Source organism: Bordetella hinzii LMG 13501 (assembly GCF_001548475.1).
Classification (GTDB): Bacteria; Pseudomonadota; Gammaproteobacteria; order Burkholderiales; family Burkholderiaceae_B; genus Bordetella; species Bordetella hinzii.
In genome coordinates this window covers 1-56,315 of sequence record NZ_LRUJ01000002.1, presented here as the reverse complement: position 1 = coordinate 56,315, position 56,315 = coordinate 1, and the positions used below count along the sequence as shown (strand labels likewise).

The 56,315-nt window shown below is 67.0% G+C and carries 53 protein-coding genes (1 of these 53 running past the window's edge); 35 read left to right on the top strand and 18 right to left on the bottom strand.

What is annotated here, in order from left to right:
• From dxs to AXA74_RS01650, 4 genes are all read right to left on the bottom strand, one after another.
• Positions 1-361, bottom strand: the start of a protein-coding gene (dxs, locus tag AXA74_RS01665) for a 1-deoxy-D-xylulose-5-phosphate synthase (protein ID WP_029579694.1). The gene continues 1,511 nt to the left of window position 1, outside the view; 361 of the gene's 1,872 nt are visible here — the first part of the coding sequence; it begins with the start codon at positions 359-361; its stop codon lies off the left edge, out of view.
• 43 nt (positions 362-404) lie between these two features.
• The gene (locus AXA74_RS01660) at positions 405-1,316 is read right to left on the bottom strand and encodes a polyprenyl synthetase family protein (RefSeq protein ID WP_029579695.1); all 912 of its coding nucleotides are present in this window, start codon (positions 1,314-1,316) and stop codon (positions 405-407) included.
• Between the two features lie 8 nt (positions 1,317-1,324).
• The gene (locus tag AXA74_RS01655) at positions 1,325-1,561 is read right to left on the bottom strand and encodes an exodeoxyribonuclease VII small subunit (RefSeq protein ID WP_048026637.1); all 237 of its coding nucleotides are present in this window, start codon (positions 1,559-1,561) and stop codon (positions 1,325-1,327) included.
• Positions 1,562-1,635: 74 nt separating this feature from the next.
• Positions 1,636-2,424, bottom strand: a complete 789-nt coding sequence (locus AXA74_RS01650) for an IclR family transcriptional regulator (RefSeq protein WP_029579697.1) — start codon at positions 2,422-2,424, stop codon at positions 1,636-1,638.
• Positions 2,425-2,538: 114 nt separating this feature from the next.
• Here AXA74_RS01650 and AXA74_RS01645 point away from each other — a divergent pair, with 114 nt between their 5' ends.
• From AXA74_RS01645 to AXA74_RS01630, 4 genes are all read left to right on the top strand, one after another.
• A complete protein-coding gene (locus tag AXA74_RS01645) occupies positions 2,539-3,510 on the top strand; it encodes a Bug family tripartite tricarboxylate transporter substrate binding protein (RefSeq protein ID WP_032973535.1) in 972 nt (323 codons plus the stop codon).
• Between the two features lie 161 nt (positions 3,511-3,671).
• Positions 3,672-4,676 (top strand): acyltransferase, encoded by a 1,005-nt coding sequence (locus AXA74_RS01640; protein ID WP_032977619.1) that lies wholly within the window; start codon positions 3,672-3,674, stop codon positions 4,674-4,676.
• 139 nt (positions 4,677-4,815) lie between these two features.
• Entirely contained in the window at positions 4,816-5,967 is a 1,152-nt protein-coding gene (locus AXA74_RS01635; RefSeq protein ID WP_029579700.1) for an aromatic ring-hydroxylating oxygenase subunit alpha, read from the top strand.
• Between the two features lie 150 nt (positions 5,968-6,117).
• Complete coding sequence (locus tag AXA74_RS01630) at positions 6,118-6,684, top strand: phosphonate degradation HD-domain oxygenase (protein WP_029579701.1); 567 nt, start codon at positions 6,118-6,120, stop codon at positions 6,682-6,684.
• A 49-nt stretch (positions 6,685-6,733) separates the two neighbouring features.
• Here AXA74_RS01630 and AXA74_RS01625 read toward each other — a convergent pair whose 3' ends face one another.
• Together AXA74_RS01625 and AXA74_RS01620 are read right to left on the bottom strand one after the other, a co-directional pair.
• Entirely contained in the window at positions 6,734-7,582 is an 849-nt protein-coding gene (locus AXA74_RS01625) for a sulfurtransferase (protein ID WP_032957432.1), read from the bottom strand.
• 31 nt (positions 7,583-7,613) lie between these two features.
• Positions 7,614-8,468 carry a DMT family transporter gene (locus tag AXA74_RS01620; RefSeq protein ID WP_029579703.1) on the bottom strand — a complete coding sequence of 285 codons (855 nt, stop codon included), beginning with the start codon at positions 8,466-8,468 and terminating at the stop codon, positions 7,614-7,616.
• 172 nt (positions 8,469-8,640) lie between these two features.
• Between AXA74_RS01620 and htpX the strand changes: the two genes are divergently transcribed.
• A complete protein-coding gene (gene htpX, locus AXA74_RS01615) occupies positions 8,641-9,522 on the top strand; it encodes a protease HtpX (protein ID WP_029579704.1) in 882 nt (293 codons plus the stop codon).
• 90 nt (positions 9,523-9,612) lie between these two features.
• Here htpX and AXA74_RS01610 read toward each other — a convergent pair whose 3' ends face one another.
• Both AXA74_RS01610 and AXA74_RS01605 read right to left on the bottom strand, forming a co-directional pair.
• The gene (locus AXA74_RS01610) at positions 9,613-10,602 is read right to left on the bottom strand and encodes a quinone oxidoreductase family protein (RefSeq protein ID WP_029579705.1); all 990 of its coding nucleotides are present in this window, start codon (positions 10,600-10,602) and stop codon (positions 9,613-9,615) included.
• 52 nt (positions 10,603-10,654) lie between these two features.
• The gene (locus AXA74_RS01605; RefSeq protein ID WP_032957434.1) at positions 10,655-11,605 is read right to left on the bottom strand and encodes a DMT family transporter; all 951 of its coding nucleotides are present in this window, start codon (positions 11,603-11,605) and stop codon (positions 10,655-10,657) included.
• 112 nt (positions 11,606-11,717) lie between these two features.
• Here AXA74_RS01605 and AXA74_RS01600 point away from each other — a divergent pair, with 112 nt between their 5' ends.
• The 5 genes from AXA74_RS01600 (at position 11,718) to AXA74_RS01580 (ending at position 17,438) form a co-directional block, all read left to right on the top strand.
• Complete coding sequence (locus AXA74_RS01600) at positions 11,718-12,575, top strand: DMT family transporter (RefSeq protein ID WP_029579707.1); 858 nt, start codon at positions 11,718-11,720, stop codon at positions 12,573-12,575.
• Between the two features lie 52 nt (positions 12,576-12,627).
• Complete coding sequence (locus AXA74_RS01595) at positions 12,628-13,125, top strand: MarR family winged helix-turn-helix transcriptional regulator (protein WP_029579708.1); 498 nt, start codon at positions 12,628-12,630, stop codon at positions 13,123-13,125.
• Between the two features lie 120 nt (positions 13,126-13,245).
• Complete coding sequence (locus AXA74_RS01590; protein ID WP_032977615.1) at positions 13,246-14,661, top strand: efflux transporter outer membrane subunit; 1,416 nt, start codon at positions 13,246-13,248, stop codon at positions 14,659-14,661.
• A gap of 9 nt (positions 14,662-14,670) precedes the next feature.
• The gene (locus AXA74_RS01585; protein WP_032977612.1) at positions 14,671-15,855 is read left to right on the top strand and encodes an HlyD family secretion protein; all 1,185 of its coding nucleotides are present in this window, start codon (positions 14,671-14,673) and stop codon (positions 15,853-15,855) included.
• Positions 15,852-17,438, top strand: coding sequence for a DHA2 family efflux MFS transporter permease subunit (locus tag AXA74_RS01580; RefSeq protein ID WP_032957436.1), 1,587 nt, complete (start codon positions 15,852-15,854; stop codon positions 17,436-17,438). Before AXA74_RS01585 ends, AXA74_RS01580 begins: the two co-directional genes overlap by 4 nt.
• 43 nt (positions 17,439-17,481) lie before the next feature.
• Here AXA74_RS01580 and AXA74_RS01575 read toward each other — a convergent pair whose 3' ends face one another.
• Both AXA74_RS01575 and pdxR read right to left on the bottom strand, forming a co-directional pair.
• Positions 17,482-18,552 carry a tartrate dehydrogenase gene (locus tag AXA74_RS01575; RefSeq protein WP_032977609.1) on the bottom strand — a complete coding sequence of 357 codons (1,071 nt, stop codon included), beginning with the start codon at positions 18,550-18,552 and terminating at the stop codon, positions 17,482-17,484.
• Between the two features lie 79 nt (positions 18,553-18,631).
• Positions 18,632-20,176, bottom strand: coding sequence for a MocR-like pyridoxine biosynthesis transcription factor PdxR (gene pdxR / locus AXA74_RS01570; protein WP_029579713.1), 1,545 nt, complete (start codon positions 20,174-20,176; stop codon positions 18,632-18,634).
• Positions 20,177-20,562: 386 nt separating this feature from the next.
• On the opposite strand from pdxR, the gene AXA74_RS01565 reads away from it, so the two are divergent.
• The 10 genes from AXA74_RS01565 to AXA74_RS01520 all read left to right on the top strand — a co-directional run bounded on the left by AXA74_RS01565 (position 20,563) and on the right by AXA74_RS01520 (position 32,081).
• The gene (locus tag AXA74_RS01565) at positions 20,563-22,140 is read left to right on the top strand and encodes an ABC transporter substrate-binding protein (protein ID WP_029579714.1); all 1,578 of its coding nucleotides are present in this window, start codon (positions 20,563-20,565) and stop codon (positions 22,138-22,140) included.
• 95 nt (positions 22,141-22,235) lie between these two features.
• Positions 22,236-23,252, top strand: a complete 1,017-nt coding sequence (locus AXA74_RS01560; RefSeq protein ID WP_029579715.1) for an ABC transporter permease — start codon at positions 22,236-22,238, stop codon at positions 23,250-23,252.
• Positions 23,249-24,088 carry an ABC transporter permease gene (locus tag AXA74_RS01555; protein ID WP_029579716.1) on the top strand — a complete coding sequence of 280 codons (840 nt, stop codon included), beginning with the start codon at positions 23,249-23,251 and terminating at the stop codon, positions 24,086-24,088. The genes AXA74_RS01560 and AXA74_RS01555 overlap by 4 nt, the downstream gene beginning before the upstream one ends.
• Before the next feature lie 10 nt (positions 24,089-24,098).
• Positions 24,099-25,739: an ABC transporter ATP-binding protein gene (locus AXA74_RS01550; RefSeq protein WP_060833132.1), complete on the top strand. Its 1,641-nt coding sequence runs from the start codon at positions 24,099-24,101 to the stop codon at positions 25,737-25,739.
• 9 nt (positions 25,740-25,748) lie between these two features.
• Entirely contained in the window at positions 25,749-27,041 is a 1,293-nt protein-coding gene (gabT, locus tag AXA74_RS01545) for a 4-aminobutyrate--2-oxoglutarate transaminase (RefSeq protein WP_032977606.1), read from the top strand.
• A gap of 18 nt (positions 27,042-27,059) precedes the next feature.
• On the top strand, positions 27,060-27,350 hold the full coding sequence (locus tag AXA74_RS01540) for a cupin domain-containing protein (protein WP_029579719.1): 291 nt from the start codon (positions 27,060-27,062) through the stop codon (positions 27,348-27,350).
• 20 nt (positions 27,351-27,370) lie between these two features.
• Positions 27,371-28,435: a histone deacetylase family protein gene (locus AXA74_RS01535; protein ID WP_029579720.1), complete on the top strand. Its 1,065-nt coding sequence runs from the start codon at positions 27,371-27,373 to the stop codon at positions 28,433-28,435.
• 15 nt (positions 28,436-28,450) lie between these two features.
• A complete protein-coding gene (locus AXA74_RS01530) occupies positions 28,451-29,713 on the top strand; it encodes a Zn-dependent hydrolase (RefSeq protein ID WP_032957438.1) in 1,263 nt (420 codons plus the stop codon).
• On the top strand, positions 29,710-30,600 hold the full coding sequence (locus AXA74_RS01525; RefSeq protein ID WP_029579722.1) for a DMT family transporter: 891 nt from the start codon (positions 29,710-29,712) through the stop codon (positions 30,598-30,600). Before AXA74_RS01530 ends, AXA74_RS01525 begins: the two co-directional genes overlap by 4 nt.
• Entirely contained in the window at positions 30,597-32,081 is a 1,485-nt protein-coding gene (locus AXA74_RS01520; protein WP_029579723.1) for an aldehyde dehydrogenase, read from the top strand. The genes AXA74_RS01525 and AXA74_RS01520 overlap by 4 nt, the downstream gene beginning before the upstream one ends.
• Positions 32,082-32,123: 42 nt before the next feature.
• On the opposite strand, the gene AXA74_RS01515 is transcribed toward AXA74_RS01520, so the two are convergent.
• Positions 32,124-33,056, bottom strand: coding sequence for a 2-hydroxyacid dehydrogenase (locus AXA74_RS01515; RefSeq protein WP_032977664.1), 933 nt, complete (start codon positions 33,054-33,056; stop codon positions 32,124-32,126).
• A gap of 111 nt (positions 33,057-33,167) precedes the next feature.
• On the opposite strand from AXA74_RS01515, the gene AXA74_RS01510 reads away from it, so the two are divergent.
• Positions 33,168-34,541, top strand: coding sequence for an aspartate aminotransferase family protein (locus tag AXA74_RS01510; RefSeq protein ID WP_029579725.1), 1,374 nt, complete (start codon positions 33,168-33,170; stop codon positions 34,539-34,541).
• Here the strand turns inward: AXA74_RS01510 and AXA74_RS24060 are convergent.
• Both AXA74_RS24060 and AXA74_RS01505 read right to left on the bottom strand, forming a co-directional pair.
• Positions 34,532-34,720: a hypothetical protein gene (locus tag AXA74_RS24060; protein ID WP_032959905.1), complete on the bottom strand. Its 189-nt coding sequence runs from the start codon at positions 34,718-34,720 to the stop codon at positions 34,532-34,534. The two genes, AXA74_RS01510 and AXA74_RS24060, sit on opposite strands and share 10 nt — an antisense overlap.
• Before the next feature lie 118 nt (positions 34,721-34,838).
• The gene (locus AXA74_RS01505) at positions 34,839-36,353 is read right to left on the bottom strand and encodes a helicase HerA-like domain-containing protein (RefSeq protein WP_032957442.1); all 1,515 of its coding nucleotides are present in this window, start codon (positions 36,351-36,353) and stop codon (positions 34,839-34,841) included.
• A 152-nt stretch (positions 36,354-36,505) separates the two neighbouring features.
• On the opposite strand from AXA74_RS01505, the gene AXA74_RS01500 reads away from it, so the two are divergent.
• The 7 genes from AXA74_RS01500 (at position 36,506) to AXA74_RS01470 (ending at position 41,683) form a co-directional block, all read left to right on the top strand.
• The gene (locus AXA74_RS01500) at positions 36,506-37,237 is read left to right on the top strand and encodes a YebC/PmpR family DNA-binding transcriptional regulator (protein ID WP_029579728.1); all 732 of its coding nucleotides are present in this window, start codon (positions 36,506-36,508) and stop codon (positions 37,235-37,237) included.
• A 108-nt stretch (positions 37,238-37,345) separates the two neighbouring features.
• Positions 37,346-38,647 (top strand): phosphoribosylamine--glycine ligase, encoded by a 1,302-nt coding sequence (gene purD / locus AXA74_RS01495; protein ID WP_029579729.1) that lies wholly within the window; start codon positions 37,346-37,348, stop codon positions 38,645-38,647.
• A gap of 7 nt (positions 38,648-38,654) precedes the next feature.
• Entirely contained in the window at positions 38,655-39,563 is a 909-nt protein-coding gene (gene hemF / locus AXA74_RS01490; protein WP_029579730.1) for an oxygen-dependent coproporphyrinogen oxidase, read from the top strand.
• Complete coding sequence (gene nadD, locus AXA74_RS01485) at positions 39,560-40,153, top strand: nicotinate-nucleotide adenylyltransferase (RefSeq protein ID WP_029579731.1); 594 nt, start codon at positions 39,560-39,562, stop codon at positions 40,151-40,153. Before hemF ends, nadD begins: the two co-directional genes overlap by 4 nt.
• A 43-nt stretch (positions 40,154-40,196) precedes the next feature.
• Complete coding sequence (gene rsfS / locus AXA74_RS01480; protein WP_032977603.1) at positions 40,197-40,604, top strand: ribosome silencing factor; 408 nt, start codon at positions 40,197-40,199, stop codon at positions 40,602-40,604.
• Positions 40,601-41,071, top strand: coding sequence for a 23S rRNA (pseudouridine(1915)-N(3))-methyltransferase RlmH (gene rlmH / locus AXA74_RS01475; protein WP_029579733.1), 471 nt, complete (start codon positions 40,601-40,603; stop codon positions 41,069-41,071). The genes rsfS and rlmH overlap by 4 nt, the downstream gene beginning before the upstream one ends.
• Before the next feature lie 6 nt (positions 41,072-41,077).
• Positions 41,078-41,683: a Maf family protein gene (locus AXA74_RS01470; RefSeq protein ID WP_029579734.1), complete on the top strand. Its 606-nt coding sequence runs from the start codon at positions 41,078-41,080 to the stop codon at positions 41,681-41,683.
• A 46-nt stretch (positions 41,684-41,729) separates the two neighbouring features.
• On the opposite strand, the gene AXA74_RS01465 is transcribed toward AXA74_RS01470, so the two are convergent.
• Positions 41,730-43,070, bottom strand: coding sequence for a dicarboxylate/amino acid:cation symporter (locus AXA74_RS01465; protein WP_029579735.1), 1,341 nt, complete (start codon positions 43,068-43,070; stop codon positions 41,730-41,732).
• 365 nt (positions 43,071-43,435) lie between these two features.
• Between AXA74_RS01465 and AXA74_RS01460 the strand changes: the two genes are divergently transcribed.
• Together AXA74_RS01460 and AXA74_RS01455 are read left to right on the top strand one after the other, a co-directional pair.
• Positions 43,436-45,247, top strand: coding sequence for a sensor histidine kinase (locus tag AXA74_RS01460; RefSeq protein ID WP_226835231.1), 1,812 nt, complete (start codon positions 43,436-43,438; stop codon positions 45,245-45,247).
• Positions 45,244-46,632, top strand: a complete 1,389-nt coding sequence (locus tag AXA74_RS01455; protein ID WP_032957447.1) for a sigma-54-dependent transcriptional regulator — start codon at positions 45,244-45,246, stop codon at positions 46,630-46,632. Before AXA74_RS01460 ends, AXA74_RS01455 begins: the two co-directional genes overlap by 4 nt.
• Here AXA74_RS01455 and AXA74_RS01450 read toward each other — a convergent pair.
• The 3 genes from AXA74_RS01450 to AXA74_RS01440 all read right to left on the bottom strand — a co-directional run bounded on the left by AXA74_RS01450 (position 46,618) and on the right by AXA74_RS01440 (position 49,507).
• Positions 46,618-47,580, bottom strand: a complete 963-nt coding sequence (locus tag AXA74_RS01450; protein WP_029579738.1) for a threo-3-hydroxy-L-aspartate ammonia-lyase — start codon at positions 47,578-47,580, stop codon at positions 46,618-46,620. The genes AXA74_RS01455 and AXA74_RS01450 overlap by 15 nt on opposite strands.
• 69 nt (positions 47,581-47,649) lie before the next feature.
• On the bottom strand, positions 47,650-48,285 hold the full coding sequence (locus AXA74_RS01445; protein WP_032977599.1) for a helix-turn-helix transcriptional regulator: 636 nt from the start codon (positions 48,283-48,285) through the stop codon (positions 47,650-47,652).
• A 31-nt stretch (positions 48,286-48,316) separates the two neighbouring features.
• Positions 48,317-49,507: a YbfB/YjiJ family MFS transporter gene (locus AXA74_RS01440; RefSeq protein ID WP_029579740.1), complete on the bottom strand. Its 1,191-nt coding sequence runs from the start codon at positions 49,505-49,507 to the stop codon at positions 48,317-48,319.
• A gap of 122 nt (positions 49,508-49,629) precedes the next feature.
• Between AXA74_RS01440 and AXA74_RS01435 the strand changes: the two genes are divergently transcribed.
• Positions 49,630-50,208 (top strand): TetR/AcrR family transcriptional regulator, encoded by a 579-nt coding sequence (locus AXA74_RS01435; RefSeq protein WP_032977596.1) that lies wholly within the window; start codon positions 49,630-49,632, stop codon positions 50,206-50,208.
• Here the strand turns inward: AXA74_RS01435 and AXA74_RS01430 are convergent.
• Positions 50,205-50,855 (bottom strand): HD domain-containing protein, encoded by a 651-nt coding sequence (locus AXA74_RS01430; protein ID WP_029579742.1) that lies wholly within the window; start codon positions 50,853-50,855, stop codon positions 50,205-50,207. The two genes, AXA74_RS01435 and AXA74_RS01430, sit on opposite strands and share 4 nt — an antisense overlap.
• Positions 50,856-50,922: 67 nt before the next feature.
• On the opposite strand from AXA74_RS01430, the gene AXA74_RS01425 reads away from it, so the two are divergent.
• From AXA74_RS01425 to AXA74_RS01410, 4 genes are all read left to right on the top strand, one after another.
• On the top strand, positions 50,923-52,464 hold the full coding sequence (locus AXA74_RS01425) for a methyltransferase regulatory domain-containing protein (protein ID WP_032977593.1): 1,542 nt from the start codon (positions 50,923-50,925) through the stop codon (positions 52,462-52,464).
• Between the two features lie 294 nt (positions 52,465-52,758).
• Entirely contained in the window at positions 52,759-54,072 is a 1,314-nt protein-coding gene (locus AXA74_RS01420) for an MFS transporter (RefSeq protein ID WP_029579744.1), read from the top strand.
• Positions 54,073-54,090: 18 nt separating this feature from the next.
• A complete protein-coding gene (locus AXA74_RS01415) occupies positions 54,091-55,110 on the top strand; it encodes a histone deacetylase family protein (RefSeq protein WP_029579745.1) in 1,020 nt (339 codons plus the stop codon).
• Positions 55,111-55,170: 60 nt separating this feature from the next.
• The gene (locus tag AXA74_RS01410; protein WP_029579746.1) at positions 55,171-56,136 is read left to right on the top strand and encodes a LysR family transcriptional regulator; all 966 of its coding nucleotides are present in this window, start codon (positions 55,171-55,173) and stop codon (positions 56,134-56,136) included.
• Positions 56,137-56,315 lie beyond the last annotated feature (179 nt).

Genomic DNA, 56,315 nt, shown 5'->3' with positions numbered 1-56,315 from the left:
TCGAGGAATGGGCCGTGCCGAAGGCGTCGTACTCGGATTCGCTGCGCTTGGGAAAGCCCGAGATGCCGCCCTGCTGGCGCAGCTGCGCCATGCCCTCGCGGCGGCCGGTCAGGATTTTGTGCGGATAGGATTGATGGCCCACGTCCCAGACGATGCGGTCATGAGGCGTGTCGAAGACATAGTGCAAGGCCAGCGTGAGCTCGACCGTGCCCAGGTTGGACGACAGGTGACCGCCCGTCTTGGAGACCGATTCCAGCACGAAAGCCCGCAGCTCATCGGCGATGGGCTTGAGATCGCGCCAATCCAGTTTGCGCAGGTCGGCCGGCGAATGAATGCGGTCCAGGTGTTCTGTCGTCGTCATTTGAAGCTTGAGTGGTTATCCGCGCCATCCGGCGCCGCGGTGTTCAACGATCGCGTAGCACAATGAAATCAGCGAGCTGGGCCAGCCGCGCGCCCGAGTCGCCCAGGGGCCCCAAGGCCAAGTGGGCGGCCCGGCGCAGCTCTTCGGCCAGTTCGCGCGCCTGGTCCAGGCCCAGGAGCGACACATAGGTGGGTTTGTTCTCGACGGCGTCCTTGCCCGGCGTCTTGCCCAGGCGGGCGCTGTCGGCCGTCACATCCAGGATGTCGTCCACGACCTGGAAGGCCAGGCCCATGGCCTGGGCATAGCTGTCCAGCGCCTGGCGCGCCGACGAGCTGGCGCCGGCCACGATGCCGCCCAGCGTCACGCTGGCGGCCAGCATGGCGCCGGTCTTCATGCTGTGCATGGTCTGCAATTCGTCGCGGCTGAGCGTCTTGCCCACGCTGTGCAGGTCAATGGCCTGGCCGCCCGCCATGCCCAGGCTGCCGGCCGCTCGGGCCAGCACCTGGGTGGCCTGGACCACGAGCGCGGGCGCGATGGGCATGCCGGCCAGCAGTTCGAAAGCCAGGGGCTGCAAGGCGTCGCCGGCCAGCATGGCCGTGGCTTCGTCGAATTGCACATGCGTGGTCGGACGGCCGCGGCGCAGCGTGTCATCGTCCATGCAGGGCAGGTCGTCGTGCACCAGCGAGTAGGCGTGGATCAGTTCGACCGCGGCCGCCGCGCGGTCCATGGAGGCCTCGATGGCCAGCACGCTGCCATTGACCGGGCAGGCCTGCCCGGCCGCATAGACCAGGGCCGCGCGCACACGCTTGCCGCCGCCCAGGACGGCATAGCGCATGGCCTCATGCAGGCGCGCGGGCGCAGCGTCGGCCGCGGGCATCAGTTCTTCGAGTACCTGCTCGATATGGTCGGCGCGTTCGCGCAGCCAATCGGCACAGGCGAGATGGGGTTGCTTCATCCGAGGCTCTATTCGTCGTCCAGGGCGCCCGGCTGCAAGGGGCGCAGCAATTCACCTTCGAGCACCTTGACCTGCTGCTCGGCCTGCGACAGCCGTTCCTGGCAGATACGGGTGAGCTCCACGCCGCGCCGGTAGGCCGCCAGCGACTGCTCCAGCGGCAGCGAGCCGTTTTCCATGGCCTGCACCAGGGCCTCCAGCTCGGCCAGGGCGGTTTCGAAATCTTGGGGCAGAGGTGATGAGGCCAAGCGGGTCTCCGGGACGGCGCGGGAAGGATTGATCGGGCAATCCTGAATTGTACGAGATAGCGTAATGCCTCGCGTCAGCCGCCGCTAAGCCGTCCTGCGATCCGTTTGAGGGCCGGGGCCACGCGCTCGCGCAGCACGGCCTCGGGCAGCAAGGCGGCCGGGCCGCCGCAGCTCAGCACGAACAGGCCCTCCCCGGTCAAGGCGCTGAATGCGATGGCCGCGGCATTGATGCCGGACTGCCATTGCCCGATGGCAAAGCAACAGCCGGTGGCCTCGCGGTCGCGCACCGCTTCGTCCACCACCCGCGCCGCGATGCCCGCGCCAGCAGCCAGCGTCTGGCGTGCCGGCGCCTCCAGCGCCGCCAGATAGGCCCGGCCCATGGCCGTGTCCAGGCTGGCCCGATAACCGACGGGCAAGCGCAGGTAGAGCGCCGAGGAACCATGGATGGCTTCGACATAGACCATGGCGTCGCCATCGAACGTGCCCAGCGCCACGGCCGCGCCGGTCTCCGCGGCCAGCGCGGTCATGTCGGCCTTGGCCAGATCGCGGATGGCCAGCCCGGCCAGCAGCCCGAAGCCCAGCGCCAGCGCGGCATGGCCGGGCGAGTATTTGCCGGTATCCGCGTGATACCGCAGATAACCGAGCTCGGTCAGCGTGAAAGTGATGCGGCTGATCGTCGGCTTGGGCAACCCGGTCAGGCGGGCCAGCTCCTGGTTGCCCAGGGTTTGCGGCCCCAGCCGGAAACAGCGCAGCACATCCAGGCCGCGCGCCAGCGCGGTGATGAAGTCGGGCGAGTCGGCCCCGGCCCCGCCGGCTTGCCGTTTGCGCCGCGCCGGGCCTGAGGTGTCGGAAATTGGTTGCATTTCGGGCCGTGGGTTTTTATATTTGAATTTCGAATTACAAAATTAAATTCCGTATATCGGAATTTATAACATTCCGGCTTCAAGCGAAAGCCCTCTGGTATCAAGGGAAAAATCATGTTCCGTCGCACCTTCAATTTCTGCCTGGCCGCCCTGCTGGCCGGCGCCGCCTGCGCCCCAGCCCTGGCCGACACCTATCCCAGCCGTCCCATCAAGGTCATTTCGCCCTTCCCGGCCGGCGGCGCCACCGACGTCCTGACCCGCATCCTGGCCGAGCGCATGGGCAAGGACCTGAACCAAAGCCTGATCGTCGAAAACAAGGCCGGCGCGGGCACCACCATCGGCGCGGCCTATGTCTCGCGCGAACAGCCCGACGGCTACACTATCCTGATGGCGACCAACTCCACCCTGGTCACCAACCGCTTCCTATACAAATCCCTGCCCTACGATCCCGATGGCTTCGCCCCCATCGGCATGGTCGGCATCGGGCCCCTGGTGCTGTTGTCCAGCCCGAAACAGCCCTTCAAGAACACCGGCGAACTGGTGGCCTATGCCAAGCAGCATCCCGGCAAGCTGACTTTCGCCAGCTTCGGCCCGGGCACGTCCTCGCACCTGGCCGGCGAACTATTCAAGGAGCAGGCGGGCGTGGACATCCTGCACGTGCCGTTCAAGGGAGCGACCCAGGCCCTGCCCGCGCTCATCAGCGGCGACGTGGACATCTTCTTCGACATGGTGGCCACCGGCATGCCGCAGGCCAAGGCGGGCAAGATCCATGTCTTCGGCATCACCAGCAAGACTCGCCTGCCTTCCGAGGCGCAATTGCCCACCCTGGCCGAAGAGGGCTACCCCAAGTTCGACATGAGCGCCTGGTTCAGCTTCGTGGCGCCCAAGGGCACGCCGCCCGAGGTGCTGGCGCGCCTGCAGCAAGCCCTGCAGAACACGCTCAAGGACGAAACCGTGCGCGCCAAGATGCTGGACATGGGCATCGACCCGCGCTCGGGCCGCGCCGACGAACTGCTGGCCCAGATCGCCAGCGAGCAGCCCATCATCCAGCAACTGGTCAAGCAGGCCAATGTGGCCCTGCAATAAGGCCCTGTTTTTGCAACAAACTCTTCCGGGCGCACGGGCCGCCTCCGGCAGGCGGCTCACCCCGGCACACACCCCTTAACCGGTCGATACAGGGACGGACGGACGCGCTGATAAGGTGATGACAATGGCGTCGTCGGGCGCCTCACCCCTACCGGAGCGCCATGTCCCCTGCCCGTTTCGAACGGTTGGACGCGGCGCGCTGGCTGGCCGCTTTCGCCGTGGTCATGCTGCACAGCGCCGCGCAAACCGTATCCGATCCCGCCATCTATGCCAGCCAGGGCTGGCTGGTCGCCAACCTGTATGACTCGGCCGTGCGCTGGTGCGTGCCCGTTTTCGTGATGATCAGCGGCGCCCTGCTGCTGGATCCGCGGCGCAGCCTGCCCCCGCGCGAGTTCTACCAGCGGCGCCTGGCGCGCATCCAGGCGCCGCTCGTTTTCTGGACCCTGTTCTACCTGCTGTGGACCACGACGCTGGCGCGCTGGGACGCGGGCTATTTCGATTTTTCCTTCTGGCCGCGCAAAGTGGCCGAGGGCCGGCCCTACTATCACCTCTGGTATCTGTACATGATCGTGGGCCTGTATCTGTTCGCGCCCGTGGTGCGGCTGCTCTACGCGCGCAGCAGCGTGGCCGGCCGCAAGCTCTGGGTCGTGGGCATCCTGGGCGTGGCCATCCTGGATACGCTCTATCGCCAGGCCTTGGACGCGGCGCCGGGGTTTTTCCTGACCTGGTTCCTGCCCTACCTGGGGTACTTCATCGCCGGGCGCATGATTTTCGAGGGCGAGTGGCGGATTCCGCGGCCCGGGCTGCTGCTGCTGGCCGGCATCGCCCTCACGGCGGGCGGTGTGGCCTGGCTGTCGAACGCCCAGGCCCTGAACCTGTATTTCTACGATTACTTCAGCCTGACCGTGCCGCTGATGTCGCTGGCGGCCTTCCAGTGGTTCGTGGATACGCCGGCCTTGCCCCGGCTGCCGGCGCTGGCCCCGCTGACCTTCGGGGTCTACCTGGTCCATCCGGTGCTCCTGGACCTGGCGCAACGCGCCGGCCTGGCGGCCCGCGATACCGGGGCGGCCTGGCGCCTGCCGCTGGTGGCGATACTGGTGTTCTGCCTGTCGGCCGCCATGGTCTGGGCCTTGCGGCAACATCGACTTACGCGCCGGCTGGTTTGATCCCCCCTGGCTTGGGGATGGGGTACAATTCTCCGTTTGGGATCGGCCAGTCCGATTTTTCTTCGCGCCAGCACGGACTGAGGGCTAAACAAGGAATGCCTTCCCCCGTCCTGGCTTTTTCATCCGAGCGGAGGGAATCATGACCGACATTGGTCGGATGGCACATGTCGTGCCAGCTCGCACCCAGCTTCCGGTAAGCGCCTATTTCGACGAAGCCCGCTTTGCGCGCGAGCAAGAACTCATTTTCAAGCAATCCTCCTTGTATGTCGGCCACGAAAAGCTCGTGCCCGAGATCGGGGATTGGCGTACCCTGGTTCAGGAGAACGGAGGGCGCGTTCTGGTTCGCAACCAGAACGGCGTAGAACTCATCTCAAATGTCTGCCGCCACCGCCAGGCCTTGATGCTGGGCGGCGAAACCGGCAACGTCAGCGGCAACGTCAACACCAGCGGCTCCCTGCAAGGCACCGGCGGCAACATCGTCTGCCCGCTGCACCGCTGGACCTACAACAATCGCGGCGAATTGCTGGGCGCCCCCCAGTTCGATGCCACGCCCTGCATGAATCTGCAGCGCTTTCGCCTGCGCGATTGCCATGGCCTGCTGTTCGAAGGCCCGCGCGACCCTGCCGCCGACATGGCGCCGCTATTCGCGCGACCCGAGTTCGACTTCGGCGACTATGTGCTCGACCACGTCGAGGTGCATCAGTGCAACTACAACTGGAAGACCTTCATCGAGGTCTATCTGGAGGACTACCACGTCGGGCCGTTCCATCCCGGCCTGGGGCGCTTTGTCACCTGCGATGACCTGAGCTGGGAGTTCAACGACTGGTACAGCCTGCAAAAGGTGGGTGTGCACCAGGCGCTGGCCCAGCCGGGCTCGGACGTCTATCGCCAGTGGCACGACCGCCTGCTGGCTTTCCGCGCCGGCCAGGCGCCCGACTTCGGCGCCGTGTGGGTCACCTACTTCCCGACCCATATGATCGAGCTCTACCCGCACGTCGTGGTCCTGTCCACGCTCTACCCCAAGAGCCCACAGGAAACCGTCAACGTGGTCGAGTTCTACTATCCCGAGGAGATCGTCGCCTTCGAGCGCGAATTCGTCGAAGCGCAGCGCGCGGCCTATATGGAGACGGCGGTCGAGGATGACGAAATCGCCGAACGCATGGACGCCGGCCGCCGAGCCCTGATGGAGCGCGGCGTCAACGAAGCCGGCCCCTACCAGTCCCCCATGGAAGACGGCATGCAGCACTTCCATGAATGGTACCGCCGCATCATGGACGAGCAAGGCGGCTGATCCCTGCCCGCCCCACCAGCCCGGCTTCGGCCGGGCTTTTTTCTGCCCGCCCGGCCGGCGAGACGGTTTTTATATCTGTCATCAAACGGTCAAGAGCCTTTGGTCTACTGATCCTCCCTTCTGGCGCGCGGATCAACCGGGGAGACTGCCATGCCCTTGAGCCTCTACGATATCGAACAAGTATTCCTTGAGCGCGGCCATCGTATCTATGACGGCGAACCCGTCAGCCATCTCAAGCACGCCCTGCAGACCGCCACGCTGGCCGAGCAGGCCGGCGCCTCGGCCCATCTGGTGACAGCCTGCCTGCTGCACGACCTCGGCCATCTCATCGCCGACCATCCCGAGACGCCCACGCTGCGCGGCGTGGACGACAAGCACCAGTACTTCGTGCTGCCCTTTCTGCGCGGGCTGTTCGGCGCCCGCGTGCTCGACCCCATCCGCCTGCACGTGGAAGCCAAGCGTTATCTCTGCTATGTCGAGCCCGATTACGCCCTGATGCTGTCCGAGGATTCGCGGCGCAGCCTCAATCTGCAGGGCGGCAGCTTCGATGCCGGGCAGGCCATGGATTTCGCCGCCCTGCCGGGAGCGCCCGACGCCATACGCCTGCGCCGCTGGGATGACCTGGCCAAGTCCCCCAACATGACGACCGGCTCGCTGGCCCATTTTCTCGAACTGGCCTCGAGCGTGTCCGAGCGCCCCCGGCTGATCGCCGCCTGACGCGCCCCAAAGAAAACGGCCCCTCGGGGCCGTCGTCATGGCGCGGGCCTCAGCCCCTGGCGACCGGCCGCGCCGGGTCGGCGCACCACTCGCTCCAGGAGCCCGGATACAGGCGCGAACCGCCCAGGCCGGCAATCTCCATGGCCAGCAGATTGTGGCAGGCGGTGATGCCCGAACCACATTGATGCACGATGGCTTGCGGTGCGCGGCCGTCCAGCAAGGCGCTGAATTCGGCGCGCAGCTGCGCGGCATCCTTGAAGCGCCCCTCGGGGGTCAGGTTTTCGACGTTGGGGCGGTTCAGCGCGCCAGGGATGTGCCCGGCGACCGGGTCCATGGGCTCGACCTCGCCGCGATAGCGGTTGGCCGCGCGCGCGTCGATCACGGTAAAGGCCTGCGTGGGGATGTTTTGCAGCACGGCCTGGGCGTCCACGGCGCCGCCCAGCGGCTCGGCCGCCTGCACGCCGGGCAGGGGCGCCAACGACACCGCGGCGCCGCTTTCGGTGGGCTGGCCGGCGGCCGTCCAGGCCTGCCAGCCGCCATCGAGCACGGCCACGCGCTCATGGCCTATCCAGCGCAGCATCCACCACAGGTGGGCGGCGTACATGCCGCCGCTGGCGTCATAGGCCACCACCAGCGTGGCGGGCTTGATGCCATGCGCGGCCATCAGGCCGGCGACAAGATTGCGATCCGGCAAGGGGTGGCGGCCATTCTTGCCCGTGCGCGCGGCGGACAGCTCGGTTTCGTGGTTCAGGTAGCGCGCGCCGGGAATATGCGCCTGCTCGTAGGCGCGCGGGCCGACGGCATGATCCATCAGGTCGTGGCGCACATCGAAAACCCGCAAGTCGGACTCGCCCAGCCGGGCGGCCAGGTCGGCAACGGAAATCAAGGTCATGGTCATTGAGGCTTCCTCTACAACAGGCCGCAGAACGTCAGCCCTGCGCCGGATCCCGCATGGTACGCCAAACCGACAGCAGGCCGGCGGCGATGATCAGGCCCATGCCGGCCCAGGCCAGGCTGTCGAGCATGTCGCCCCAGACGCCGACGCCGATGAAGGCGGCGAAGATAATGGTGGTGTACTGGAGCGCCGCCGTCAGCAGGGCTGAACCGTGGCCGAAGGCGCGCGTCATGGCGAGCTGGCCGAACAGGCCGGCGGTGCCCACGCCCACCAGGGCAAAGTATCCCATCAGATCGGCGCTGCCCCAACCCTGCAGGGCCAGACCGGCCACACTGCTCAGGCAGACCGCCAGCGAGAAAAACAGCACCGTGCGCCACTCCGGCTCGCCCACCCGCCCCAGCTGGCGGATCTGCATCATGGCGATGGCCGACAGGGCGCCGGCCAGCAGCCCCAGCAGCGCGGCCAGCCATTGATCGTCGTTGATGCTGGGCCGCAACACGGCGATGACGCCCAGGAAACCCAGCGCCACGGCCACGATGCGCACCAGGTCGCGCTGCGCCCCGCCCCAGCCCAGCATCCAGCAGGCGATGAACAGCGGCGCGGTGTAGTTCAGGCTGGTGGCCGTGGCCAGCGGCAAATGGGAGATGGCATAAAAGCCCAGCCACATGGAGGTCACGCCCGACAGATTGCGCCAGACGTGCAGGCGCCAGGAATTGGGCACGATGGACTGGCGCGCCGCGCGGGCCCAGATCAGCAACAGGATGATGGACGGCAGCCCGCGGAACAGGACGACCTGGGCCAGGGAGGCGCCGTGCTCAGCCGACAGCTTCACGAACGAACCCATGATGGCGAACATGACAGATGCCAACAACATCCAGAGAGCCTGCATGGGAGCCTGAATAAGGAAAAAACAAGAGGGAATATAGGGGAAAGCGATACTATACTCCCCATCCCGCGCCCCTACCTGGCGGCCGGGCGCCCCTTGGGGAACCGACCAGCACGGGGCTGGTCAAACCGGGGCCTAAAAATCGTTTTCCCGCTCGCAGAGGAAACCCAATCGAATGAAACGCGTCATCCTGTTCCTGATCACCAACCTGGCCGTGATGCTGGTGCTGTCCGCCACTTTGCGCATCCTGGGCCTGGATCGCTACATCACGGCTCAGGGCCTGAATGTCAATGCCCTGCTGGTGTTCTCGGTCGTCGTGGGCTTCACGGGGTCCATCATCTCGCTGCTGATCAGCAAGCCCATGGCCAAGTTCAGCACCGGGGCCCAGGTCATCGACCCGAACGCCCCGCGCAACCAGCGCGAAGCCTGGCTGCTGGACACGGTCTACCAGCTGGCCGACCGTGCCGGCATCGGCCGGCCCGAAGTCGCCATCTATGAGGGCGCGCCCAATGCCTTCGCCACGGGCGCCTTCAAGAACGACGCCCTGGTGGCCGTCTCCACGGGCCTGCTCGAGAGCATGAGCGAAGAAGAAGTCGCCGCCGTGCTGGGTCACGAGGTCGCCCACGTCGCCAATGGCGACATGGTCACCCTCACCCTGATCCAGGGGGTCGTCAACACCTTCGTGGTCTTCCTGGCGCGCGTGGTCGGTTATTTCGTCGACCGCACCATCTTCCGCACCGAGCGCGGCATCGGGCCGGGCTTCTACATCACCGTGATCGTCTGTGAGATCGTGTTCGGCGTGCTGGCTTCCATCATCGTGGCTTGGTTCTCGCGCCAGCGCGAATACCGCGCCGATGCCGGTTCCGCCCAGCTGCTCGGCGCGCGCGAGCCCATGATCCATGCCCTGGCCCGCCTGGGCGGCGTGCAGCCCGGCGAACTGCCCAAGTCCTTCCAGGCCTCGGGTATCGCGGGCGCCGGCGCGATCTCGGCGCTGTTCTCCTCGCACCCGCCCATCCCCGCCCGCATCGCGGCCCTGCAGCAGATGCGCGTGTCCTGAAGCACAAAAACCCGGCCGCAGGCCGGGTTTTTGTTTGGGCGGCATGGGCGGCTTGCGCCGGCCCATGGGCCCGGGCTGTCGGCCAGGCGCTCAGTCCAGCGTGAGGATGGTGGCGCCGGTGGTCTTGCGGCCGGCCAGGGCGGCCTGGGCCTCGCCAGCCCGCTCCAGGCTGTAGCGCTGGTCGATACGGACCTTGATCTTCTTCTTTTGCACCAGGCCGAAGAGTTCGTCAGCGGCGGCCTTGAGCTTTTCGGGGGTGTTGACATGCACCGCGAGCGAAGGCCGGGTGACGTACAGGCAGCCCTTCTGGTTGAGGATGCCGAGGTTCACGCCCGTGACGGGACCGGAAGCATTGCCGAAGCTCACCATCAGGCCGCGCGGTTCGATGCAGTCCAGCGAGGTCTCCCAGGTGTCCTTGCCCACGCCGTCATAGACCACGGGCACTTTTTTGCCGCCCGTCAGTTCGAGCAGCCGTTCGGCCACGTTCTCGCGCGAGTAGTCGATGGTTTCCCAGGCGCCGTTGGCGCGCGCCAGCTCGGCCTTCTCCGGGCTGGAGACCGTGCCGATCAGCTTGACGCCCAGGGCCTTGGCCCACTGGCAGGCGATCAGGCCCACACCGCCGGCCGCGGCGTGGAACAGGATGGTCTCGCCGCCCTGCAGGCGGTAGGTCTGGCGGAACAGGTACTGGACCGTCAGGCCCTTGAGCATCAGGGCGGCCGCGTCTTCGAAGCTCACGCCCTTGGGCAGCTTGACGACCTGGGCGGCCGGCACGTTGCGCGCCTGCGCATAGGCGCCCAGCGGGCTTTGGCCATAGGCCACCCGATCTCCCACCTTAAGGTGCCTGACCTCGGCCCCGACGGCCTCGACCACCCCGGCGCCCTCGAAACCCAGGCCATGCGGCAGGGGATGGGGATACAGGCCGGTGCGGTAATAGATGTCGATGAAGTTCAGCCCGGCCGCGTGCTGGCGGATGGTGACTTCATTGGCGGCGGGCGGCGCGACCTCCACCTCCACGACCTTCAGGACCTCGGGGCCGCCGTGCTGTTCAATACGGACCGCCTTGACGAGCTTGCTGGCCATGCTGGCCTCCTTTCTGAATTTGACGATAAGGCAAAACAACCTGCCGGCCGCGCTAGCCCGCCTTCACGGGGCGCCTGCCGGTCAGGACAAAAACCCCTGCCAGCACCAGCGCCGTGCCGGCCAGCTGCCAGACCGTGATCGGCTCGGACAGCAGCCAAGCCGCCAGGAACAGCACCGAGACCGGCCCCAGCATGCCCAGCAGGGAGGCCGTGGGCGCCCCCACCAGCGCGACCGCCCACATCATCATGAAGACAGGCAGCACCGTGTTGAGAGTGGCGTGGATCAGGGAATAACCATAGACGCCGGCCGGCTGCAGCAACACCGACGGCGGGTGCACCACGAAAAACTGGATCACGCAGGCCACGCAGGACACCAGCATGGCATAGGCCACCAGCCGCGTCGCGCCCACCCGCTTGACCAGTTCCCCGGAGCAAATCAGGTAAACAGAATAGCTCAGGGCCGAAGCGAAGACGAACAAAGACCCTTTGACGACATCGGAACCGCCGCCGGTCTCCGACAGGTCGTGGGCAAAGACCAGCACCACGCCCGCGTAGGAGAGGATCATGGCCCACAGCTGGCGCCGCGTGATCGGACGCTTCAGCCACCAGGCCGACAGCAGCACCACCAGCGACGGCGACAAGAACAGGATCAGCCGCTCCAGGCTGGCGCTCACGTAGCGCAGCCCCAGGAAATCGAGAAAACTCGACAAGTAATAACCGATGAGCCCGAGCACGCAGATCTGGATTCTTTCCTTGGCCGTCAGCGTCACGATCTGGCCGCGCGCCGCGCGCCGGGACTCCCACCAGGCGACAGCGGCGAAAAACGGCATGGCGAACAGCATGCGGAAAGCGATCAGCGTCACCGCGTCGATGCCATATCGATAGGTGAACTTGACCACCACCGCCTTGGCGGAGAACAGGATGGCGCCCAGCCCGGCCAAAAAATAGCCCGCCAGGATTTGCGTCTGGCGGGAGGCGGCAAAATGCTCGGAAATGCGATTCATGCGATGATTTTAGTTTGCCCGTGCGCCAAACGCGCGCCTACCCCGCGATTTTTGACGCCCGCCATCGATCCGGGCCGCGAGCCCGGCTCAATCGACCCATCGCCGATACACCATGACCCGCCAGCGAGCCCTCGTTTATATCCATTTTGCCGCCGTGCTTTTCGGCCTGACCGGCGTCTTCGGCGAGCTCATCCAGGCCAGCGCGGCCGTCATCACGCTGGGCCGCGCCCTGTTCGCGGTGGCCTCCCTGGCCTTCTTTGCCCGTATCCAGCGCCGCCCGCTGCTGGGCATGCTCACCCCCGCCCAGTTGTTCGTCCTGGTGGTCGCCGGCGCCCTCCTGGCCCTGCACTGGGTGACGTTTTTCATTTCGGTCAAGGTGGGCGGCATCGCCATCGCCACCCTGGGCTTTGCCAGTTTCCCGGCCTTCATCACGCTGTTTGAAGGCCTGCTGTTCCGTGAAAAAGTGCGTACCGCCGAATGGCTGGTGCTGGCGCTGGTCACCGCCGGCCTGGTGCTGGTCACCCCGTCCTTCGACTTCGCCGACCAGGGCACGGTGGGCCTGGCCTGGGGATTGCTGTCGGGGCTGTCCTTCGCCCTGCTGGCCCTGACCAACCGCCGCGCCGCCTCGGGCATGGACCCCATGCAGGTGGCCTGCTGGCAAAACGCCATCGTCTCCCTCATCGTGCTGCCCTTCGCGGTCGACCAGTTGCCGGCCCTGGCCGCCGTGGACTGGCTGTGGGTGGCCCTGCTGGGCGTATTCTGCACCGGCCTGTCGCACTACCTTTTCGTCTCCTCGCTGACCCGGCTCAACGCCCGCAGCGCCGGCCTGGTGATCGCGCTGGAACCGGTCTATGCCATCGGCTTTGCCTGGGTGCTGTTTGCCCAGGAGCCCAGCTTGCGCATGCTGGCCGGCGCCGCGCTCATCGTGGCGGCCATCGTCTGGTCGGGCCTGCGCAAGACCGCGCACTGACCCCGGATATACCGCCTTGACAATAATTGACTAGGCAGTAAAATCCTGCCTCATGAGTTCGTCCAAGCCTGACCCCGCCGCCCCCAGCAACGTCCATTACCGCGCCGACAAGATCGCGATGAGCGAGGATAATTGCGGGTTCCTGATCAAGCTGGTGCACCAGTCGCTCAACCGCATGCTGGACCAGGAGATGGCCCCGCTGGACCTGACGGCCATGCAATGGCGTCCGCTGGCGCTCCTGGAGCGCGGCCGCGCCGATACCTCGGCCGAGCTGGCGCGCATCATTGGCGTGGACACCGGCGCCATGACCCGCACCCTCGACAGACTGGAGAGCAAAGGGCTGCTGCGCCGCGCGCGCAGCAGCGAGGACCGCCGCGTGGTCAAGCTGGAGCTGACCGAGACGGGCCTGGCCAAGGCGCGCGAGATCCCCACCTATATTGCCAAGGCCCTCAATACGCATTTGCGGGGTTTCAGCCCCGAAGAGGTCCGCCAGTTGCGCCATCTGCTCACGCGCATGCTGGCCAACGGCTCGCCCCAGGGCAACAGCTGAGGCCGACGCCCCCTTAACCCCGCTCGCAATCGGGTTGTTCGCGCAAAACACGCCCTGCTACGTTCTAATTACTGCCTAGTCAATAACAGACCGATCAATAACTTTCAGCAAATTGTCAGGATGAAACGCCTACTTTCCACCGCATTGGTGCTGGCCCTGGCGGGCTGCGCGCTGATGGACCCGGCCCCCAAGCCGGTGGCCGAGCTGGAGCCGGCCCAACTGGGCCTGGCCGACTCGAAGACCGCCTGGCCCGCCACCCAGTGGTGGCAGCGTTATGGCGACCCGCAGCTGGACCGCCTGGTCGATGCCGCCCTGGCCAGCAATCCCTCGCTGACGGCGGCGCAGGCCCGGCTGGCCCAGGCCAATGCGGCGGTGGCCGGCGCGCGCGCGCCGCTCATGCCGCGCGTGGACGCCAACTACACGCTGACCCGTGAGCACCTGTCGGGCAATTACGTTTACCCCGCCCCATTGGGCGGCTCGGTGGCCTCCGACAACCGGCTCGCGCTGGACTTCAGCTATGAACTGGACTTCTGGGGCAAGAACCGCTCGCGCCTGAAGGCCGCCGTCTCCCAGCGCGACGCCGCCGACGCCGATGCCCAGGCCGCCCGCAATATGCTGGCCCGCTCGGTGGTGCGCAGCTATCTCAACCTGCAGAACGCCTTCGCCCAACATGAAGTGATCGGGCGCGTCATCGCGCAGCGAGACGATGTGCGCAAACTGACCCAGGGGCGCCGGCAGGCCGGACTGGACACCGAAGTCGAGGTCAAACAGGCCGAGTCGGCCGCCGCCTCCGCGCGCGTGGAACTGACCCAGGTCGAGACCACCATCGCCCAGTTGCGTAACCAGCTGGCCGCGTTGACCGCCACCAGCCCCGCGCAAATGCAATCGCTGGCGCCGGTGGCCCTGAAAGCGCCCGACGGCGTACTGCCGCAGGCCTTGCCGCTGGAATTGCTGGGCCACCGGCCCGACGTGGTGGCGGCCCGCTGGCGCGCCGAAGCCGCGCGCCACCAGATCGACAGCGCCAAGGCGGAGTTCTACCCCAATGTGAACATCGTGGCCTTTGCCGGCGTGCAGGCCCTGGGCACCAATATGCTGTTCGACCGCTTCAGCCGCACGGCCGGGATCGGGCCCGCCATCACCTTGCCCATCTTTCATGGCGGCGAGTTGAACGCCAACCTGGCCGGCCGCCGCGCCGATGCCGACCTGGCGGTGTCCGACTACAACCAGACGGTGCTGACCGCCATCCAGCAAGTGGGCGATGCGCTGGAAGCCCTGCGCCTGATCGACCGTGAGAAGGCCGAGCGCGCCCAGGCGCACGAGGCCATCGAGGCCGCCTACGACCTGGCCGTCAAGCGATACCGCAGCGGCCTGGGCAACTATCTGTCGGTGCTGCTGGCGCAGGACGGCGTGCTGGCCCAGGCCCGGCTGCAGACGGATCTCCAGTACCGCGCCTACCAGCTCGATGCCGATCTGGCCTATGCGCTGGGCGGCGGCTATGCCCCCGCCGCGGACGCCCAACCTTCCCATACTCACTGATTGCTTGCCATGACCTCCCCCACTACCCATCCCGCACGCAAGCGCCTGCTGTTGATCGCAACCGGCGCCTTCATCGTCCTGGCCCTGGGCTACGGCGCCTGGTGGGCGCTGTTCGGCTCGCATTTCGAAAGCACGGACGACGCCTATGTGCACGGCAATCTGGTGCAGATCACGCCCCAGGTGCCCGGCACCGTGGTGGCCATCGAAGCCGACGACACCGAAATGGTCAAGGCCGGCCAGCCGCTGGTGCGCCTGGACCCTGCCGACACCAATGTCGCCCTGCAGCAGGCCGAGGCCCGGCTGGCGCAGACCGTGCGCCAGGTCCGCACGCTCTATGTGCAGAACGACAGCCTGGCCGCCGACGTCGAAGTCCGGCAGGCCGACATCGGGCGCGCCCAGGCCGACCTGAACCGCGCCCAAAGCGACCTGAAGCGCCGCCAGGCGCTGGCCGCCTCCGGCGGCGTGAGCGGCGAGGAAATCCTGCACGCCGAAACCACGCTGAAGACCGCCCAGGCCGGCCTGGCCCAGGCCCGCGCCGCCCTGGCCTCGGCCCAGGCCAAGCTGGCCACCAACCTGGCGCTGACCCAGGGCACGACGGTGGAGAACCACCCCGACGTGCGCCAGGCCGCCGCGGACCTGCGCAATGCCTGGCTTGCCAGCTCGCGCACCGTGCTGCCCGCCCCGGTCGACGGCATGGTCGCCCGGCGCAGCGCGCAGGTCGGCCAGCGCGTGGCGCCCGGCTCGGTGCTGATGAATGTGGTGCCGCTGGACCAGATCTGGGTGGAAGCCAATTTCAAGGAAGGACAGCTGCGCCACATGCGCGTGGGCCAGCCGGTGACGATGACGGCCGACATGTATGGCGGCTCGGTCAAGTACCACGGCAAGGTGGTCGGCCTGGACGCCGGCACCGGCAGCGCCTTTGCCCTGCTGCCGGCCCAGAACGCCACCGGCAACTGGATCAAGGTGGTGCAGCGCGTGCCGGTGCGCGTCTCGCTGGACCCCGAGGACCTCAAGAAACATCCGCTGCGCATCGGACTGTCCATGGACGTCGAGGTCGACGTCGGCAAGGACGACGGCCAGACACTGACGGCCGCGCGCGCCGAGCCGGCCTGGTCCACCCGCGCCTTCGAACCGGCGCATGACGAAGCCGACGCCCTCATCGCCAAGATCATCAAAGACAATCTGCAATCATGAGCGAGCAAGCCCGCAAGGCGCCGACGGGCGGGCCCTACCCGCCCCTGGAAGGCGCCACCCGCATCATCGGCTCGATCGCGCTGTCGACGGCGGTGTTCATGAACGTGCTGGACACCTCCATCGCCAACGTGTCCATCCCGACCATCTCGGGAGACCTGGGGGTGAGCAGCAGCCAGGGCACCTGGGTCATCACCTCGTTCGCGGTGGCCAACGCCATCACGGTGCCCTTGACGGGCTGGTTGACCCAGCGCTTCGGGCAAGTCCGGCTCTTCGTGACCTCCACCCTGCTCTTCGTGCTGGCCTCCTGGCTGTGCGGGTTCTCGCCCACGCTCGAAGCCCTGATCGCCTTCCGGGTGCTGCAAGGCCTGGTGGCCGGCCCCATGATCCCGCTGTCGCAGGCCTTGATGCTGGGCGCCTTTCCGCGTGAGAAAGCCGGGATGGCCCTGGCGGTCTGGTCCATGACGACACTGGTGGCGCCGGTGGCCGGCCCGCTGCTGGGCGGATGGATTTCGGATAACTACACCTGGCCCTGGATTTTCTATATCAATGTGCCGGTGGGCCTGCTCGCGGCCTGGATCAGCTGGCGCATCTTCCGCGACCGGGAATCGCTCACCCGCAAGCTGCCCATCGACAAGATCGGCCTGCTCCTGCTGGTGATCTGGGTGGGCTCGCTGCAGATCATGCTGGACAAGGGCAAGGAGCTGGACTGGTTCGCCAGCCCGACGATCATCGGCCTGGCCGCGGTGGCTTTCGTCGCCTTTGTCTTCTTCCTGATCTGGGAGCTCACCGACGCGCATCCGGTGGTCGACCTCAGGCTGTTCAAGGAACGCAACTTCACGGTCGGCGCGCTGACCCTGGCCACGGCCTACGGCGTCTTCTTCGGCAATGTGGTGCTGCTGCCGCTTTGGCTGCAGAGCAATATGGGCTATACCGCCACCTACGCCGGCATGGTGACCGCGCCGGTGGGCATACTCGCCATCCTGCTCACGCCCATAGTGGGCAAGCTGCTGGCCACCCGCGATCCGCGCCAGCTGGTGACCGTGGCCTTCATGATTTTCGCCCTGGTGTGCTTCATGCGGTCGGGCTTCAACACCCAGACCGATGTGCGCACGCTGATGATACCGACCATCATCCAGGGCGCGGCCATGGCCATGTTCTTCGTGCCGCTGACCTCGATCACGCTGTCCGGCCTGGAGCCCGGCCGCATTCCGGCCGCCTCGGGCCTGTCGAACTTCGCGCGCCTGACGGCGGGCGCCTTCGGCACCTCGATCTCCACCACACTGTGGGACAACCGCGCGACGCTGCACCATGCGCAGCTGACGGAAGTGGCCAAGCCGGGCCAGCAGGCCTTCGACCAGGTGCTGGGCACGCTGCAGGGCAGCCTCGGGCTGAACCACCAACAGTCGCTCACCGTGATCGACGGCCTGGTCAACACCCAGGCCTACACCATGGCCGCGGTCGATGTCTTCTATGCCTCGGCCATTATCTTCGTGCTGCTCATCGGCACGGTGTGGTTCGCCCGGCCCAAGTCCTCGCGCGGCAAGGACGACGGCGCGGCCGAGGCCGCGGCCGGCGCGCACTGACACCGCGCCCGGGCCCGCCCCGCGCAGGGCGGGCCTGTTTGCGTCAGGCCTGGGCGACGATGGCGGCGATCGCGCGGCCCACGTCGGCCGTCTTGGCCTGGCCCTTCATGTCGGGCGTGCGCGGCCCTTCGGCCAACACCGTCTCGATGGCCGAGACCACGGCCTGGGCGGCCTGCGGATACCCCAGGAAATCCAGCATCAGCGCCCCGCTCCTGATCTGCCCGATGGGGTTGGCGATGCCCTTGCCGTAGATGTCCGGCGCCGAGCCATGGACGGGCTCGAATAGCGACGGGAACTTGCGCTCGGGATTGAGATTGGCCGACGGCGCGATGCCGATGGTGCCGGTGCAGGCCGGCCCGAGATCGGAAAGGATGTCGCCGAACAGATTCGAGGCCACCACCACATCGAACCAGTCCGGATGCTGCACAAAATGCGCGCACAGGATGTCGATGTGGTACTTGTCCCAGCGCACGTCCGGATACTGCGTGGCGATATCGGCCACGCGCTCATCCCACCAGGGCATGGAGATCGAAATGCCATTGGACTTGGTCGCCGCGGTCAGGTGCTTGCCGCGCTTGCGCGCCAGCTCGAAGGCGAACTTGAGCACCCGGTCGGCGCCCACCCGCGTGAAGACGCTTTCCTGTATCACCACCTCGCGCTCGGTGCCCGCGAACAGGCGGCCGCCGCTGTTGGAATACTCGCCTTCGGTGTTTTCGCGGACGATGTAGAAATCGATCTCGCCGGGCTGGCGGTTGGCCAGTGGCGAGGGCACGCCCGGCATCAGGCGCACCGGACGCAGGTTGATGTATTGATCGAAATCGCGGCGGAAACGGAACAGCGAACCCCACAGCGCCTCATGGTCGGGCACGGCGGCCGGCCAGCCGATGGCGCCGAAGAAAATGGCCTCGTGCCCGCCGATCTGCTGTGCCCAGTCATCCGGCATCATCTTGCCGTGCCTGGCGTAATAGTCGCAGCTCCAGTCAAAATGATCCCACTGGAAGCCGATGCCAAAGCGCGTGGCGGCCGCGTCCAGCACGCGCAGCCCTTCCGGCACCACTTCCTTGCCAATACCGTCGCCGGGAATCACGGCGATTCTATGTGTCTTTCCAGCCACCCCAAGTCTCCAAGGCGGCGCGCCGCCACGGCGCGCCTCCCGCGCATCATATAGGGAGCGCGCCGCCCGGGGCCAGCCCTCAGGCCCCGCTCCAGGCCTGCTCGTTCAGGCGGTCGCTGTGAACCGCCACGCCCTGCGAGCGCTGCATATGTTCCAGGGCGGGGGTGATGACCTGGGTGAGACGGTCGAAGGCCGGCCCCAGCTCCTCTTCCGGCACACAGGCATAGCCCAGCAGCAGGCCGGGCCGCGCCCGGCGCTCGTCGGCGTAGTAGCGCGACAAAGGCCGGGCCGTCAGTCCCAGCGTGCGCGCGGCGATGGAAATCCCCAGGTCGTCGGTCCCCTCGGGCAGGTGCAACACCAGGTGCAGGCCCGCCTCATGCGTGGAGACCGGCCAGTCCGCGCCGAAATGCCGCGCGATGGCCCCGCGCAGCACGACTTGGCGGGCGGCGTAGCGCTGTTTCATGCGGCGGATGTGGCTGGCGTAATGGCCGCCTTCGATAAAGTCGGCCAGCACCGCCTGGTCCATGAGCCGGCCCTCGCGGTACAGCTCCGACAGGCCGGTGGCGAAGTGCGGCGCCAGCCGCCTGGGCAGCACCATATAGCCCATGCGGAAACCCGGGAACAGGGTTTTGGAGAACGTGCCCAGATAGAGCACGCGGTCATGGGCGTCCAGCCCCTGCAGCGAGCCGATGGGCCGGCCGTCGAAACGGAACTCGCTGTCGTAGTCGTCCTCGACGATCCAGGCGCCGCGCTTGTGGGCATACTCCAGCAGCATGCGGCGCCGCGCCAGGCTCATGACCATGCCCAGCGGATATTGGTGCGAGGGTGTCACGAAGATGAAGCGCGGCGGCTCCTGCATCTGTTCCGCGCTGGGCGCCATTCCCTCCTCGTCCACCGGCACGGGCACGGGGGTGATCCCACAGGCCACCAGGGTGGAGCGCGAGCCCCAATAGCCCGGGTCTTCCATCCAGGCGGTATTGCCGGTGTCGCCCAGCAGGCGCGCCAGCAGGCTGATGGACTGGTGGATGCCGGTGGTGATGACGATCTGGTCAGGCTCGCAGCGCACCGAGCGCGCCAGGCGCAGGTGCTCGGCCAGCGCCTGGCGCAACGGCATATAGCCCGAGCCATTGGCGTAAGTGAGCAGTTCCGGCGTCTGCTGGCGCCAGCGCCGGTTCAGGAGCCGGTTCCAGACCGCGCGCGGAAAGGCCGAGACGTCCGGCACGCCGGAAACAAAAGCTCCCCATTGGCGATCCGAGGCCGAGGCGTCCTGCACCAGCTTGCTGCCACGCCGCGACAGCAGGAAGGGACTGGCCGGGGCATCGACCGGCACGCCGGGCAGAGGCTCTTGTGGTGCCGGCACGGTATCCGAAACAAAGGTACCACTTCCGAAGGCCGAGATCAGATAGCCCTCGGCCAGCAACTGGTCATAGGCGTGCAGTACGGTATTACGGGATAACCCTGTGTCGCTGGCCAGTACCCGGGTGGCGGGCAGCTTGGTGCCGGCCGGCAGCTCCCCGGCCAGGATGAGCCCGCGCAGCGTATCGCAGATCTGCCGGGACAGCGGAACGGCTCCGCGCCGCTCCAGGCGCTGCAGCAGGCGCTCGGAGAGAATCAGCTCTTTCAAAGTGGCACCAGAAACTCAAATCAATTTGGATCTATTGAGAGTACCAAATATTCGATACGCTGCTGCTGCAGCAAAACGACGTCCACATAAATGCAAAGGGGAAAAACTTGCAGCCGGACAAGATACAGGTCCAGACCGGACCCATGAAGGCGGGGGAATTTCGCCCAGCGCCGGTTTACCCACCGCGCCGACAGCGGCGGCCCCTGGGGCCCGCCGCCTGAACCCGACGCCGCCGCGGTGCGCGGCGGGCAGTTCATGCACCGCAATGCAGCAACCGGCGGGCGCTATCCGCGCCGGCCGGCCAACCAATCCGCCATGGCACGGGGTCTGCTTGAATCGTCAAGCGCGCCGCGCCCATTTATCTCAAGACAGCCGGGAGGCCTGCAGTGAAACTGAAACACGCCATCAAACTCTCCGCTTGCGCGCTCGCGCTGGCCGCCGCCCTGCCCATGGGCGCGGCCTGGGCACAGACCAAGGGCGGCACGCTCAGCATGATCGTGCAGCCCGAGCCGCCCATCCTGATACCGGCCCTGAACCAGCAAGGCCCCACGCAGTTCGTCGCCGGCAAGATCTATGAAAGCCTGCTGACCTACTCGTTCGACCTCAAGCCCCAGCCGGGCCTGGCCAAGTCCTGGGAAGCCAGCCCGGACGGCCTGTCGTACACCTTCCACCTGCAGGACAACGTCAAATGGCACGACGGCAAGCCCTTCTCGGCCGACGACGTGGTGTTCTCGCTGACCGAGCTGCTGCCCAAGGTGCACGCCCGTGCCCGCGTGATCCTGACCAAGTTCATCGACAAGGTCGAGAAGATCGACGACAAGACGGTCAAGATCTCGCTGAAATCGCCCTTCCCGGCCTTCATGCTGATGTTCGAGCCCGGCTTTGCGCCCATGATGCCCAAGCACATCTATGAGGGCACCGACTACGCCACCAATCCGGCCAACCAGAAGCCCGTCGGCACCGGCCCCTTCATGTTCAAGGAATGGAAGCGCGGCGAATACATCAAGCTGGCGCGCAACCCGGAATACTGGAAGCCGGGCAAGCCCTACCTGGACGAGATCATCTTCAATGTGATCCCCGACGCGGCCTCGCGCGCGGTGGCCTATGAACGCGGCAGCGTGGACGTGCTGCGCGGCGGCGACGTCGACAACGTGGACGTCAAGCGCCTGCGCGCCCTGCCCAATACGGAATACACCACCCAGGGCTGGGAGATGTTCTCGCCGCAGGCCTACCTGATCTTCAACATGCGCAAGCCGCCCTTTGACAATGTCAAGGTGCGCCAGGCCGTGATGGCCGCCATGAACCGCAAGCTGGTCGTGGACAACATCTTCTTCGGCCTGGGCAAGATCTCGACCAGTCCCTTCGTGACGACCGAAATGTTCTACGACAAGAACATGCCGGCCATGCCCTTCGACATGAAGAAGGCGCGCGAGCTCATCAAGGAATCGGGTATCAAGCCGCAGGATTACACCATCCGGCAGCTGTCCTTCCCCTATGGTTCGACCTGGGACCGCCTGGGCGAGTACACCAAGCAGTCGCTGGAACAGCTGGGCTTCAAAGTGCAGATCGAATCCACCGACGCCGGCGGCTGGGCCTCGCGCACCGGCAACTGGGACTTCGACCTGACCACCACCTACACCTACCAGTACGGCGATCCGGCGCTGGGCGTGCAGCGCCTGTATATCAGCTCCAACATCGTGAAGGGTTCGCCCTTTGCCAACGTGCAGGGCTACAGCAACCCCGAGACCGACAAGTGGTGGACCGAGGCGGCCTCCGAAGTCGACCCGGCCAAGCGCCAGGCGCTGTACACCAAGCTGCAGACCACGCTGGTCAACGAAGTGGGCAACGGCTACCTGGTGGACATGGAGTTCCCCACCCTCTACCGCGCCAAGGTCAAGAACCTCGTGAAGACCGCCATCGGCCTGAACGAAAGCTTTGACGACGTCTATATCGAGCAGAAGTAAGTAGGTCCCGCCGCGGTCCGGCCGCGGCGGGACGGGGCGGCCCGCGGGCCGCCCCGGGCTTGATCCCTCAGAACGGCCCGCGCCGTTGCCTGGAGATGCATCACATGAAATTCCTGTCTTTCTTCGCCTCGCGATTGAGCAAGGCCCTGGTGGTCGTGCTTGGCGTGGTGATCATCAATTTCTTCCTGATCCGGCTGGCGCCCGGCGACCCCGCGGCCGTGCTGGCCGGCCAGGCTGGCGCCGGCGACGCCGCCTATGTCGAACAGCTGCGCACCCAGTTCGGCCTGGACCAGCCGGTGCTGACCCAGCTGGGCCTCTACCTGAAAGGCGTGGTCCAGCTCGACCTGGGCTTTTCCTACCGCAATCACGTGCCGGTGCTGGACCTCATCGTCGAGCGTCTGCCCGCCACCTTCCTGCTGATGATCTGCGCCTTCCTGTTCTCCATCATCCTCGGCGTTCTGCTGGGCGTGGTGGCCGCGCGTTCGCGCTATGCCAACAAGCGCCGCTGGATAGACAGCAGCGTCATGACCGGCGCCCTGCTGCTCTATGCCACCCCGCTGTTCTGGCTTTCGCTCATGGGCATTCTGCTGTTCTCGGTCATGCTGGGCTGGCTGCCCGCCTTCGGCATGGAAACGGTCGGCTCCAACCTGACCGGCCTGGCCCGCGCCTGGGACATCACCCAGCACCTCATCCTGCCCACCGTCACGCTGGGCTGCTTTTTCATGGCCGTCTATGTGCGCCTGACGCGCGCATCCATGCTCGAGGTGATAGGCATGGACTTCGTCAAGACCGCGCGCGCCAAAGGCGTATCGCCCAACCGGGTAATCCGCGCCCACGTGCTGCGCAACGCGCTGCTGCCCGTCATCACCTTTGCCGGCATCCAGCTTGGCCAGATGGCGGGCGGCGCCGTGCTCACCGAAACCGTCTTCGCCTGGCCGGGCATCGGCCGGCTGATGTTCGATGCGCTGCTGCAGCGCGACTACCAGCTGCTGCTGGGCATCTTCCTGGTGACCTCCATCATGGTCGTCGTGTTCAACCTCATCACCGACGTGATCTACCGCTTGATCGATCCCCGCATCGCCGCCGGCGGCAAACAAGGAGCGGCAGCATGAAGGGCTTTATCAAACGCTATATGCGCAACTACGGCGCGGTCGCCGGCCTGCTCATCGTGGCCGCCGTCGTCATCGTCGCCCTGGCCGCGCCCCTGCTCTACGAAGACTCGCCCTGGATGATGGTGGCCACGCCCCTGATCCCGCCCTTCTCGGATCCCGCCTATCCGTTCGGCACCGACATGCTGGGCCGCGACATCACGGCCGGCCTGGTCTGGGGGGCGCGCGTCTCCTTGATGGTGGGCCTGCTGTCGACCGGCGTGGCCCTGCTGTTCGGCATCCTGGTCGGCGCCGTGGCCGGCTATTGCGGTGGGCGCGTCGACGACGCCCTGATGCGCTTTACCGAGTTTTTCCAGACCATTCCGCAGCTGGCCATGGCCGTGGTGCTGGTGGCGGTGCTGGGCCCCTCGGTGTATTCCATCATGGGCGCCATCGCCGTGGTGTCCTGGCCGCCGGCCGCGCGCCTGGTGCGCTCGGAATTCATGACCCTCAAGCAGCGCGAGTTCGTGCAGGCGGCCATCGTGATCGGCCAGACACCGGGCCGCATCGTGTGCTCGCAGATCCTGCCCAATGCCATGTCGCCCATCATCGTGTCGGCTTCCTTCATGGTGGCCACCGCCATCCTGACGGAGTCCTCGCTGTCCTTCCTGGGCCTGGGCGACCGCAACATGATGAGTTGGGGCTTCATGATCGGCGCGGCGCGCACCATGATCCGCGAGGCATGGTGGATGAGCGTATGGCCCGGCGTGGCCATCCTGCTGACCGTGCTGGCCATCAACCTCATCGGCGAAGGGCTCAACGACGCCCTGAACCCCCAACTGCGCAAGCGCGGCGAATAAGGAGGCCGGCATGACCAACGAACACAACACGCCGCTGCTATCCGTGCGCAACCTGACGATCGCCCTGCCCTCGGGGGGCGACCGTCCCTATGCCGTGCAGGATATCTCCTACGACATCCGCGCCGGCGAGATCCTGTGCATCGTGGGCGAGTCCGGCTCGGGCAAGTCCATGAGCGCCAACGCCATCATGGGCCTGCTGCCCGACTACCTCAAGCCGCAGGGCGGGCAGATCCTGTTCAAGGGCAAGGACCTGCTGACGCAGACCGAGGACACGCTGCTGTCCATGCGCGGCAAGGACATGGCGATGATCTTCCAGGAGCCGCTGTCGGCCCTGAACCCCCTGATGACCGTCGGCGAACAGATCGGCGAGGTCATGCGGGTGCACAACGCCTATCCGGGCCCCGCGCGCCAGCGCCGCGTGCTCGAGCTGCTGGAGTTCGTCGGCCTGCCCGACCCGGCCACGCTCTACCATGTCTATCCCTTCCGCCTGTCGGGCGGCCAGCGCCAGCGTGTCATGATCGCCATGGCGCTGGCCCTGGAGCCCGCCTTCCTGATCGCCGACGAACCGACCACCGCGCTGGATGTCACCACGCAGGCGCAGATCCTCGCCCTGATCGCCCGCATCCAGAAAGAGAAAGGCATGGGCGTGATGTTCGTCACCCACGACTTCGGCGTGGTGGCCGAGATCGCGCACCGGGTCGCGGTGATGGAAAAAGGCATCCTGGTCGAGGAAGGCCCGGCCGACCAGGTGCTGAACCGGCCGCGCCATCCGTACACGCGCCGGCTGATCGCCGCCGTGCCGCATCGGCGCGCCCAGGAGCGCGAGACCGCCAGCCACGAACAGCCCGTGCTCCAGGTGCGCAATCTGAAGAAGACCTATCTCACCGGCCATGGCGGCTGGTTCGGGCGCAAGCGCGTGGTCAATGCCGTGGACGGCGTGAGCTTCGAGGTCCGGCGCGGCGAGACGCTGGGCATCGTGGGCGAATCCGGTTCGGGAAAATCGACCATCGGCAAATGCCTGCTCAAGCTCATCGGCATCGAGGGCGGCGAACTGATCTTCAATGGCCGCGACATCGCCGGCCTGAGCGAAAGCCAGTTCCGCCCGATCCGCAAGGATATCCAGATGATCTTCCAGGACCCCTTTGCCTCGCTCAATCCGAGGCAGACGGTGGGCCGCATCATCAGCGACGGGCCGGTGGCCAACGGTACGCCGCGCGCCGAGGCCGACAAGCGCACGCGCGAACTGCTCACCCTCGTCGGCCTGGACCCGTCGGCCTTTGACCGCTACCCCAATCAGTTCTCCGGCGGCCAGCGCCAGCGCATCGGCATCGCGCGCGCCCTGGCGCTGGAACCCAAGGTGCTGGTGGCCGACGAATCGGTCTCGGCGCTGGACGTTTCGGTCCAGGCGCAAGTGCTGCAGCTGCTGCACGAACTGCAGCAGAAGCTGCGTATCGCGCTGATCTTCATTACCCACGACCTGCGTGTGGCGGCGCAGATTTGCAACTCCGTCCTGGTCATGCACCGCGGCAAGGTGGTGGAGCATGGCAGCCCGGGGCAGATCTTCGACCGGCCACAGAACCCCTATACCCAGCAGCTGATCGCCGCCGTGCCGGGCCAGCACTGGGACCCGACACAGGCACAGACCGCATGAGTCCGGACCATGAACGACCAGAGCGATAAGCCCGAGGACTGGAACGCGCGCCGGGCCGCCGCCACGCCCAGGGGCGTGGGCGTCATGTGCAGTTTCTATGCGGACCGCGCCGACAACGGCGAGGTCTGGGACCTGGAGGGACGGCGCTACATCGATTTCGCCGGCGGTATCGCGGTGCTCAATACCGGGCACCGCCACCCTCGAGTGATGGATGCCGTCCAGGCCCAGATGGCGCGCTTCACGCATACGGCCTACCAGATCGTGCCCTATACGAGCTATGTCGAACTGGCCGAGCAAATCAATGCGCGCGCCCCGGGCGATTTCCGCAAGAAGACCGCCCTGTTCACCACCGGGGCGGAAGCGGTCGAGAATGCGGTGAAGATCGCGCGCTCGGCCACCCGCCGGCCCGGCGTCATCGCCTTCGGGTCCGCCTTTCACGGGCGCACCCTGCTGGGCATGGCGCTGACCGGCAAGGTCGTGCCCTACAAGCTGGGCTTCGGGCCCTTCCCGGCCGACATCTATCACGCCCCCTACCCCAACGCGCTGCACGGCATCACCAGCGAAGACGCGCTGGCCGGCATCCGGGCCTTGTTCAAGACGGTGGTCGATCCGCGCAGCGTGGCGGCCTTCATCATCGAGCCGGTGCAGGGCGAAGGCGGCTTCAACATCTGCCCGCCCGAGTTCATGCGCGCCCTGCGCGCGCTATGCGATGACCATGGCATCCTGCTGATCGCCGACGAGGTACAGACCGGCTTTGGCCGCAGCGGCCGCATCTTCGCCATGGAACACTATGGCGTGGCGCCCGACCTGATCGTCATGGCCAAGAGCCTGGCCGGCGGCTTTCCCCTGTCGGCGGTCTGCGGCCGCGCCGAGGTCATGGACGCGCCCGCCCCGGGCGGCCTGGGCGGCACCTATGCCGGCAATCCGCTGGCCGTGGCCGCGGCGCTTGAAGTGCTGCGCGTCATCGACGAAGAAGACCTGCTCGCGCGCGGCCGGCAGCTGGGCGAACGCCTTGCCGACAGGCTGCGCGAACTGGCTCCCGAGGTGCCCGAACTGGCCGAGGTGCGCGCCCTGGGCGCCATGGTGGCCGCCGAGTTCAACCAACCCGGCTCGCACGCGCCCAGCCCGGGCTTTGCCCGCCGCATCCAGGCCCTGGCCCTGGAAAGCGGCCTGCTGCTGCTGACCTGCGGCGCCGAGGGCAATGTGATCCGCTTTCTCTTTCCGCTCACCGTCAGCGATGCGCTGATGGACGAAGCGCTGGACATCCTGGGCCGAGCCCTGCGTGGCCAGCCAGCCCCCTAACAGACCATGGAGACCCCTATGCAACGTCCTGCGGCCATCCCCACCGTGCAAATCGACAACGAACACGTCACCGTGACCGAGTGGCGGTTTCCGCCCGGCGGCGAAACCGGCTGGCATCGCCATGGCATGCACTACGTCGTCGTGCCGCAGACCACCGGCAAGCTGCTGCTGGAAACCCCGGACGGCCCGCGCGAGAGCCAGCTGACCACCGGCGTGGCCTACAGCCGCCAGGTAGGCGTGGAGCACAACGTCATCAACCCCAACGACACGGAATTCGTGTTCGTCGAGATCGAAATCAAGAAGGCCTGAAAGCGCCAGAGAGGACAGCCATGAAGGCTTTTTTTTCCGAAGAGCAACTGCAACACCTGCCGCAGCAATTCATGCGGCTGGGCCGCATCAGCGCCCCGACCGATGTGCCGGCGCGCGCCGAGACGCTGCGCGCCCTGCTGCAATCGCGCGGCGTCAGCGTCGAGAGTCCGCCCGACTTCGGCCGGGAACCCCTGGCCGGCGTGCACAGCGAGGCCTATCTGGACTATCTGGAGCATGCCTATGAGCGCTGGCAGGCGCTGCGCGGCCAGGGCCTGGATCCCGGCCCCGAGGTCCTGCCCAATCTGTCGCCCTACTACAGCGGACGCCACGAACTGCCGGCCCGCCCGCCCTGCCCGTCGACCTCCATCGTGGCGCAGACCGGCTACTACCTGAGCGACCTGTCCTGCCCCATCGGCCCGCATACCTGGCGCGCGGCGCTGCGCTCCACGCACAATGCCGTGGCCGCGGCCGACTGGGTGCGCCAGCACCAAGGCACGGCCTATGCCCTGTGCCGTCCCTCCGGCCACCACGCCCACCGCGACCGCGCCGGCGGCTTCTGCTATCTGAACAGCAGCGCCGCGGCTGCCCAGCGCCTGACCCAGACCTGGAAGCGGGTGGCCGTGCTGGACGTGGACGCGCACCACGGCGACGGCACGCAGAACATCTTCTATCAACGCGCCGACGTGATGACGCTGTCGCTGCACGCTGACCCGACCGGCTACTACCCGTTCTACACCGGCTACGCCCATGAGCGCGGGTATGGCAGCGGCCACGGCTACAACCTCAATTTCCCGCTGCCGCATGGGGCCAATAACGACGTTTTCCTGCAGACCCTGGACAGCGCCCTGGTGGCCCTGCGCGACTATCGCCCCCAGGCCCTGGTGCTGGCCCTGGGCTTTGACACCTACAAGGACGACCCCATCAGCGTGCTCAAGCTCGACCTGGACGCCTATCGCCACATCGGCGAGCGCATCCAGTCGCTGGCGCTGCCCACCGTGGTGGTCCAGGAAGGCGGCTATATGGTCGAGAGCATCGGCCCGGCGCTCGACGCCTTTTTGCAGGGCCTGGTGCCGGCCACCGTTTGAACACAGGAGAAGATGATGAGCACGATTTCCGATATTTCGATCAATGGCCAGCGTCTGTGGCAATCCCTGATGGAGCTGGCCCGCATCGGCGCCACGGAAAAAGGCGGCAACTGCCGCCTGGCCCTGACCGAACTGGACGGCCAGGGGCGCGACCTGGTGGTGGGCTGGATGCGGGAAGCCGGCCTGGAAGTCACCGTCGACCAGGTGGGCAACATCTTCGGCCGGCGTCCCGGCACGGACCCGTCCAAGCTGCCGGTGGCGACCGGCAGCCATATCGATACCCAGCCCACGGGCGGCAAGTTCGATGGCTGCTTCGGCGTCATGGCCGGACTGGAGGTCATGCGCACGCTGCAGGAGCGCGGCATCCAGACCGAAGCTCCGCTGGAGCTGGTCATCTGGACGAATGAAGAAGGCACGCGCTTCGTGCCGGTCATGATGGGCTCGGGCGTCTTTTGCAATGTCTTCCCGCTGGAGACCGCCCTGTCGGCCCGCGACCTGGACGGCAAGTCGGTGCGCGATGAGCTGGCGCGCATCGGCTATGCGGGCAGCGAACCGGTCGGCCAGCGCAAGCTGGGCAAATACTTCGAGGCGCATATCGAGCAAGGCCCCATCCTGGAGGCCGAAGATAAGGTCATCGGCGTGGTGACGGGCTCGCTGGGCCTGCGCTGGTACGACATCACGGTGACCGGCATGGAGGCGCACGCCGGCCCCACGCCCATGCCGCTGCGCCGCGACGCCCTGTACGCGGCCACCCATCTCATGCAGGAAGTCATCCGCATCGCGCTGGACTACGCGCCGCAAGGACGCGGCACGGTGGGCGTGGCCAATGTCTACCCCTCCTCGCGCAACGTCATCCCCGGAAAAGTCTCCTTCACCGCCGACCTGCGCCACGAGAACGCCGAGAAGCTGGCCGAGATGGACGCCCGCCTGCGCCAGGCCTGCCAGGCCCTGGCCCGCGGCGACATGGCCGGCTACCCGGTGCAGGTGGACCTGCAGGACGTGCAGCACTTCCCGCCCACGCCCTTCGCCCCCGAGCTCATCGAGGCGGTGCGCGAGCAGGCTCGGGCCCGCGGACTGTCGGAGATGGACATCGTCACCGGGGCCGGCCACGACGCGGTCTACGTTGCCACGGTCACGCCCACGGCCATGATCTTCGTGCCCTGCAAGGACGGCATCAGCCACAACGAGGTCGAGGACGCCAAGCCCGAGCACCTGGAAGCCGGCGCCAACGTGCTCCTGGGCGCCATGCTCAGCCACGCGGGGATCGCCAAGCCATGAGCACCGTCAAGGCGGCGCCATCGCGCGCCGCCGGCATTCTCTGCTTCCTGGCCGCGCTCGTCGCCCTGGCGAGCTTCGACGCGGCCTCCAAGCATATGCTGGCCTATTACCCCGCCCCCTTCCTGAACATCATGCGCTATGGCGCGGTGGCCACCATCGCGCTGTTCCTGCTGGCCAGCCGGGGCGGCGCGCCCCGCTGGTCGCGCCAGCCCGCCAAGCGCCTGCTGCTGGCGCGCGGGGCGGCCCTGGGCACGGTGGGCACCTGTTTCATGACGGCGCTCATCTGGATGCCCTTGTCCGAAGCCACGGCCATCTACTTCACCTCGCCGCTCATCATGGTGGCGCTCTCGCCGTGGCTGCTGGGAGAGAAAGTCGGCCAGGCGCAATGGCTGGCCGTGGTGGCCGGCTTCGCGGGCATGCTGCTCATCGTGCGTCCCGGCGGCGACCTGCCGGCGCTGGGCACGGCGCTGATGGCGATATCGGCGCTGGCCTATGCCGTCTTCCAGGTGCTGACCCGCAAGCTCGCCGGCAAGGTCGACAGCCATGTGCAATACGCCTATACGGCCTTTGTCTGCCTGGCGATGACGGCGCTGCCCGCCCCGTTTTTCCTGCCGGACCCCTGGCCCGACGCGGCCGACTGGCTCGTCATCCTCGCCATGGGCGTGTGCAATGGCGTGGCCCAGATCCTGCTGATCGCGGCCTTCCAGCGCGTCGAAGCCTCGACGCTGGCGCCGCTGAACTACTGCCACCTGCTGATGGCCATGGCCTTCAGCACCTTTCTGTTCAACCGCCCGCCCGACGGCCTGGCCGTCGCCGGCATGGCACTCATCGTGGGTGCCGGCGTTTTCCTCGTGACCCGGCGCGCCGCGCCCAGGAGACCCTCATGACGACACTCGCGCATTGGCAAGCGCGCGCCAAATCGGTGCGCCTGCAGAACAAGGCTTATATCGACGGCCAATGGGTCGAGGGCGGCGAGACGCCCCTCGACGCCATCAATCCGGCCACCGGCGAGCGCCTGGCGCAAGTCGCCAGCTGCTCGGCCGCCGACATCGACCGGGCCGTGGCCGCCGCCCGTCGCGCCTTCGAGGAAGGCGTGTGGTCGCGCATGCCGCGCCGCGAGCGCAAAGCCCGGCTGCTGAAGCTGGCGCAGCTCATCCGCGACAACAGCGAAGAGCTGGCGCTCATCGAAACGCTGGACATGGGCAAGCCCATCTCCGACACCCTGGCTTTCGACATCCCGGAGTCGGCCACGACCTATGCGTGGTATGCCGAAGCCATCGACAAGCTGTACGACGAGATCGCCCCCACCGACGGCGATTCGCTGGCCACCATCACCCGCGAACCCCTGGGCGTGGTCGCCGCCGTCGTGCCGTGGAACTACCCGCTGCTGATGGCCAGCTGGAAAGTCGCGCCCGCGCTGGCCGCCGGCAACAGCGTCATCCTCAAACCGGCCGAACAGTCTTCGCTCACGGCGCTGAAGCTGGCCGAACTCGCCGAAGCCGCCGGTATCCCGCCGGGCGTGTTCAACGTCACTCCCGGCACCGGCCCGGTCGCCGGCCGCGCGCTGGGCCTGCACATGGACGTGGACTGCCTGGCCTTCACCGGCTCGACCGCCACCGGCAAGCGCTTCATGGAGTACTCGGGCCAGTCCAACCTCAAGCAAGTCTGGCTGGAGTGCGGCGGCAAATCGCCCCACATCATCTTCGACGACTGCCCGGACCTGGACCGCGCCGCGCTGGCCGCCGCCGTGGGCATCTTCAATAACCAGGGGGAAGTCTGCATCGCCGGCTCGCGGCTCTATGTGCACAAGGCCATCTACGAAGCCTTCATGGAAAAGGTCGAGGCCTGGGCCGCCAAGATGCAGCCGGGCAACCCGCTGGACCCCTCCTCGATGATGGGCGCCATCGTCGACGAGCGCCAACTGGCCCGCGTGATGCAGTACGTCGAGGCCGGGAGCCGCGAAGGCGCGCGCCTGCGCGTGGGCGGCAAGCGCGTGCGCAGCGAAACAGGCGGCTACTACGTCGAGCCCACCATCTTCGAATGCGCCACGCCCGACCTGACCATCATCAAGGAAGAAATCTTCGGCCCCGTGCTAGCGGTCACGCAGTTCGAGACCGAGGAAGAAGTGCTGGCCCTGGCCAACCGCTCCGAATATGGCCTGGGCTCGGGCCTGTGGACCGCCGACCTCTCGCGCGCCCACCGCGTCTCGCGCCAGCTGCGCGCCGGGCTGGTCTGGGTGAACTGTTATTTCGACGGCGATGTCAGCGTGCCGTTCGGCGGCGTCAAGCAATCCGGTTTCGGCCGCGACAAGTCCTTGCACGCGCTTGAGAAATACACCGCGATCAAGTCCACCTGGTTCAAGCTCTGAGCGGCCGCCGCGAGGCGGCCGGCGCGGGGGGCCGCCCCCGCGTCAATACCCGCGTTCGCGCGACACCGTGCCCGACAGCGGTTCGCCGCGCAGGTAGGCGCGGATCTTGCCCGCGACCTGGGCGATAGTTTCGCGGCGCAGGCTCAAGGCGGCCACGTGAGGAGTGACGGTCACGCGCGGATGCGTCCAGAAGGGATGGTCCGCCGGCAGCGGCTCGGTGCGGAAAACGTCGAGCGTGGCGCCGGCCATGTGGCCGCTGTCGAGCAGCGCGAGCAGGTCTTCCTCGACCAGATGGGCGCCGCGGCCCATGTTGATGAGATAGGCGTCCGGCAGCAGCTTGGACAGCGTCTCGCGGCACAGCAGGTCGCGCGTGTCGTCGGTCAGGGGCAGTGTATTGATGAGCACCCGGGTGCGGCCCAGGAAGGCGTCCAGCGAATCGCGGCCGCCGAATGCCTGCACGCCCTCGGGCGCATTGCCGCTGCGCGACCAACCGGCCACCGGATAGTCCAGGCCGGCCAGGCTGCTGGCCACCCGCGCGCCCATCACGCCCATGCCCAGCACGCCGACCGGCCATAGACTGCGGTCCAGCTCGGGCAGGGGCTGCCAGCGGCCTTGCCGCTGCAGGTTTTCATATTGGTCGAACTGGCGGCTGGCGCGCACCAGCGCATGCGCGGCGTATTCGGCCATCTGCACCGCCATGCCGGCGTCTTCGAGGCGGACGATGGGCAGGTCGGCCGGCAGCGTCGGCAGGCGGAACAGCGCGTCCACGCCCGCGCCCAGGTTGAAGGCGACCCGCAGCTTGCGCTCGCGCTCGAACAGGCCGGCCGGCGGCCCCCAGACCACGGCGATCTCGGCATCCTGCGCCGGCAGGTCTTCGTGCCACATCACGACTTCGGCGCCCGGCACGGCCTCGGCCAGGGGCTGGAGCCATTCGGCGGGTTCGATTTCGTGACTGGAGGAAAAAATGATCTTCACGGTAGGCTCGGCGCGGTGCAATGCGCGGGATTGTTGGATAATGTCCCGATCATATAACAGGCCGAAAGCCATGCCACGGGCCGCTTCGCGCGGCCGTCTCCGGAAACTCCCATGTCCAACCTCAGCCAGGCCCAACAGCAAGACGTCCAGTATCAACTGCATTCCTATACCAACGCGGTCAAGCACGCCCAGGTCGGGCCGCGCATCATGACGCGCGGCGAAGGCATCTATGTCTACGACGACAAAGGCAACCGCTACCTGGAGGGGATGTCGGGCCTGTGGAGCGTGGCCGTGGGTTTCGGCGAGCCGCGCCTGGTCGATGCCGCCGCGCGCCAGCTGCAGGAGCTGCCCTACTACCATACCTTCACGCATAAATCGCACCCCAGCGTGATCGAACTCTCGCAGCGCCTGATCGACTACACCGAAGGCCGCATGGCGCGCGCCTTCTTCACCAACTCCGGCTCCGAGGCCAACGACACCGTCGTCAAGCTGGTCTGGTACTACAACAATGCGCTGGGCCGCGAAGGCAAGAAGAAAATCATCGCGCGCCAGCGCGGCTATCACGGCGTGACGGTCGCCTCGGCCAGCCTGACGGGGCTGGCGGGCAACCACAAGGGCTTCGACCTGCCCCTGCCGCAGATCCTGCATACCGCCTGCCCGCACTACTACCGCCACGGCCTGCCGGGCGAAAGCGAAGAAGATTTCGCCACCCGCATGGCCGACGAGCTCGAAGCGCTCATTCTGCGCGAAGGCCCCGACACCGTGGCCGCCTTCATCGGCGAGCCGGTCATGGGCGCGGGCGGCGTCATCGTGCCGCCGCGCACCTATTGGCAAAAGATCCAGGCCGTCTGCCGCAAGTACGACATCCTGGTGATCGCCGACGAAGTCATCACCGGCTTCGGCCGGCTGGGCAAGCGCTTCGGCAGCGAAGTCTTCGGCATCGAGCCGGACCTGATGGTCCTGTCCAAGCAGATCACCTCATCGTATCAGCCGCTGGGCGCGGTGCTGCTCAACGCCAAGGTGGCCGACGCCATCGAGGCGTACAGCGGCCGCCTGGGCACTTTCGGCCATGGCTACACGGCCAGCGGCCACCCCGTGGCCACGGCCGTGGCGCTCGAGAACCTGCGCATCATCGACGAGCGCGGCCTGATCGCCCATGCCGCCGAAATGGGCGAGATCCTGCGCCAGGAGCTGCATGCCCTGGCCGGCCATCCCATGGTGGGCGAGATCCGCAGCGTCGGCCTGATCGCCGGCGTGGAGCTGGTGGCCGACAAGGCCCGGCGCACGCCTTTCGATCCCCTGGGCAGCGCCGGCGCCTATGCCTACGAGCGCGCGCACGACCACGGGCTGATCGTGCGCGGCATCCAGGATACGGTGGCCTTCTGCCCGCCGCTCATCATCACGGCGGCCCAGGTGCGCGACATGGTGGCGCGCTTTGCCCGCGTGCTGGACGATACCGCCGCGCATCTGGAGCATCAGCGGTAATACGGCGCGGGATAGGCCGGGTAGTAATAATAGGGGTGCCCGTAGTAGTAAGGCCGGGGCGCGGGCCTGGCGGGCACCACCACGCACCCGGCCAGGGTGCCCAGAAGCGCCAGGGCGGCTGCGGCGCGCATCATCGTGTTCATGACCTGCTCCATCCCGGCAAATGCCGGCGAAGCCATGATGCGCCGCCGCCGCGCGCGCGGATACCGGCCTGAAATCACCCGAAATGCCTGCCCCCGCGCTGTCACACACTGTCAGGGATCTGGTGAGCATCCCTGACAATCGATACGGCAAGGCTCAGCGCCGGCGCGAGCCCAGCAGCGAGCCCAGCACGCCGCGCACCAGGTCGCGCGTGACCTGGCGCACCGCCGACTTGGCCGCGGTCTGCACCATGCCGTCGCGCTTGCCGCCGCGCGGACCGGTCGAGCCGAACAGCACGTCGTTCAGGCCCTTGAGCAGGCCGCCCGCCAGGCCGCCATCCCCGCCGCCCTCTCCACCCGCCGGCGCCGCCGTCGGGCTGGGCGCGGGCTGCGCGCTCGCGCGGGCGTTGAGCCTCTCGTAAGCCGATTCGCGGTCTATGGCCTGCTCATACTTGGCCGCCAACGGCATGGCGCGGCGCAAGGCCGCGCGCTCGCCGTCGGTCGCCGGGCCGATGCGGCTGCCTGGCGGCAGGATCCAGGCGCGCTCGGTCGGCGTCGGCCGGCCCTTGGCGTCCAGCAGCGACACCAGCGCCTCGCCCACCCCCAGTTCGGTGATCGCGGCCTCGATATCCAGCCCGGGGTTCGGACGCATGGTCTGGGCGGCGGTCTTGACCGCCTTCTGGTCGCGCGGGGTGAAGGCGCGCAGGGCATGCTGCACCCGGTTGCCCAGCTGGCCCAGCACGCTGTCCGGGATGTCCAGGGGATTCTGCGTCACGAAATAGACCCCCACGCCCTTGGAGCGGACCAGGCGCACGACTTGCTCGATCTTGGTCAAGAGGGCGCTGGGGGCATCGTTGAACAGCAGGTGCGCCTCATCGAAGAAGAACACCAGCCTGGGCTGCTCCGGGTCGCCGATTTCGGGCAGTTTTTCGTACAGATCGGCCAGCAGCCAGAGCAGGAAGACGCCATAGAGCCGGGGCGCCTGCATGAGTTTGTCGGCCGCCAGGATATTGACCACGCCGCGCCCCTGGGCGTCGGTGCGCATCAGGTCGGCCACATCGAGCATGGGCTCGCCGAAGAAACGGTCCGCGCCCTGGGACTCCAGCTGCAGCAAGGCCCGCTGGATCGCACCCACCGAAGCGGCCGAGACATTGCCGTAGCGCACCTTGAGTTCGGCCGAGCGGTCCGCCACGTTCTGCAGCATGGCGCGCAGATCCTTCATGTCCAGCAGCAGCTGCCCCTCGTCGTCGGCCACCTTGAAAACCAGGGCCAGCACCCCTTCCTGGGTGTCGTTGAGCTCGAGCATGCGCGCCAGCAGCAGCGGACCCATATCGGAGACCGTGGCGCGCACCGGCGCCCCCTGTTCGCCGAACACGTCCCACAGCGCCACCGGACTGGCGCCCCAGGCCGGCTCGGGCAGCCCGAGGTTGTTCAGGCGCTCCTGCAGCTTGGGCGAGGAGGCCCCAGCCTGCGAAATGCCGGTCAGATCGCCCTTGACATCGGCCATGAACACCGGCGTCCCGATACGGGAGAACGACTCGGCCAGCACCTGCAGCGTGACGGTCTTACCCGTCCCCGTGGCGCCGGTGATGCAGCCATGGCGGTTGGCCAGGCCGGGCAGCAGGGCGAGCTCGGTCTTGGCATTCTTGGCGATGACGATAGGATCGGGCATGGCGGGCCTCCGGAATTCCCTGAAAGAGCGTCAAGTTTAGAGCCTGCGCGGCGGTCGCGGGCGTGGCGCCCGAGACACAGAAGCGTAACGCCCCGGCGGGCCCGCCCTGGGCACGGTAAAATACCGCTTTGCAGATCTTTCATCGGGAAGCCATGGCCGGACATAGTAAATGGGCCAATATCCAGCACCGCAAAGGCCGCCAAGACGCCAAGCGGGGCAAGCTCTGGACCAAAATCATTCGCGAGATCACCGTCGCGGCGCGAGCCGGCGGCGCGGATCCGGATAGCAATCCGCGCCTGCGCCTGGCCTGGGACAAGGCCACGGACGCCAACATGCCCAAGGACAACATCCAGCGCGCCATCCAGCGTGGCGCGGGCGGCGCCGACGGCGACAACTACGAAGAAGTGCGCTACGAAGGCTATGGTGTGGGCGGCGCGGCGGTCATCGTCGATTGCATGACCGACAACCGCACCCGCACGGTGGCCGAAGTGCGCCACGCCTTCACCAAGAACGGCGGCAACCTGGGCCAGGAAGGTTCGGTGGCCTTCATGTTCAAGCATTGCGGCCAGTTCCTGTTCGCCCCCGGCAGCTCCGAGGACAAGGTCATGGAAGTGGCCCTGGAAGCCGGCGCCGAAGATGTCGTGACCGACGACGAAGGCGGCATCGAGGTCATCTGCGCGCCGGCCGATTTCGCCGCGGTGCGCCAGGCCTTCGACGCCGCCGGCCTGAAGGCCGAGGTCGACGGCATCATCATGAAGGCGCTGAACGAAACCGAACTGACCGGCGACGACGCCATCAAGATGCAGAAATTGCTCGACGCCCTCGAAGGCCTGGACGACGTGCAAGAGGTCTACACCAACGTCGTCTTCGACGAAGCGCAGTAACGAGAGAAGTCCGTCCCGGCCTGGCCGGGTCGGGCTTTTTTATCCCGACGGGACCGGCTGGCTCCCGCGCCCTCGCCGGGCGGCAACACCTTTCAGATTCACCGCAACATGAAACTCCTGGTAATCGGCTCGGGCGGCCGCGAACATGCCCTTGCATGGCGTCTGGCCCGCTCGCCGCGCGTGCATAAGGTCTATGTGGCACCGGGCAACGGCGGCACGCAGACGGGCGACCTGCTCGAGAACATCCCGCTCACCAATGCCGAGGAACTCGCCGACTTCGTCCAGCGCGAGGGCGTGTCGCTGACCGTGGTCGGCCCCGAGGCCCCCCTGGCCGCCGGCGTGGTGGACGTCTTCCGCGCCCGCGGCCTGAAGATCTTCGGCCCCACCAAGGCCGCCGCCCAGCTGGAGAGCTCCAAGGACTTCGCCAAGGCCTTCATGGTGCGCCACAACATCCCGACGGCGCGCTACCAGACCTTCACCGACCCGGTCCAGGCCCATGCCTATGTCGACCAGGAAGGCGCTCCCATCGTCATCAAGGCCGACGGCCTGGCCGCCGGCAAGGGCGTGGTGGTCGCCGCCACCCTCGAGGAGGCTCATGCCGCCATCGACGCCATGCTGGGCGATGGCTCGCTGGGCCACGCCGGCGCGCGCGTGGTGATCGAAGAATGCCTGGTCGGCGAAGAAGCCAGCTTCATCGTCATGGTCGACGGCCGCAACGTGCTGGCGCTGGCCACCAGCCAGGACCACAAACGCCTGCAGGACGGCGACCAGGGCCCCAACACGGGCGGCATGGGCGCCTATTCGCCCGCCCCCATCGTCACGCCCGAGCTGCACCACCGCATCATGCGCGAAATCATCCTGCCCACGGTGCAGGGCATGGCGCGCGACGGCATTCCGTACACCGGCTTCCTCTACGCCGGGCTGATGATCGCCCCGGGCGAGGACCCCGACCGCCCCATCAAGACGCTGGAATTCAACTGTCGCATGGGCGACCCCGAAACCCAGCCCATCATGATGCGCGTCAAGAGCGATCTGCTCGACGCCCTGGAGCATGCCGTGGACGGCACGCTGGACCAGGCCGACATCACCTGGGACCGGCGCACCGCGCTGGGCGTGGTGCTGGCTTCGCACAACTATCCCGGCACGCCGCGCACGGGCGACGTGATCAACGGCCTGCCCGCCGAAGCCGATGACTGCATGGTCTTCCATGCCGCCACCGCCCGCGACGGCGACCAGGTCAAGACCACGGGCGGCCGGGTGCTGTGCGTCACCGCGCTGGGCGATTCGGTGCGCATCGCGCGCGAACGGGCCTACGAAACCGTCGACGCCATCCATTTCGACGGCCGCCAGTACCGCAGCGACATCGGCTGGCGCGCCCTGAAGCCTTCCCAGCAAAAGGCCAAGGCCTGATCCGCGCATGACCGTCGACACTTCCGCCGTCAAGCAATACCTCCTCGGCCTGCAGGACCGCATCGTCACGGCCCTGGAGGCCGCCGGCGGCGAGTCCTTCCGCAGCGACAGCTGGCAACGCCCCGAGGGCGGCGGCGGCCTGTCGCGCCTGATCGAAGGCGGCCAGCTGCTCGAGCGCGGCGGCGTGCTCTTTAGCCATGTCACCGGTTCGCGCCTGCCGCCCTCGGCCAGCGCGCACCGTCCCGAACTGGCCGGCCGCTCCTGGGAAGCCATGGGCGTGTCCATGGTCCTGCACCCGCGCAACCCCTATGTGCCGACCACGCACATGAACGTGCGCATGTTCGTGGCCCAGGCCCGTCCCGGCCACGACGAACAGGATGTGTTCTGGTTCGGCGGCGGGCTGGACCTCACCCCCTATTACGCCTTCGAGGAAGACGCCCGCCACTTCCATGCCGCCTGCCGCGACGCCCTGGCCCCGCACGGCCCGGATTACTATCCGCGTTACAAGCGCTGGTGCGACGAGTATTTCTATCTGAAGCACCGCCAGGAAACCCGCGGCGTGGGCGGCATCTTCTTCGACGACTTGAACGAACCCGGCTTCGAGGCCAGCTTCGCCTTGATGCGCTCGGTGGGCGACAGCTTCCTGGGCGCCTACCTGCCCATCGTCGAGCGGCGCCGCGCGCTGCTCTACGGCGAGCGCGAGCGCGGCTTCCAGGCCTATCGCCGGGGCCGCTATGTGGAGTTCAACCTGGTCTTTGACCGGGGCACGCTCTTCGGCCTGCAATCGGGCGGGCGCACCGAGTCCATCCTGCTGTCCATGCCGCCGGTGGCGCACTGGCGCTATGACTGGCACCCCGAGCCCGGCACGCCCGAGGCCGGGCTGGCGGCTTTTCTCACCCCGCGGGACTGGGTGTGAAGCAGATCGGCCTCCTGGGGGGCAGTTTCGACCCCATCCATCTGGCGCACCTGGCGCTGGCGCAAAGCGCACTGGCCCATCTGGGCCTGGACGAGGTGCAATTCGTGCCCGCGGCCAATCCCTGGCAGCGCGCCCCCCTGACCGCCAGCCCCGCCGACCGCCTGGCCATGATACGGGCCGCCATTGCCGGCCATGCCGGCCTGACCGTCAACGCCAGCGAGATCGAACGCGGCGGCGCAACCTATACGGTCGATACTGTACGCGCCCTGCCAGCTGGCGCCCATTACACGTGGATATTGGGGGCCGACCAGCTGGCCAATTTCTGCACCTGGCGCGACTGGCAGGATATCGCCCGCCGCGTGGACCTGGCCGTGGCCACCCGGCCCGGCACCCCGCTGCGGGCGCCCGCCCCGCTGGCGGCCCTGCTGGCGCAAACCGGCAGGCAGTTGCGCGAACTGCCTTTCACGCCCATGGCGGTATCGGCTTCCGACATCCGCCAGCGCCTGGCCCGCGGCCTGCCCACGACGGACCTGCTGCCCGCAAGCGTGTCCCGCTATATCACCGAACGCGGCCTTTACCTGGCCGCCTGACCTGCGGCCTTTCTTTTCACCCTCGCGGGTTATTATTTCAGCCATGGATATTCAAAAACTACAACGCGCCGTCATCGACGCCCTGGAAGACGTCAAGGCCCAGGACATCAAGGTGTACAACACCACCCACCTGACCAGCCTGTTCGACCGCGTCGTCATCGCCAGCGCGACGTCCTACCGCCAGACCCGCGCGCTGGCCTCCAGCGTGGCCGACCGCGGCCGCGCGCTCAACCTGACCGGCATCACCGTCGAAGGCGAGGACACCGGCGAATGGGTCGTCGTCGACCTCGGCGACATCGTCGTCCACCTCATGCAGCCCGCCATCCGCCAGTACTACAACCTGGAAGAGATCTGGGGCGGCAAGCCTGTGCGCGTCAAGCTGTTGCCGGAGTCCACCCGCGCGGCCCCGGGCGGCTATAGCGCCGCCGACAGCGACGACGAACCGGCATGAAACTGATCGTCGCCGCGGTCGGGACCCGTATGCCAGACTGGGTCCAGACCGCCTGGGACGACTACGCCAAGCGCCTGCCGGCCGATTGCGCGCTGGAGCTGCGCGAAATCAAGCCCGAGCCCCGCAACAGCGGCAAGACGCCCGCGCAGATGATGGCCGCCGAAGCGCGCCGCATCGAGACGGCCCTGCCCCCGGGCACGCTGCGCATCGCGCTGGATGAGCGCGGCCGCGACCTGACCACCATGGCGCTGTCGCAGCAGCTTGAAAAATGGCGCGGCGGCGGCCGCGACGTGGCTTTCCTGGTGGGCGGCCCGGACGGTCTGGACGCCGGGCTCAAGGCTTCCTGTGACGGCCTGGTCCGGCTATCCTCGCTGACCCTGCCGCATCCCATGGTGCGCGTACTGCTGGCCGAGCAGCTCTACCGCGCCTGGGCCATCATGACCCACCATCCCTATCACCGCGCCTGAGTGTCCATGGATCGCCCTGCCCGCCTCTATCTCGCCTCGGCCAGCCCGCGCCGCCAAGAATTGCTCGCCCAGATCGGCCTCGAACACACCGTGCTGCGCGTCCCGGCGCCGGCCGGCGAAGACGAACCGCAACTCGCCGGCGAGGCCCCCGCCGACTATGTGCGCCGCACGGCCCGCGAAAAAGCCCAGCGCGGCCTGGCCTGGATGCAGGATCAGGGTCTGCCGGCGCTGCCGCTGCTGGCCGCCGACACCACGGTCATTCTCCATGGCCAGGTGCTGGGCAAGCCGGCGGACCGGCAGGACGCCCTGCGCATACTGGCCCGCCTGTCCGGCTCCACCCACGAAGTCCACACCGCCGTGGTCGTGGCCCAGGGCGACGATCTCCACGAGGCGGTGTCCATCACCCAGGTCAGCATGCGCGAATTGACGCCCGCCGAACGCGAGCGCTATTGCGACAGCGGCGAGCCCTACGGCAAGGCCGGCGCCTATGGCATCCAGGGCCTGGCCGGCAGCTTCATCCGCCATATCAGCGGCAGCTATACCGGCGTGATGGGCCTGCCGCTGTTCGAGACGGCGGAGCTGCTGCGCCGCGCGGGCATCGCGCTGCCCTGAGGCAGCGCAAAAAAAAACCGGGCCATGGCCCGGTTTCCGCGCGGACTCAGCCGGCATGCTTGGCTTCGTGCCCCGGCAAGGCCGCCGACGCAGGCGCCTCCGCGCCATTGAGCGCCGCATCCAGCGCATCGCGGTCCAGTTCGCCCTCCCAGCGCGCCACCACTACCGAAGCCGTGGCATTGCCCACCAGGTTGGTCAGCGCGCGGCACTCGGACATGAAACGGTCCACCCCGAGGATCAGCGCCATGCCGGCCACCGGCACGGTGGGCACCACGGACAAGGTGGCGGCCAGCGTGATAAAGCCCGCGCCCGTGACGCCGGCCGCGCCCTTGGAGCTGAGCATGGCCACCAGCAGCAGCAGGATCTGGTCGCCCAGCGACAGCGGAATATCGCAGGCCTGCGCGATGAACAACGCCGCCATCGTCATGTAGATATTGGTGCCGTCCAGATTGAAGGAATAGCCTGTCGGCACGACCAGCCCGACCACGGACTTCGAACATCCGGCGCGCTCCATTTTCTGCATCAGCGTGGGCAGCGCGGCCTCCGAGGAGCTCGTGCCCAGCACCAGCAAGAGCTCTTCGCGGATATAGCGCACCAGCTTGAGAATGGAAAAACCGTTGTAGCGCGCCACTAGGCCCAGCACCACCACCACGAACAGCACCGACGTGGCGTAGAACGTGCCCACCAGCATGGCCAGGTTGATGACCGACTTGATGCCGTACTTGCCTATGGTGAAGGCCATCGCGCCGAACGCGCCGATGGGCGCGGCCTTCATGAGGATGGCGACCAGCTTGAACACCGGCTGGGCCAGCGCGGTGAGGAAATCCGTCACCGGCTTGGCGCGCGGGCCGACGACGGCCAGCGCGATGCCGAACAGCACCGCCACGAACAGCACCTGCAGGATATCGCCCGACACAAAGGGGCTGAAGATGGTGTTCGGAATGACGTTGAGCAGAAAGCCCGTGATGGTCGAATCATGTGCCTTGGTCACATAGTCGGCGACCGACTTGTGATCCAGCGTGGCCGGGTCGATGTGCAGGCCGGCGCCCGGCTGCACGATATGGCTCACCAGCATGCCCACGATCAGGGCCAGCGTGGAAAAGACCAGGAAGTACAGCATGGACTTGCCCGCCACCCGGCCGACCTTCTTCAGGTCGCTCATGGCGGCAATGCCCGTGGTCACCGTCAGGAAGATCACCGGCGCGATGATCATCTTGACCAGTTTGATGAAGCCATCGCCCAGCGGCTTCATGGCCTCGCCCAGATCCGGCTTGAAATAGCCCAGGAGGATGCCCACCACGATGGCAAACAGCACTTGCACATACAGGATTTGATAGAACTTCAGCTTGCGCGCGGGCGTGCCGGCGTTTTGATCAACGTCGATCATCGGGATTGTCCCCACCAGTTTCCGCGAAGCTTATTGCGATGCACCATAATTCGACGCGGTTGTTTTTGACATGGTTCGGCCGCGCGCCATGCGCGGCCCTATCGTGTTTATCTGCAAGTTCCATGCCAACCTCGGCCCGGCGCAAGTCCGCCCCAAGCGATTGATCTGACATCATTTTTTGATGCACCCCGGAAAAAGCGTATCAACACCTGGCGGGCAATCGCACAAAGCCGGAGTAGAATGTGCGGAATCCCGCACACTTTCGCAACGTGAAAGCCTCTCCCCCTCCCTCGCCGCCCACGCGCCTCGGCCCCTCGAATGTTGCGGCGCAGCGGGGTCCGCGCTGGTCCGGCGCGGCGGCCGGGATGCTGGCCGCGCTGGCGCTCATGGTGCTGGTCCTGCTGCTGGCCACCCAATGGGCCGAAAGCCGCGCCTTGCACGAAGTCGCCGCGCGCGCCGACGCCACGGCGCAGCTCAATACCGTGGCGCTGCGCAGCAGCCTGGAGAAGTTCCGCGCCGTCCCCGAGGTGCTGGCGCGCGACCCGGAAGTGCGCAATGTGCTGTCGGTGCGCGGCGATGCGGCCATCGAGGCCTTGGACGACAAGCTCGCCGACCTGAGTCGCGGCGTGGGCGCCTCGGCCATCTATCTGCTCGACGTCCAGGGCGTGGCCATCGCCGCGAGCAACTGGCGCGAACCCGCCACCTTCGTGGGCGTGGACTATCACTTCCGCCCCTACTTCACGCAGGCCATGGGCGAGGGACAGGCCGAGTACTTCGCGCTGGGCACGGTCAGCCACGAGGCGGGGCTTTATCTGTCGCGCCGCATCGACGGCGGTGACGGCCGGCCGCTGGGCGTGATCGTCCTGAAAATGGATTTCCAGCAACAGGAATCCGACTGGCGGGCGCTGCCCGATCCCCTTTTCGTCACCGACGAACAGGGCGTGGTGCTGATCGGCAATGTGCCGCAATGGCAATTCCGCTCCATGGCGCCCCTGCCCCCCGCCCTGGCCGAGCGGCTGCGCGAGAGCCTGCAATTCGGCCAGGCGGCCGTCGCCGAGCTGCCGCTGTCGCCCGGCCTGCCCGATGCCGGGGCCCACGCGCTTACGCGCAATACCGCCGCCACGCCGACACTGCCATCGGGCACCTTGCTCATGCACAGCGCCCTGCCGGTGCCGGCCTCCCCCAACTGGACGCTGCACATCCTGGTGCCGGTGCAGGCCGCCGTGCGGCGCGCGGTGTCCAATATCCAGCTGACCGTGCTCCTGGTCATGGCCGCCGTCTACGCCGGCGGCGGCTTCATGTATTACCGCCGCCGCCTGCTGCGCGAGCGCGCGCGGGCCCAGGTCCTCGCCAAGACCCGGCTGGAAAGGCAGGTGCGCGTGCGCACGCGCCAGCTGCGCCAGAGCAACGAGCAATTGCTGGCCCAGATCGACGAGCGCCAGCGCGCCGAAACCCGCCTGCACCAGATGCAGGACGAACTGGTCCAGGCCAACAAACTGGCCTTGCTGGGCCAGGTCGCCGCGGGCGTGGCCCACGAGATCAACCAGCCCCTGTCCGCCATACGCGCTTATGCCGACAACGCCGAGGCCTTCCTGCATCGCGGCGACACGCAAGACACCCGCGACAATCTGCGCGCCATTGCGCGCCTGACCGAAAGAATTGGCGGCATCACGGGCGAGCTGCGGGCTTTCTCGCGCAAGGCCACCGCCCATGTCGCCGCCTTGCCGCTGCGCGAGGCCATCGACGGCGCCCTGCTTCTCATGGGCCCGCGCCTGCGCCGCCAAGAGGCCGCACTCGACTACACGCCCCCGCCGCCCGGCCTGCGCGTCTGGGCCGACCGCATGCGCCTGGAGCAGGTGCTGGTCAACCTGCTGCAGAACGCGCTGGACGCGGCCGGGCAGGCCCCGCGCCTGGCCTTGCGCATCCAGGCCGACGACCAGGCCGTCAGCCTCAGCCTGGCCGACAACGGCCCCGGGATCGCGCCGCAGGTGCTGGAGAAACTTTTCACGCCGTTCCAGACCACCAAGCCCGAAGGGCTGGGCCTGGGCCTGGTGATCTGCCGCGACATCCTGACCGAATGCGGCGGCACCCTGACCGCAAGCAATGGCGAGCACGGCGGCGCGGTCTTTCTGATGCGCCTGCGCCGCGCGCCCGACAACACGGAATCCCCTGCATGAGCACGCTGCCTATCTCCCCCCCGGCCGGCGATCCTCCCCCCGAGGTCATTCTGGTCGATGACGACCCCGACGCGCTGCGCGCCGGCCTGCAAACGCTGCAGTTGCGCGGCATGCTGGCGCGCGGCTACGAATCAGCCCAGGCCGCGCTGGCCGATATCGACGCCGGCTTCGGCGGCGTGGTGGTCACCGATGTGCGCATGCCGGGCATGGACGGCATCGCGTTTTTCCGGCGGTTGCGCGACCTGGATCCGGACATCCCCGTCATCCTGGTCACCGGCCATGGCGACATCCCCATGGCCGTGCAGGCCATGCGCGACGGCGCCTATGACTTCCTGTCCAAGCCCTACCCCACCGACCTGCTGCTGGCCGCGATTGACCGCGCGGCCGAAAAGCGCCGCTTGGTGCTGGCCAACCGGCGGCTGCGAGAAGCCGCCGCGCAGGCCATGAATGAAGACATTCCCTTCATCGGCATCACACCGGCCATGCAGCGCATCAAGCAGACACTGCGCCACATCGCCGACGCCGACGTGGACGTGCTCATCGAGGGCGAAACCGGCACGGGCAAGGAAGTCGTGGCCACGGTGCTGCACCGGCTGTCGCGCCGGCGCGATCATCCCCTGGTGGCGATCAACTGCGGCGCGCTGCCCGAAACCGTCATCGAGTCGGAGCTCTTCGGGCACGAGCCGGGCGCCTTCACCGGCGCCCAGAAAAAACGCATCGGACGCATCGAATACGCCAGCGGCGGCACCCTGTTCCTGGACGAGATCGAAAGCATGCCGCTGGCCGTCCAGGTCAAGCTGCTACGGGTATTGGAGACCCGCCAGGTCACCCCGCTGGGCACCAACGAAGTCCGCAAGGTGGATCTGCGCGTCGTCGCGGCCACCAAGGCCGACCTGGGCGACCCGGCCATGCGCGACCGCTTCCGCGAAGACCTGTTCTATCGCCTGAACGTGGTCACCGTCCATCTGCCGCCCCTGCGCGAGCGGCGCGAGGACATCCCGCTGCTGTTCGCGCACTTCACCGGGCAGGCGGCGCGGCGCTTCCATTGCGAGGTGCCGCCCGTCACCGAGGCCATCCGCCATCACCTGGCCGAGCACAGCTGGCCAGGCAATATCCGCGAACTGGCCCACTTTGCCGAGCGCTTCGTCCTGGGCGTGCTCAATCCGCCGCCGGCCGCGGATCCCGCCGAGACCGGGCTCAGCCTGCCCCAGCGCATGGAGCGCTACGAAGCCGAGATCATCCGCCAGACCCTCGCCGCGCATCACGGAGAGGTCAAGGCCACGCTGGCTGCGCTCGGCCTGCCGCGCAAGACTTTCTACGACAAGCTGCAGCGTCACGGCATCGACCGCCAGGCCTATGCCGCGCCGGATTCAGGCGCCCAGTAGCTCGCAAAAGCGCGCCATGTCCACATTGCCGCCGCTGATGATCACCCCCACGCGCTTGCCCGCCAGCTGTTCGCGGGCCTGGCGCGCGGCGGCCAGCCCTAGGCAGCCCGTGGGCTCAGCCACCAGCTTCAGGAACTGCGCCAGATAACGCATCTCGGCCACCAGCTGGGCATCGCCGACGGTCACGATGTCGGTCACGTCGCGGCGGATGATCTCAAAGGTGTAATGGCCCAGGTGCTGGGTCTGCGCGCCGTCGGCAATGGTCTTGGGCGTCTCGATGTGCACGATCTTGCCCGAGCGCAGCGACTGCTGCCCATCGTTGCCGGCCTCGGGCTCCACGCCATAGACCTTGCAGGCCGGCGACAGCGCCTTGGCCGACAAGAGCGAACCCGACAGCAGGCCGCCGCCGCCCAGGCTCACGAACAGGGCATCCAGCTCGCCCACTTCCTCGAACAGCTCCTTGGCCGCCGTGCCCTGCCCGGCAATGACATCCGGGTGGTCATAGGGGGGAATCTGGGTCAAGCCCTGCTCTTCGGAAAACTTGCGGCTGATCGCCTCGCGGTCCTCGGTGTAGCGGTTGTAGAACACCACATTGCCGCCATAGCCGCGCGTGGCTGCGACTTTGGCGGCCGGCGCGTCCTCGGGCATGATGATGGTGGCCGGGATTCCCAGCAGCGAAGCCGACAGCGCCACGGCCTGGGCATGATTGCCCGAAGAAAAAGCCACCACTCCCGCGCGGCGCTGGGCCGGGTCCAGGCGCGACAGCGCATTGAAGCCGCCACGGAACTTGAAGGCCCCCATGCGCTGCAGGTTCTCGCACTTGATGAACAGCTCCAGGCCGAGCTCCTGGTTCAGGCGGCGCGACGTGACCACTGGCGTGCGGTGCGCATGGCCCTGCAGGCGTTCGGCGGCGGCGGCCACATCGGCATAGGTGGGAAGATTTTGCATGATCGAGGTCATCTGAAGTTTTGCAACCATTAACGGAAACCCGCCCCGGCGCCCGCCGGGGCGCGGCAATCATTTGGCGTCGCTATACACCGTCGCGCGCGACACGCCCAGATGCTGCGCCACGATTTCCATGGCGCGGCGCACATCCATATACCCCTCTTCCTTCAGTTCGCGCAGCAATTGGCGGCGCTCTTCCGGCTTGAGCGAGCGCGGCGTGCTGGCCAGCCGCGCGGCGAACTGGTCGATGCGGCCGCGCAAGGCTTGCGCACCGGGCGGATCCAGCGACTCCTGGGGCGCGGCGCCGTCATCGATGCTGCTGAACTGGCCCAGCATGCTCTGCATGCTGCGAAACAGCGTCAGGTCCACATTCAGGCATAGGGCGGCGACATAGTTGCCGTTGCTGTCCTTCAGGCCGATGGACGTGCTCTTGGCCTGGCGCCCGTCGGCGAACTGATTGGCATAGTTGGGCAGCACCTGGGGATAGTCCGGGTCCGCGATGCGGGCCAGCCCTAGTTCCGTGGTGGGATCGCCCACTTGCCGCCCGGACAGATTGTTGTGGATGGCCAGGATGGAATGCTGGGGATCGCGCAGATCATGCAGGACCACCTCGCAGAAGGGCGCGAAGGTCTGGCTCAGCCCGAGGGCAATGTGCTGGAGCTGGTCGAGCAGGGCCTGGTGCTCGACCGCGTGAGGCGTCTTGGACATAAAGAATATTTGTCCATTTTTAGACTTTTTGTCAAGCTTGCGCCCGGGCCGGGCGAGGCCGGCAGAAATCCAGCAACAGCGTCAAGCCCATGAAGGCCGCGCCCAGTTCGAAGATCAGCCGGTACTGCCCGCCCGTCTGGTTGAACAACGCCGAATAGCCATAGGCGCTGGCGGCCTGCAAAACCGCGAAAGCCGTGGTGGCGCGGCTCCAGACCGCGGTCTGCTGCGCCGCGCCCGGCAGCCAATGCTGGATGCGCGCCAGCACGGTGGGCGCGATCCCCGAAGGGAAAGTGCCCAGCACCAGCGTCAGTGCCGCCAGGGCCGTGTGATCCTGCAGCTGGGCCAGGGCCAGCATGGCCGCGGTCTGCGACAACAGCATCATGCGCAGGGTCGGCGTCGAACCGAAACGGTCGATCAGCATGCCGTACAGCGCCGGCCCCAGCACGGCCCCTACCCCATACAACACCCAGAAATACGCCGCTTCGCCGGCGCCCAGGCGCTGTCCGCGGGCGATGTAATCGACCAGGAATATCATGACCGGCACGAAGGCCGCCGCCATCAGGGCGTACTGGACATACAGCAGGCCCACCGCGGCATGGCCGGCCTGCGCCTGGCGGACGGGCGCGGCGGCCGCGCGGGTGGCGGCCGGCGGCCAGGCGCGCCAACTGGCCAGGGTCAACAGCCCTGTGAACGCCGCCAGCCCCAGCCAGGTCGCGCGCAGATCCCAGTGCATCAGCACCGGCACCAGCGTGCCCGACGCCACGATCCCCAGGCCCGCGCCGACAAAGATCATGCCGCTGGCCAGGCCGCGCCGGGCGGCGGGCACATGGGGCAGGAGCGTGGCAGCGATCAGCACCATGACCACGCCGCCCGCGATGCCGGAAACCAGCCGCCAGGCGAAAAACCAGCCCAGGGACAAGGGAAAGGCACAGCCCACGAAGGACAAGCTCACCAGGACCAGCATGAGCCGCAGGACATTGACGTCCGGCCAGCGCCTGGCCATGGCCCGCCCGCTGACCGCGCCCAGCAGATAGCCCGCCAGATTGGCCGCGCCCAGGTAGACAGCGTCGGCCGCCGAAAACCAGTGCGCCTCGATCAGGGCGGGAAGCAAAGGGGTGTAGACGAAACGTGCCAGACCGATGCTGATCAGGCTGGCACAGAACCCGGCAAACACCAGGCAGGCCGCGACACGCAGCTCGCGCGAGAAGGCAGGGAAAGACATAGAGACCGCCACAGGAAAGCGCCGAGGCACACCGGCATGTTTGACACTGTAGTCAAGTTTGACAGATGTGGCAAGAATGACGTCTAATGCCCCTACGGGGACATAGACAATAGGAGGACGCGATGGCAGGTGTGCGCCAATTCGATGAAGAGCGGATGCTGGAACAGGCCCTGGCCGTGTTCTGGCAGCATGGCTACTCGAACACCACCATGCAAGAGCTGGCCTCGGCGACCGGTGTGCAGCGCGGCTCGCTCTACAACGCCTACGGCGACAAGGAGACGCTGTTTCTGCGTGTCTTCGAGCGCTACCACCGCTACTGGGTCGAGTCGGCCCGCCGGGTGCTGGACGTCCCCGATGCGCGCGACGCCCTCGACGGCTTTCTCGATCTGCTCATCGACTCATTGACCAACGAGACGCCGGCCCGCAGCTGCATGTCGACCAAGACCGCCATGGGGCCGGATATCGAAGACCCCGTCATCCGGGGCGCGCTCAACCATCTGCTCGACGAACTGGAGGCCCTGTTTGCCCGGCGGCTGGCGGCGGCCTCCGGGCAACTGCGCCTGCCGCCGCACGACGCCGCGCGGCTTTTCATCACCGCCACGCGCGGCCTGGTCGTCATCGAGCGTCTCTACCAGGACAAAGTCCGGCTGCGCCAGACGGCCGACATCCTGCTGGACGCGCTCTTCGGTCCCGCGGACTAGGCCCACTCCTGCGCAAAGCGCTCGCAGAACGCCCGCATCCAGGCCAGACGCTCCTGGCCCATGCGGCGGCCCGCTTCCGTGCACATCGTCGCGGGCAGCCCGGCCAGCTTGATTTCGATGTGGTCCAGCGTATAGCGCCGGTCATCGGGCTCGCGGTGGCGGGCTAGCGGATCCTCGGGATGCGCCAGCGCGCGGCCCAGGGCCCCGCCGATGGAAAACATGCGCGCCAGGCCCACGGCGCCCAAGGCGTCGAGGCGGTCGGCGTCCTGGACGATACAGGCTTCGATGCTGCGCGGCGCGACCGCCGCGCTGTGGCTGTGGGCCACGATGGCATGCTCGACCGCCGCCAGGCGCCGCGCGTCCAGCCCCGCCGGCTGCAGCAGCGCGCGGGCCCGTTCGGCCGACAGGCGCGATGCCTGCGCGCGCCGGGGATCGTCCTTGGGCAGGTTCACCAAGTCATGCAGATAGCAGGCCGCCGCCACCACGACGCCATCGGCCTGCGGATAGGCCGACATCAGCGCGCGGGCGCTCGTCCAGACCCGGTCCAGATGGCTCAGATCGTGGGCGGGATCCGCCTGCATGGCTTCGCGCGCCATGGCGCGGGCCACGGCGGACCAATGCGCCACCGTCTCCTCTTGATTGTGCATACCTTGTCACCGCCTAGGATATGCCCGAATTATCGCGCAGAACTCGAGCCGGCTTCGGCAGGCACTCATGATCAACGCTTTTTCGCGGTTGTCGAGTATGCACGCCTGGAACGACGGTTACATCACTGAAGTCCCCTACACCCACGGCTACTACCGGGAGCTCAATCCCCTGTGGCTGAAGTTCGTCATGGCCCATGCCGGCTATGGCTTTCCGGACACCGGCCATGCCTGCGAACTCGGCTTCGGTCAGGGCGTGTCCATCAACATCCACGCCAGCGCGTCGGCCTGGCAATGGCATGGGACGGACTTCAACCCCGCCCAGGTGGGCTTTGCCCACACCCTGGCCAGGCAGGCTGGCCATGCAGCCTTGCTGCGCGACGACTCCTTCGAGGAATTCGCCGCACGTGGCGACCTGCCCGACTTCGACGTCATCGCGCTGCATGGGATCTGGTCCTGGATCCGCGACGAAAGCCGCCACGCCATCCTCGATCTCATCCGCCGTAAACTGAAAGTCGGCGGCGTGGTCTACATCAGCTACAACACCATGCCCGGGTGGGCGCCGATGATGCCGATCCGCCATCTGCTGGTCGAGCACGCCCGCCGCTCGGGCGGCCCCATGCGCGAGCGGGCGCAGCAAGCCTTGGACTTCTGCCACCGGCTGCTGGACAGCGAGCCGCTCTACCTGCGCCTCGCCCCGCAGATCAAGGAGCGCCTGGCCGCCCTGCGCGAGCATCCCGTAGAGTACTTGCTGCATGAGTACTTCAATCAGCGATGGGAGCCCCAGTCCTTCAGCGAATTTGCCGGCTGGATGGACAAGGCCAAACTCGACTATGCCTGCAGCGCCGATCCTTTCGACCAGGTCGAGGCCTTGCACACCACGGCCGAGCAACAGGCCGTGCTGGGCGAGCTTGGCGACCCCATCCTGCGCCAGGACGTCCGTGACCTCATGCTGGGCAGGAGCTTCCGCAAGGACTGCTGGATCAAGGGCGCCCGGCCGCTGACGGGGGCCGAACGTGACGACTTGATCGAAAGCCAGCGCGTCATCCTGTGCACGCCGCGTCCCAACATCTCCATGACCGTGCAAGGCGCCACGCGCGAAGCCACGATGAAAGACGAGATCAACCGCCCCTTGCTCGATCTGCTCGAGAGCCACGAACCGATCACCATAGGCGAGCTCCAATCGCGGTTGCTGCCCCGGGGCATCACCCAGGCCCAGGCCCGGGAAGCCATCCTGGTGCTGGCCGGCAGCGGCCACCTGCATCCCGTCCAGGACGGCGCCGAACAGGCGCGGACACAAGCGCGGGCCCTCAATCGCCATATCCTGGGCCAGGGCGGCGACATCCTGCAATACCTCGCCAGCCCCGTCACCGGCGGCGGCATCGCGGTGGACCAGGTCAACCGCCTGATGCTCACGGCGGCCGAGGCGAGCGATAAGCCCGAAGACTGGGTGGACTACGCCTGGCAGCGGCTCAACAGCAGCGGGCAGGTCCTCCTGAAAGACGGCCAGCCGTTGGCGGACGAGGCCGGCAACCTTGCCGAACTGCGTACCGTGGCCGAGGCTTTCCAGCACACCCGGCGGCCACTTCTGCGTGCCCTGGGCATCGTCTGACCCCGGGGTTTTCACTAATATGACGCCGCGGCGGACGCTCTACCCCAGCGCGGCCGCGGGTCACACACGCCCTGTTATCGCGCCGCAAACTCCACCATAAGCCACTGAAACAAAAGCAGTTTTTTAACTCCACCCGAACCCGGCCGGACCCTGGCGGGCGCGCTTTGCACCCACCCATAATTCCGGCGAATATGAAGAATAAATAAATAGAATTTTTCTTATATCCGAGGGTAGACGTATAAAGTCGGCGGCCATGCAGCAATCCCGCCGGCCTGTCTGCTTTCGAGAGAAGAAATGAAGGGGAATCCCCAAACGGCCGGTCACCAGCCGGTACGCGCATCCACTGCCGCTTTCGTCGGTACCATGATCGAATGGTACGACTTCTATATCTACGCCACCGCCGCCGCACTGGTCTTCGGTAAGCTGTTCTTCCCCTCCGTTGACGGCTTCTACGGCACGCTGGCCGCCTTCGGCACCTTTGCCGTGGGCTTCTTCGCCCGCCCCTTGGGCGGCGCCGTCTTCGGCCATATCGGCGACCGTATCGGCCGCAAGAAATCCCTGGTCATCACCCTGCTCATGATGGGCACGGTCACCGTGCTCATCGGCCTGCTGCCCACCTATGCCCAGATCGGCGTCTGGGCGCCCATTCTGCTGGTGCTGCTGCGCTTCATCCAGGGCATCGCCGTGGGCGGCGAATGGGGCGGCGCCGTGCTGATGGCCGGCGAACACTCCCCCGACCAGAACAAGCGCACCTTCTTCGCGTCCTTTGCCCAGCTGGGCAGCCCGGCCGGCCTCATCCTGTCCATGCTGATGTTCAAGCTCGTCACCTCCATGGATGACGCCGCCTTCATGAGTTGGGGCTGGCGCGTGCCTTTCCTGTTCAGCGCCGCGCTGCTGATCGTGGGCTTTGCCATCCGCCTGAGCGTGAAAGAATCGCCCGACTTCCTGGCCGAACAGGAAAAGAAAGCCAAGCAAAGCGCCAAGGCCGCCGCAGACAAGACCCCGCTCATGGAAGTACTGCGCGGCGCGCCCGGCCTGCTTGCGCTGGCCGTGGGCGCCAACGTGCTGGGCATTGCCGGCTTTTACTTCACCAACACCTTCATGCTGGCCTACACCACGCAATACGTCGGGCTGTCGCGCGCCGTCATCCTCGACTCGCTGCTGCTGGTGTCCATCATGCAGTTCTTCATCACCCCGCTATCGGCCTATATTGCCAGCCAGATCGGCAATCGCCGCTTCCTGTTGATCACCTCCTTCCTGTCCATCCTTACGCCCTACGTGATGTTCAACCTGGTGGACATGGGCTCGCGCACCTCGCTGACCCTGGGCGTGGGCACCGCCGTGCTCTTCATGGGCGCCTATTACGCCGTGATCGCCGGCTATGTCAGCGACAGCTTCCCGACCCGTATCCGCTACACCGGCATCTCCATGGCCTACCAGCTCTCCGGCGCCATCTTCGGCGGCCTGACGCCCATCCTGGGCACCATCCTGGCCCAGAAGTTCCAGGGCCACTGGTGGCCGCTCGCCCTGCTGTTCTCCGCCATCTCGCTGCTGTCGATGCTGTCGGTGGTCTTCCTTGCCAATCGCCGCCACGGCGGCGCCGTCTAAGCTGTTCTGGAACACGCCATGAAAGCCTTCTATCATCCCGACCAGAAACTGCACCATCCGCAAACCTATTTCTCGCGCGGCATGATGCGTACCCCGCAAGAAGTGCCGTCCCGCCTCGACGCGCTCGTCGAAGGCGTGCGCAAACTCAAGTTCGACGTCATCGAGCCCGCTGACGCCGGCGCCGGCGCCATCAGCGCCGTGCACTCGCTGGACTATCTGCGCTTCCTGCAAGAAGCCCACGCCCGCTGGAAACAACTGCCCGACGACTGGGGCAACGAAGTCGTCTCCAACGTCTTCGTGCGCGAACCCAACGCCCTGCGCGGCGTGCTGGCCCAGGCGGCCCGCTACCTGGCCGACGGCAGCTGCCCCGTGGGCCCCAACACCTGGCGCTCGGCCTACTGGGCCGCGCAGTGCGCCATCAGCGGCGCCCAGGCGCTGCTTGACGGCGACCGCCAGGCCTACGCCCTGTGCCGCCCGCCCGGCCACCACGCCCGCCGCGACGCGGCCGGCGGCTTCTGCTACCTGAACAACGCCGCCATCGCGGCCCAGATGCTCACCGGCAAGTACAAGCGCGTGGCCATCCTGGACACCGACATGCACCATGGCCAGGGCATCCAGGAGATCTTCTACGAGCGCAGCGACGTGCTCTACGTCTCCATCCATGGCGACCCCGAGAACTTCTACCCCGTCGTGGCCGGCTACGAAGACGAACGCGGCGCGGGCGAAGGCCTGGGCTACAACATCAACCTGCCCATGCCGCACGGCTCGCCCGAGGCCGTCTTCTTCGACCGCCTGGATCAGGCGCGCCGCGCCATCGAGCTCTTCCAGCCCGACGCGCTCGTGCTCTCGCTGGGTTTTGACGTCTTCGAAAAAGACCCGCAAGCCATGGTCGCGGTCAGCTCCGACGGCTTTGATCGCCTCGGCCAGGCCGTCGGCGCCTTCGGCCTGCCGACCTTGATTGTCCAGGAAGGCGGCTACTATATCGAAGGTCTCGAAAACAACGCCGAGCGCTTCTTCACCGGCCTGGCCCGCGCCTGACGCGCCCCGGCAAAGAAAAAGGCGGCCTCGGCCGCCTTTTTCTTTGCACATCCCTGCCCTATGTCCACCGCGCGCAAGACAAACACCTCCCCGCTGGCTCCCGAACGCATGGACTGGAACCTGCTGCGGACCTTTATGTTTGTCGTGCAAGAACGCGGCGTCAGCCGCGCGGCCACGGCCCTGCACCTGAGCCAACCCGCCGTCAGCCAGGCCCTCAAACGCCTGGAAACCGCCGTGGGCGGGCTGCTGCTCTACCGGCGCAACGGCGAATTCCGCCTCACCGGCCTGGGCGAAGAAATCTACCAGCTCGCGCGCGACATGTACGGCATGGTCGCCCGCATCGACGAAGCCGCGGCCCAGGAACAGGATGAAGTCGCCGGCCCTTTGCGCCTGCTGGTCATGAGCAAGATCCAGAGCGCCGCCTATGACGAATTCCTCTGCCAATTCCACCGCCGCTATCCCAAGGTCGAATTCGACGTCGACGTCATGCAAAGCGCCGCCATCCTTGACACCCTCAGCAAACGACTACCTGCCCTGGGACTGTGCCTGTGCCGCAAGGAAATCGATAACCTCGAGCGGCGCCTTTTCCTGCGGCACCGCTACGTACTGGTCTGCGGCCGCAACCACCCCCTCTTCTCGCGCCGCAACGTCCAGCTCGACGAACTGCGCGACCAGAGCTTTGTCTGCTTTGCCAGCGACCAGCTGGGCGACACCCTCTCGCCGCTGACCATCTTCCGCGACCAGGAAGGCTTTACCGGCCGCATCGTAGGCACCTCGGCCTACGTCGAAGAAATCCGCCGCATGGTGATCGCGGGCATGGGCCTGAGCTGCCTGCCCGAACACCTCATCGGCCAGGACGTCCTCGCGGGCGATCTCAAGCGCCTGCCTCCCGAACAGGCCATCGCCGAAATCGACGTCTTTCTCGCCTGGCACAAAGAACGCAAACTCAGCGCCGCCGAGCAGGCCTTTGTCCTCGCCTTCGAACGCTTCTTGGACCGCACACCACTGGAAATGCGGGCAGGCTGACGGAGGAGACAGCGGCCTTGCCGCCGGCGGCAGCACTGTCGTTGTGCGGTCGCCGTCGTCGTCACCCCGTTGATAACTGCCCCCGCCCAAGAGGTCATGGGGGGAGGGAGGCGGGGGTTTTGTAGGGGTGGGGATTGGCGCGCGCGGTTGTCCGTTGGGGTTGGCCGTGGCGGGGGGAT

Excerpts from the sequence above, each read along its gene's own strand:
- AXA74_RS01660 (WP_029579695.1), bottom strand. The coding sequence starts at position 1,316 with ATGAAGCAACCCCATCTCGCCTGTGCCGATTGGCTGCGCGAACGCGCC.
- AXA74_RS01650 (WP_029579697.1), bottom strand. The coding sequence starts at position 2,424 with ATGCAACCAATTTCCGACACCTCAGGCCCGGCGCGGCGCAAACGGCAA.
- AXA74_RS01645 (WP_032973535.1), top strand. The coding sequence starts at position 2,539 with ATGTTCCGTCGCACCTTCAATTTCTGCCTGGCCGCCCTGCTGGCCGGC.
- AXA74_RS01640 (WP_032977619.1), top strand. The coding sequence starts at position 3,672 with ATGTCCCCTGCCCGTTTCGAACGGTTGGACGCGGCGCGCTGGCTGGCC.
- AXA74_RS01635 (WP_029579700.1), top strand. The coding sequence starts at position 4,816 with ATGACCGACATTGGTCGGATGGCACATGTCGTGCCAGCTCGCACCCAG.
- AXA74_RS01630 (WP_029579701.1), top strand. The coding sequence starts at position 6,118 with ATGCCCTTGAGCCTCTACGATATCGAACAAGTATTCCTTGAGCGCGGC.
- AXA74_RS01625 (WP_032957432.1), bottom strand. The coding sequence starts at position 7,582 with ATGACCATGACCTTGATTTCCGTTGCCGACCTGGCCGCCCGGCTGGGC.
- AXA74_RS01620 (WP_029579703.1), bottom strand. The coding sequence starts at position 8,468 with ATGCAGGCTCTCTGGATGTTGTTGGCATCTGTCATGTTCGCCATCATG.
- htpX (WP_029579704.1), top strand. The coding sequence starts at position 8,641 with ATGAAACGCGTCATCCTGTTCCTGATCACCAACCTGGCCGTGATGCTG.
- AXA74_RS01610 (WP_029579705.1), bottom strand. The coding sequence starts at position 10,602 with ATGGCCAGCAAGCTCGTCAAGGCGGTCCGTATTGAACAGCACGGCGGC.
- AXA74_RS01605 (WP_032957434.1), bottom strand. The coding sequence starts at position 11,605 with ATGAATCGCATTTCCGAGCATTTTGCCGCCTCCCGCCAGACGCAAATC.
- AXA74_RS01600 (WP_029579707.1), top strand. The coding sequence starts at position 11,718 with ATGACCCGCCAGCGAGCCCTCGTTTATATCCATTTTGCCGCCGTGCTT.
- AXA74_RS01595 (WP_029579708.1), top strand. The coding sequence starts at position 12,628 with ATGAGTTCGTCCAAGCCTGACCCCGCCGCCCCCAGCAACGTCCATTAC.
- AXA74_RS01590 (WP_032977615.1), top strand. The coding sequence starts at position 13,246 with ATGAAACGCCTACTTTCCACCGCATTGGTGCTGGCCCTGGCGGGCTGC.
- AXA74_RS01585 (WP_032977612.1), top strand. The coding sequence starts at position 14,671 with ATGACCTCCCCCACTACCCATCCCGCACGCAAGCGCCTGCTGTTGATC.
- AXA74_RS01580 (WP_032957436.1), top strand. The coding sequence starts at position 15,852 with ATGAGCGAGCAAGCCCGCAAGGCGCCGACGGGCGGGCCCTACCCGCCC.
- AXA74_RS01560 (WP_029579715.1), top strand. The coding sequence starts at position 22,236 with ATGCATCACATGAAATTCCTGTCTTTCTTCGCCTCGCGATTGAGCAAG.
- AXA74_RS01555 (WP_029579716.1), top strand. The coding sequence starts at position 23,249 with ATGAAGGGCTTTATCAAACGCTATATGCGCAACTACGGCGCGGTCGCC.
- AXA74_RS01550 (WP_060833132.1), top strand. The coding sequence starts at position 24,099 with ATGACCAACGAACACAACACGCCGCTGCTATCCGTGCGCAACCTGACG.
- gabT (WP_032977606.1), top strand. The coding sequence starts at position 25,749 with ATGAACGACCAGAGCGATAAGCCCGAGGACTGGAACGCGCGCCGGGCC.
- AXA74_RS01540 (WP_029579719.1), top strand. The coding sequence starts at position 27,060 with ATGCAACGTCCTGCGGCCATCCCCACCGTGCAAATCGACAACGAACAC.
- AXA74_RS01535 (WP_029579720.1), top strand. The coding sequence starts at position 27,371 with ATGAAGGCTTTTTTTTCCGAAGAGCAACTGCAACACCTGCCGCAGCAA.
- AXA74_RS01530 (WP_032957438.1), top strand. The coding sequence starts at position 28,451 with ATGAGCACGATTTCCGATATTTCGATCAATGGCCAGCGTCTGTGGCAA.
- AXA74_RS01525 (WP_029579722.1), top strand. The coding sequence starts at position 29,710 with ATGAGCACCGTCAAGGCGGCGCCATCGCGCGCCGCCGGCATTCTCTGC.
- AXA74_RS01520 (WP_029579723.1), top strand. The coding sequence starts at position 30,597 with ATGACGACACTCGCGCATTGGCAAGCGCGCGCCAAATCGGTGCGCCTG.
- AXA74_RS01510 (WP_029579725.1), top strand. The coding sequence starts at position 33,168 with ATGTCCAACCTCAGCCAGGCCCAACAGCAAGACGTCCAGTATCAACTG.
- AXA74_RS24060 (WP_032959905.1), bottom strand. The coding sequence starts at position 34,720 with ATGGCTTCGCCGGCATTTGCCGGGATGGAGCAGGTCATGAACACGATG.
- AXA74_RS01505 (WP_032957442.1), bottom strand. The coding sequence starts at position 36,353 with ATGCCCGATCCTATCGTCATCGCCAAGAATGCCAAGACCGAGCTCGCC.
- AXA74_RS01500 (WP_029579728.1), top strand. The coding sequence starts at position 36,506 with ATGGCCGGACATAGTAAATGGGCCAATATCCAGCACCGCAAAGGCCGC.
- purD (WP_029579729.1), top strand. The coding sequence starts at position 37,346 with ATGAAACTCCTGGTAATCGGCTCGGGCGGCCGCGAACATGCCCTTGCA.
- hemF (WP_029579730.1), top strand. The coding sequence starts at position 38,655 with ATGACCGTCGACACTTCCGCCGTCAAGCAATACCTCCTCGGCCTGCAG.
- rsfS (WP_032977603.1), top strand. The coding sequence starts at position 40,197 with ATGGATATTCAAAAACTACAACGCGCCGTCATCGACGCCCTGGAAGAC.
- rlmH (WP_029579733.1), top strand. The coding sequence starts at position 40,601 with ATGAAACTGATCGTCGCCGCGGTCGGGACCCGTATGCCAGACTGGGTC.
- AXA74_RS01470 (WP_029579734.1), top strand. The coding sequence starts at position 41,078 with ATGGATCGCCCTGCCCGCCTCTATCTCGCCTCGGCCAGCCCGCGCCGC.
- AXA74_RS01465 (WP_029579735.1), bottom strand. The coding sequence starts at position 43,070 with ATGATCGACGTTGATCAAAACGCCGGCACGCCCGCGCGCAAGCTGAAG.
- AXA74_RS01460 (WP_226835231.1), top strand. The coding sequence starts at position 43,436 with ATGCTGGCCGCGCTGGCGCTCATGGTGCTGGTCCTGCTGCTGGCCACC.
- AXA74_RS01455 (WP_032957447.1), top strand. The coding sequence starts at position 45,244 with ATGAGCACGCTGCCTATCTCCCCCCCGGCCGGCGATCCTCCCCCCGAG.
- AXA74_RS01450 (WP_029579738.1), bottom strand. The coding sequence starts at position 47,580 with ATGCAAAATCTTCCCACCTATGCCGATGTGGCCGCCGCCGCCGAACGC.
- AXA74_RS01445 (WP_032977599.1), bottom strand. The coding sequence starts at position 48,285 with ATGTCCAAGACGCCTCACGCGGTCGAGCACCAGGCCCTGCTCGACCAG.
- AXA74_RS01440 (WP_029579740.1), bottom strand. The coding sequence starts at position 49,507 with ATGTCTTTCCCTGCCTTCTCGCGCGAGCTGCGTGTCGCGGCCTGCCTG.
- AXA74_RS01435 (WP_032977596.1), top strand. The coding sequence starts at position 49,630 with ATGGCAGGTGTGCGCCAATTCGATGAAGAGCGGATGCTGGAACAGGCC.
- AXA74_RS01430 (WP_029579742.1), bottom strand. The coding sequence starts at position 50,855 with ATGCACAATCAAGAGGAGACGGTGGCGCATTGGTCCGCCGTGGCCCGC.
- AXA74_RS01425 (WP_032977593.1), top strand. The coding sequence starts at position 50,923 with ATGATCAACGCTTTTTCGCGGTTGTCGAGTATGCACGCCTGGAACGAC.
- AXA74_RS01420 (WP_029579744.1), top strand. The coding sequence starts at position 52,759 with ATGAAGGGGAATCCCCAAACGGCCGGTCACCAGCCGGTACGCGCATCC.
- AXA74_RS01415 (WP_029579745.1), top strand. The coding sequence starts at position 54,091 with ATGAAAGCCTTCTATCATCCCGACCAGAAACTGCACCATCCGCAAACC.
- AXA74_RS01410 (WP_029579746.1), top strand. The coding sequence starts at position 55,171 with ATGTCCACCGCGCGCAAGACAAACACCTCCCCGCTGGCTCCCGAACGC.